Annotated in this window: 48 protein-coding genes; 30 read left to right on the plus strand and 18 right to left on the minus strand. The window is 33.8% G+C overall.

All coding sequences use genetic code 11. The annotated features are described in order from the left end of the window. Positions 1-279: 279 nt before the first annotated feature. Both HMPREF9018_RS01275 and HMPREF9018_RS01280 read right to left on the minus strand, forming a co-directional pair. Positions 280-1,281 carry a GNAT family N-acetyltransferase gene (locus tag HMPREF9018_RS01275; protein ID WP_008447097.1) on the minus strand — a complete coding sequence of 334 codons (1,002 nt, stop codon included), beginning with the start codon at positions 1,279-1,281 and terminating at the stop codon, positions 280-282. Between the two features lie 55 nt (positions 1,282-1,336). Beyond that, positions 1,337-2,164 carry a glycerol acyltransferase gene (locus HMPREF9018_RS01280; protein WP_039863970.1) on the minus strand — a complete coding sequence of 276 codons (828 nt, stop codon included), beginning with the start codon at positions 2,162-2,164 and terminating at the stop codon, positions 1,337-1,339. A 263-nt stretch (positions 2,165-2,427) separates the two neighbouring features. Here HMPREF9018_RS01280 and HMPREF9018_RS01285 point away from each other — a divergent pair, with 263 nt between their 5' ends. The 14 genes from HMPREF9018_RS01285 (at position 2,428) to HMPREF9018_RS01350 (ending at position 20,184) form a co-directional block, all read left to right on the plus strand. Next, complete coding sequence (locus tag HMPREF9018_RS01285; protein WP_008447059.1) at positions 2,428-2,871, plus strand: division/cell wall cluster transcriptional repressor MraZ; 444 nt, start codon at positions 2,428-2,430, stop codon at positions 2,869-2,871. A 64-nt stretch (positions 2,872-2,935) separates the two neighbouring features. Next, entirely contained in the window at positions 2,936-3,892 is a 957-nt protein-coding gene (rsmH, locus tag HMPREF9018_RS01290; RefSeq protein ID WP_008447139.1) for a 16S rRNA (cytosine(1402)-N(4))-methyltransferase RsmH, read from the plus strand. After that, positions 3,876-4,412, plus strand: coding sequence for an FtsL-like putative cell division protein (locus HMPREF9018_RS01295; RefSeq protein ID WP_008447116.1), 537 nt, complete (start codon positions 3,876-3,878; stop codon positions 4,410-4,412). Before rsmH ends, HMPREF9018_RS01295 begins: the two co-directional genes overlap by 17 nt. Positions 4,413-4,421: 9 nt before the next feature. After that, positions 4,422-6,575, plus strand: a complete 2,154-nt coding sequence (locus HMPREF9018_RS01300) for a penicillin-binding protein (RefSeq protein ID WP_008447056.1) — start codon at positions 4,422-4,424, stop codon at positions 6,573-6,575. A gap of 50 nt (positions 6,576-6,625) precedes the next feature. Then, positions 6,626-8,083: a UDP-N-acetylmuramoyl-L-alanyl-D-glutamate--2,6-diaminopimelate ligase gene (locus HMPREF9018_RS01305; protein ID WP_008447054.1), complete on the plus strand. Its 1,458-nt coding sequence runs from the start codon at positions 6,626-6,628 to the stop codon at positions 8,081-8,083. A gap of 35 nt (positions 8,084-8,118) precedes the next feature. Beyond that, on the plus strand, positions 8,119-9,390 hold the full coding sequence (locus HMPREF9018_RS01310; RefSeq protein ID WP_008446995.1) for a phospho-N-acetylmuramoyl-pentapeptide-transferase: 1,272 nt from the start codon (positions 8,119-8,121) through the stop codon (positions 9,388-9,390). A gap of 17 nt (positions 9,391-9,407) precedes the next feature. Continuing rightward, complete coding sequence (murD, locus tag HMPREF9018_RS01315; RefSeq protein WP_008447094.1) at positions 9,408-10,739, plus strand: UDP-N-acetylmuramoyl-L-alanine--D-glutamate ligase; 1,332 nt, start codon at positions 9,408-9,410, stop codon at positions 10,737-10,739. Between the two features lie 159 nt (positions 10,740-10,898). Next, positions 10,899-12,197 (plus strand): FtsW/RodA/SpoVE family cell cycle protein, encoded by a 1,299-nt coding sequence (locus HMPREF9018_RS01320; RefSeq protein WP_008447155.1) that lies wholly within the window; start codon positions 10,899-10,901, stop codon positions 12,195-12,197. 67 nt (positions 12,198-12,264) lie between these two features. Beyond that, entirely contained in the window at positions 12,265-13,368 is a 1,104-nt protein-coding gene (gene murG / locus HMPREF9018_RS01325) for an undecaprenyldiphospho-muramoylpentapeptide beta-N-acetylglucosaminyltransferase (RefSeq protein ID WP_008447063.1), read from the plus strand. Positions 13,369-13,400: 32 nt separating this feature from the next. After that, entirely contained in the window at positions 13,401-14,780 is a 1,380-nt protein-coding gene (gene murC / locus HMPREF9018_RS01330) for a UDP-N-acetylmuramate--L-alanine ligase (RefSeq protein WP_008447152.1), read from the plus strand. 5 nt (positions 14,781-14,785) lie between these two features. After that, positions 14,786-15,724 carry a cell division protein FtsQ/DivIB gene (locus HMPREF9018_RS01335; RefSeq protein WP_008447023.1) on the plus strand — a complete coding sequence of 313 codons (939 nt, stop codon included), beginning with the start codon at positions 14,786-14,788 and terminating at the stop codon, positions 15,722-15,724. A 41-nt stretch (positions 15,725-15,765) separates the two neighbouring features. Continuing rightward, positions 15,766-17,223 carry a cell division protein FtsA gene (gene ftsA / locus HMPREF9018_RS01340; protein WP_008447114.1) on the plus strand — a complete coding sequence of 486 codons (1,458 nt, stop codon included), beginning with the start codon at positions 15,766-15,768 and terminating at the stop codon, positions 17,221-17,223. A gap of 60 nt (positions 17,224-17,283) precedes the next feature. Beyond that, a complete protein-coding gene (ftsZ, locus tag HMPREF9018_RS01345) occupies positions 17,284-18,609 on the plus strand; it encodes a cell division protein FtsZ (RefSeq protein ID WP_008447085.1) in 1,326 nt (441 codons plus the stop codon). A 588-nt stretch (positions 18,610-19,197) separates the two neighbouring features. After that, the gene (locus tag HMPREF9018_RS01350; RefSeq protein WP_008447115.1) at positions 19,198-20,184 is read left to right on the plus strand and encodes a malate dehydrogenase; all 987 of its coding nucleotides are present in this window, start codon (positions 19,198-19,200) and stop codon (positions 20,182-20,184) included. Between the two features lie 76 nt (positions 20,185-20,260). Here HMPREF9018_RS01350 and HMPREF9018_RS01355 read toward each other — a convergent pair whose 3' ends face one another. Both HMPREF9018_RS01355 and HMPREF9018_RS01360 read right to left on the minus strand, forming a co-directional pair. After that, entirely contained in the window at positions 20,261-20,941 is a 681-nt protein-coding gene (locus HMPREF9018_RS01355) for a phosphatase PAP2 family protein (RefSeq protein ID WP_008447099.1), read from the minus strand. Between the two features lie 71 nt (positions 20,942-21,012). Beyond that, entirely contained in the window at positions 21,013-23,082 is a 2,070-nt protein-coding gene (locus HMPREF9018_RS01360; protein ID WP_039863938.1) for an LTA synthase family protein, read from the minus strand. Positions 23,083-23,319: 237 nt separating this feature from the next. Between HMPREF9018_RS01360 and HMPREF9018_RS01365 the strand changes: the two genes are divergently transcribed. Together HMPREF9018_RS01365 and HMPREF9018_RS01370 are read left to right on the plus strand one after the other, a co-directional pair. Beyond that, positions 23,320-24,162, plus strand: coding sequence for a DUF3737 family protein (locus tag HMPREF9018_RS01365; protein WP_008447135.1), 843 nt, complete (start codon positions 23,320-23,322; stop codon positions 24,160-24,162). Between the two features lie 27 nt (positions 24,163-24,189). Further along, positions 24,190-25,356, plus strand: coding sequence for a MalY/PatB family protein (locus tag HMPREF9018_RS01370; RefSeq protein WP_008447102.1), 1,167 nt, complete (start codon positions 24,190-24,192; stop codon positions 25,354-25,356). A 5-nt stretch (positions 25,357-25,361) separates the two neighbouring features. On the opposite strand, the gene HMPREF9018_RS01375 is transcribed toward HMPREF9018_RS01370, so the two are convergent. Next, a complete protein-coding gene (locus HMPREF9018_RS01375) occupies positions 25,362-26,003 on the minus strand; it encodes a DUF4294 domain-containing protein (protein ID WP_008447079.1) in 642 nt (213 codons plus the stop codon). A 399-nt stretch (positions 26,004-26,402) separates the two neighbouring features. Here HMPREF9018_RS01375 and HMPREF9018_RS01380 point away from each other — a divergent pair, with 399 nt between their 5' ends. After that, positions 26,403-27,833, plus strand: a complete 1,431-nt coding sequence (locus tag HMPREF9018_RS01380; RefSeq protein ID WP_036853730.1) for an aspartate ammonia-lyase — start codon at positions 26,403-26,405, stop codon at positions 27,831-27,833. Positions 27,834-27,914: 81 nt separating this feature from the next. Here HMPREF9018_RS01380 and HMPREF9018_RS01385 read toward each other — a convergent pair whose 3' ends face one another. From HMPREF9018_RS01385 to HMPREF9018_RS01440, 12 genes are all read right to left on the minus strand, one after another. Then, a complete protein-coding gene (locus HMPREF9018_RS01385; RefSeq protein WP_008447014.1) occupies positions 27,915-28,907 on the minus strand; it encodes a glycosyltransferase in 993 nt (330 codons plus the stop codon). A 13-nt stretch (positions 28,908-28,920) separates the two neighbouring features. Further along, complete coding sequence (locus HMPREF9018_RS01390; protein WP_008447008.1) at positions 28,921-30,354, minus strand: DUF6080 domain-containing protein; 1,434 nt, start codon at positions 30,352-30,354, stop codon at positions 28,921-28,923. Next, the gene (locus HMPREF9018_RS01395; RefSeq protein ID WP_008447033.1) at positions 30,332-31,696 is read right to left on the minus strand and encodes a DUF6080 domain-containing protein; all 1,365 of its coding nucleotides are present in this window, start codon (positions 31,694-31,696) and stop codon (positions 30,332-30,334) included. Before HMPREF9018_RS01395 ends, HMPREF9018_RS01390 begins: the two co-directional genes overlap by 23 nt. A 49-nt stretch (positions 31,697-31,745) precedes the next feature. Beyond that, positions 31,746-32,156: a GtrA family protein gene (locus HMPREF9018_RS01400; protein ID WP_039863945.1), complete on the minus strand. Its 411-nt coding sequence runs from the start codon at positions 32,154-32,156 to the stop codon at positions 31,746-31,748. Further along, positions 32,116-32,712 (minus strand): HAD-IB family phosphatase, encoded by a 597-nt coding sequence (locus HMPREF9018_RS01405; RefSeq protein ID WP_008447051.1) that lies wholly within the window; start codon positions 32,710-32,712, stop codon positions 32,116-32,118. Before HMPREF9018_RS01405 ends, HMPREF9018_RS01400 begins: the two co-directional genes overlap by 41 nt. Further along, complete coding sequence (locus HMPREF9018_RS01410; protein ID WP_008447087.1) at positions 32,713-33,591, minus strand: decaprenyl-phosphate phosphoribosyltransferase; 879 nt, start codon at positions 33,589-33,591, stop codon at positions 32,713-32,715. Next, entirely contained in the window at positions 33,588-34,616 is a 1,029-nt protein-coding gene (locus tag HMPREF9018_RS01415) for an acyltransferase family protein (RefSeq protein ID WP_008447111.1), read from the minus strand. The genes HMPREF9018_RS01410 and HMPREF9018_RS01415 overlap by 4 nt, the downstream gene beginning before the upstream one ends. Positions 34,617-34,621: 5 nt before the next feature. Beyond that, positions 34,622-35,683, minus strand: coding sequence for an acyltransferase family protein (locus tag HMPREF9018_RS01420; RefSeq protein ID WP_008447090.1), 1,062 nt, complete (start codon positions 35,681-35,683; stop codon positions 34,622-34,624). After that, positions 35,680-37,599, minus strand: coding sequence for a phosphoethanolamine transferase (locus HMPREF9018_RS01425; protein WP_008447130.1), 1,920 nt, complete (start codon positions 37,597-37,599; stop codon positions 35,680-35,682). Before HMPREF9018_RS01425 ends, HMPREF9018_RS01420 begins: the two co-directional genes overlap by 4 nt. A gap of 371 nt (positions 37,600-37,970) precedes the next feature. Then, positions 37,971-38,540 carry a nicotinate (nicotinamide) nucleotide adenylyltransferase gene (gene nadD, locus HMPREF9018_RS01430; RefSeq protein WP_008447109.1) on the minus strand — a complete coding sequence of 190 codons (570 nt, stop codon included), beginning with the start codon at positions 38,538-38,540 and terminating at the stop codon, positions 37,971-37,973. 17 nt (positions 38,541-38,557) lie between these two features. Further along, the gene (gene gmk / locus HMPREF9018_RS01435) at positions 38,558-39,130 is read right to left on the minus strand and encodes a guanylate kinase (protein WP_008447045.1); all 573 of its coding nucleotides are present in this window, start codon (positions 39,128-39,130) and stop codon (positions 38,558-38,560) included. 66 nt (positions 39,131-39,196) lie between these two features. Further along, on the minus strand, positions 39,197-40,075 hold the full coding sequence (locus HMPREF9018_RS01440; protein WP_039863949.1) for a YicC/YloC family endoribonuclease: 879 nt from the start codon (positions 40,073-40,075) through the stop codon (positions 39,197-39,199). A gap of 92 nt (positions 40,076-40,167) precedes the next feature. Here HMPREF9018_RS01440 and tsaB point away from each other — a divergent pair, with 92 nt between their 5' ends. The 6 genes from tsaB to rseP all read left to right on the plus strand — a co-directional run bounded on the left by tsaB (position 40,168) and on the right by rseP (position 46,023). Continuing rightward, positions 40,168-40,860, plus strand: coding sequence for a tRNA (adenosine(37)-N6)-threonylcarbamoyltransferase complex dimerization subunit type 1 TsaB (gene tsaB / locus HMPREF9018_RS01445; protein WP_008447003.1), 693 nt, complete (start codon positions 40,168-40,170; stop codon positions 40,858-40,860). A gap of 48 nt (positions 40,861-40,908) precedes the next feature. Further along, positions 40,909-41,508 (plus strand): DUF4290 domain-containing protein, encoded by a 600-nt coding sequence (locus HMPREF9018_RS01450; protein WP_008447005.1) that lies wholly within the window; start codon positions 40,909-40,911, stop codon positions 41,506-41,508. 3 nt (positions 41,509-41,511) lie between these two features. Beyond that, complete coding sequence (gene murA / locus HMPREF9018_RS01455; protein WP_008447017.1) at positions 41,512-42,825, plus strand: UDP-N-acetylglucosamine 1-carboxyvinyltransferase; 1,314 nt, start codon at positions 41,512-41,514, stop codon at positions 42,823-42,825. Between the two features lie 17 nt (positions 42,826-42,842). Further along, entirely contained in the window at positions 42,843-43,364 is a 522-nt protein-coding gene (gene rimM / locus HMPREF9018_RS01460; protein ID WP_008446999.1) for a ribosome maturation factor RimM, read from the plus strand. A 62-nt stretch (positions 43,365-43,426) separates the two neighbouring features. Continuing rightward, positions 43,427-44,581 carry a 1-deoxy-D-xylulose-5-phosphate reductoisomerase gene (locus tag HMPREF9018_RS01465; protein ID WP_008447025.1) on the plus strand — a complete coding sequence of 385 codons (1,155 nt, stop codon included), beginning with the start codon at positions 43,427-43,429 and terminating at the stop codon, positions 44,579-44,581. A 41-nt stretch (positions 44,582-44,622) separates the two neighbouring features. After that, positions 44,623-46,023, plus strand: coding sequence for an RIP metalloprotease RseP (rseP, locus tag HMPREF9018_RS01470; protein ID WP_008447001.1), 1,401 nt, complete (start codon positions 44,623-44,625; stop codon positions 46,021-46,023). Positions 46,024-46,119: 96 nt separating this feature from the next. Here the strand turns inward: rseP and trmD are convergent, their stop codons facing one another. Then, on the minus strand, positions 46,120-46,797 hold the full coding sequence (trmD, locus tag HMPREF9018_RS01475; protein ID WP_008447031.1) for a tRNA (guanosine(37)-N1)-methyltransferase TrmD: 678 nt from the start codon (positions 46,795-46,797) through the stop codon (positions 46,120-46,122). Between the two features lie 292 nt (positions 46,798-47,089). Here trmD and HMPREF9018_RS01480 point away from each other — a divergent pair, with 292 nt between their 5' ends. The 7 genes from HMPREF9018_RS01480 (at position 47,090) to HMPREF9018_RS01510 (ending at position 57,520) form a co-directional block, all read left to right on the plus strand. Beyond that, entirely contained in the window at positions 47,090-48,676 is a 1,587-nt protein-coding gene (locus HMPREF9018_RS01480; protein ID WP_008447124.1) for an NAD(P)/FAD-dependent oxidoreductase, read from the plus strand. Between the two features lie 62 nt (positions 48,677-48,738). Next, positions 48,739-49,887 (plus strand): ABC transporter substrate-binding protein, encoded by a 1,149-nt coding sequence (locus tag HMPREF9018_RS01485; RefSeq protein WP_008447103.1) that lies wholly within the window; start codon positions 48,739-48,741, stop codon positions 49,885-49,887. Next, positions 49,887-50,903 carry an iron ABC transporter permease gene (locus HMPREF9018_RS01490; protein WP_008447118.1) on the plus strand — a complete coding sequence of 339 codons (1,017 nt, stop codon included), beginning with the start codon at positions 49,887-49,889 and terminating at the stop codon, positions 50,901-50,903. Before HMPREF9018_RS01485 ends, HMPREF9018_RS01490 begins: the two co-directional genes overlap by 1 nt. A gap of 461 nt (positions 50,904-51,364) precedes the next feature. Beyond that, positions 51,365-53,416 carry a TonB-dependent receptor gene (locus HMPREF9018_RS01495; protein WP_008447072.1) on the plus strand — a complete coding sequence of 684 codons (2,052 nt, stop codon included), beginning with the start codon at positions 51,365-51,367 and terminating at the stop codon, positions 53,414-53,416. 34 nt (positions 53,417-53,450) lie between these two features. Beyond that, a complete protein-coding gene (locus HMPREF9018_RS01500; RefSeq protein ID WP_008447021.1) occupies positions 53,451-54,662 on the plus strand; it encodes an MFS transporter in 1,212 nt (403 codons plus the stop codon). After that, the gene (hemG, locus tag HMPREF9018_RS01505; protein WP_008447132.1) at positions 54,662-56,038 is read left to right on the plus strand and encodes a protoporphyrinogen oxidase; all 1,377 of its coding nucleotides are present in this window, start codon (positions 54,662-54,664) and stop codon (positions 56,036-56,038) included. Before HMPREF9018_RS01500 ends, hemG begins: the two co-directional genes overlap by 1 nt. A gap of 120 nt (positions 56,039-56,158) precedes the next feature. Further along, positions 56,159-57,520 (plus strand): dipeptidase, encoded by a 1,362-nt coding sequence (locus HMPREF9018_RS01510; protein WP_008447143.1) that lies wholly within the window; start codon positions 56,159-56,161, stop codon positions 57,518-57,520. Positions 57,521-57,671: the final 151 nt, after the last annotated feature.

Genomic DNA, 57,671 nt, shown 5'->3' on the forward strand with positions numbered 1-57,671 from the left:
TAATATAGCCAGCTTTTTGTGGTAAAGAGGTGGCTTTTATAAGCGTAAGATATAATCTTTTTCTAAAAAAGAAAGTACCTTTTTGTAGGAAAAATAACTTATTTTTAATATAAAAATAGATTAAAAATGCTACAAAAATAAGTTATTTTTCTTTTCCGTACTTGTTTTTTGTTGTTTATAGCATTGGTATTTTAACCTTATATAGAGGTGTTTTTATTTATTAAGATATATCTTTATATTTATATTATTTATAAAGTGATTAGCAACTTTCTTATGTTATTATATTTGTTTTTTATCTATTTTGTATATTAACTTATTAGCCCCACTTGTAAAAGCTATTGACTCTGGGTGCTCATTAGCGTAGCTTTCTATGTGACGAATGCGTTTTTCTTCAAATATTTCGTCAATAGCTATAAGTATTCCTGTTTCTTCCACTTCTCCAAAACCATAGTTAATGGCAGTGCCAAATGTTTTCATAGTAGGTGATAGGTTCATATACGCATTTACTAATGGAGGAATATTATAACCTAAGTTGCGTATTTCGGTATTTAAGAGCTTGTAATCTTCTTTAAAGTTGTCGCCGGAGAAGAATTTTTTAAGTTCGTCTTCAGGGGTATCAATTTTTAGAGGTTTGATAGGAATAATAAGGTTTTCTTTATCATCGAAATATTTTTTTAGGAAATAAAGAATGAGATCTCTCCCTCGTCTTATGTAAGAAGGGTACATAGTAACCTTACCAAAAAAGTATTTACAGTTAGGCTTTAATACGGTAAGAGCTCCTAAGCCGTCCCAAAGGTTATCAAGAGCGAAAATACTTTTAGAGTTGCGTCTTATGTTTTGATATCCTAAAGATACGAAAGATCTGCCAAGCTCTACGGTGTAAGGAGCATACTCTTTCATAAATTTTTCAGAGAAGTGGAACATGTGGCTTGTAGCAAGTAAAGGCTGTCCGTTAGCATCTTTTTTCCAATCTTCTCCAAAGATATACCTATATCCTCCTATTATTTCTTCTGCTTCAGGATTCCATACTATAAGCTGTTTACAACAATTCTCCATCGAATCGAAATCATCTATATCAACAGCTTTACCAGTTCCTCCACCTGCAGTTCTGAAAGCTTCCTCGCGTAAGCGTCCTATCTCTAACATAGTGTTAGGAGAGTTTTGTGCAGTTACAACATATACTTCGTTGTGGCTTTTATTTGTCTTGCGCAGTAATTTATCTAATGTAAGCTCGCTCTTTATTAGAGCCTTATCCACAGGCTTAATTATTTCTTCTTCCATAAATATGGTTACTTAAAAGTGTCTTGTGTTTGTTTGTGTTAAGATAATGGTTTTATTATAATTCATAAACCTTATCTTCTACATATTTTGCCCACTCTTTAGGAGTTTTACTCTTATCAAAGGTTTGCCAAGGTATAGGCTTGCCTATGTTTATGTAAAAAGTTTTTCCTATATTTTTATACATTTCATCAACAAGAAATAGCATTGCTAAGTTTATCTTTTTTAAGTATTTATCGCTAAAATGAGCAATGCGATAGAAGCGTTCAGAGTTTTGTCCACCAAAGAAAATAGGTACTATATCGCGTTTATATTCCACGCTTTTGGTGATAAAGGTTTTTTTCCAAGGAAGGTCATGTATATGCCCATTTATCTTTCTGCTATTAAGCCCGGCTGGGAACATTATGATGTGATTATTGCTTTGAAAGCCAGCTTCAATCATTTTAGGGAAGTCTCTGTGTTGTTTTCCTGTTTTGTTTATACCTATGCTTATAGGCTTTAGACTGGGCAGATTTAATAATAGGTCGTTAACTAAATATTTAAACTTACCGTCATAATGCCGCCCTATTATAGCACCAAGCGCAACACCATCTTGACCACCTAAAGGATGATTTGAAACAAAGGTATAAAACTTACCGTCATCTTTCTTAGGCAAATTTTCTAAACCATTTATTTTGAGCGTCATACCGAGATATTTCATACATTCCTCAAGCCATTCTGTACCTGAAAAGGACCTTGAATCCCATAGAAATTTGTTTACTTGTTCTTCGTGGATTATGCCCTTTAACCAGTTAATAGCAAAGCGAGGTACAAACCTTGCTTTGTTTCCCATTTTACTCTTGAGAATGTTCTCAATATCAATAGTTTTCTGAATACTTTCTCCCATATTCTTCATTTCCCAAAACAATATGCAAAAATAAATAAATATTTTTGGAAATTACCATGTTATTAGTATAAATATTGAAATATATGCGTAATTTGTTATATTAATTAAATTTTATTTCTCACTTTTTTTGATATCACCCGTATAGTAAAAAAAGGAAAAACTCTTAGTTGGATAAAATATTGTGGGGGAATGTGGAGGAATGTGGTGAAATTTATGTAACTTTGGGGTCTACTTAGGTATTGTATAAAAATAAAATTATTAGTATGAGGTTTCTTGGCAATGTAGATGCAAGGGTAGATGTAAAGGGTAGGGCTTTTTTCCCATCTACGTTTCGTAAGATACTAAGTGTGTCTGGCGAAGAATCTCTTATTATGCGAAAAGATCTTTTTGAGCCGTGCCTTGTGCTTTATCCACAGTCGGTGTGGAATGATAGGTTAGATACTTTAAGAGCCAAGCTAAGTAGGTGGAATAAGCGTGACCAGATGGTTTATCGCCAGTATGTTTCTGATGTAGAGGTGATTACTTTAGATACTAACGGTAGGATACTTATACCTAAGCGTTATCTCTGTCTTGCAAATATAGAGCAAGAAATAAGTTTTATAGGTATGGATGATAGCATAGAAATATGGTCAAAGGGTAACACTTTAGAGGAGTTTATGCCCTATGAAGAGTTAGGAAAGGCTTTAGAAGATTTAATGGAAAAGTAGTGAAGGCATTTTAAATGCCATAACAAGATATTTTTAAGAAACAACAATAATAATAGCAACTATAATGATAAAAACTGCTGAAAGCTACCATGTCCCCGTTCTTCTCAAAGAGAGTGTTGATGGATTAAACATTCGTAAGGGTGGCATCTATGTAGATGTTACTTTTGGTGGTGGTGGCCATAGTAGAGAGATCTTATCCCATTTATCAGGCGATGCTCATCTTTATAGTTTTGATCAAGATTTAGATGCTGAGCAGAACATAAAGTATCTTACTGAAAGTGATAAAGAACTTAGTAAGAAATTTACTTTTGTGCGTTCTAACTTTAGGTATTTAAAGAATTGGATGCGTTATTATGGTGTAGATAAAATAGATGGATTGATAGCCGATTTGGGTGTTAGTAGTCATCATTTTGATGATGAAAATCGTGGTTTTTCTTTTCGTTTTGACGATGCTCCTTTAGATATGCGTATGAATAAGGAGTCTGGTAAGCAGGCTTTTGATGTTTTAAATGATTATAAGGAGGAAGATTTGGCGAGACTATTTTATGTCTATGGCGAGCTAAAACAGTCTAAGCGCATTGCTGCAGCGATAGTAAAGGGTAGGGCAAATAAGGCTATAAGGACTACAACAGACTTTTTAAAAATAGTCAATCCTTTTTTTATGCGTGTTAGGGAAAAGAAAGATATGGCAAAGCTGTTTCAAGCCCTGCGTATAGAAGTGAATCAGGAAATGCAGGCTTTAACCAAGATGCTTACATCGGCGATAGAGCTTTTAGCCCCTGGTGGGCGTTTGTCTGTGATAACTTACCATTCGTTAGAAGATCGTTTGGTTAAGAATTTTATGAAATCTGGTAATGCGGAAGGAAAGATTTCTCAAGATTTCTTTGGTAGGATAAAAACTCCTTTTAAGTTGGTAAACAACAAAGTGATTATTGCCACAGATGAAGAAATAGAGAGAAATCCTCGAAGTCGTAGTGCAAAACTAAGAATTGCAGAGAGGAAACATGAAGAAAGAGGATAAAAAAGAGGAAATAGCAGATAATACTGTTTTACCTATAAAAGAAGAACAGTTAGCAGAGGTGCATACATTATCTGTTGAGGGAAAAGAAGAAGTAAAAGAAGATGAAGAAAAGGAAGTAGAGTCAGAGGTAGAAGAGAGGATAGATAGGATAGAAAGAGCTTTGCAGGATCAAGCTCAAGAGGGCGAGAAGCCGCAGTCGTCTAGTTTTACTTTTACCAAGATTATAGGTGGAGATATTCTTTCAGCTCAAGTGCTTCGCAATAATATAGGTTTGATACTTTTAATAGTGTTATTTATTATTATTTATATTACTAATAGATATAATGCTCAGAAGTATTTGATAGAGATAGATAAGCTGAATACAGAGCTGGAAGATGCTAAGTATAGAGCTCTCTCAAGTAGTAGTCAGCTAACAGAGAAGACGCGTGAAAGCCATATACTCGAGTTGCTTAAAAACAATAAAGACAGTGTGCTTAAAATATCAGATAGGCCTCCCTATATAATAAATGTTCCAGAATAAAAGAATAGCATGAATAGGTTTAATAATAAAGAAAGCATAAAGTGGTATTTTTTTACTACGGTAGGTATAGTTATATTTGCATTTCTGATAATGATGAAGGCAGCTAATACAATGACCGTAAAGAAGGATTATTGGATGCAAGTGGCTGCTTTGCAAAAAAAAGATAGTGTTAAGATAAAACCTATAAGAGGTAATATATTGAGTGGAGATGGAGAGCTGATGGCGAGCTCTTTGCCAGAATTTAAGGTATATATGGATTTTAAGGCTTTATCCGAAGCAGGTAATGATACAGCTTTTGTGGATAGTGTCGATTATATTAGTAAAGGTCTTAATGAGATATTTCCAGAGAAATCTGCTCAATCTTTTAAGCAACATTTATTAGAGGGATATCATAAGAAAAGTCGTCATTGGGCAATATGGGACGGGCGCATAGCTTATAATACGTTTAAAGATGTGCAAAGTCTGCCAATATTTCATCTTTCAAAGTTTAAAAGTGGTTTTCATTGGGAAGAGTTTAATGCACGTCGGCGTCCGTTTGGCTCATTAGCACAGCGTACTATAGGCGATATGTTTGGTGCAAAAGATACTGCTCGGTGCGGTTTAGAATTGTCCTTTGATTCTATTTTACGTGGTACTAATGGTATTATTCATCGTAGAAAGGTAAGGAATAAATTTCTGAACATTACTGATACAGCTCCTGTAGATGGTGCAGATATTATCACAACAATAGATGTTAGTATGCAAGATTTAGCAGAGCGTGCTTTGATAAATGAGCTAAAGGAGATAAATGGTAATGTAGGTGTAGCTATTGTTATGGAGGTAGCAACAGGAGATGTGAAAGCTATTGTCAATATGGATAAATGTGAAGATGGTGAATATCGTGAGATAAAAAACCATGCAGTGAGCGATTTGTTAGAGCCCGGGTCGGTATTTAAGACAGCTTCTATAATGACCATACTCGATGATGGATTAGTTGATACCACTTACACCATAGCTACAGGTACAGGTGTTTGGAATATGTACGGTAGAGAGATGAAAGACCACAATTGGCGAAAGGGAGGATATGGTAATCTTATGCTTCCGTGGACACTGAAATATAGCTCAAATATAGGTGTAAGTCGTATTATTGACATTTATTATCATAAGAATCCTGAGAAATTTGTACAAGGTATATATGATCTTGGATTAGCAACCGATTTACATTTACCCATTGTAGGCTATTCACCTGCAAAAATACGTATGCCACGAAAAAACAAACGTGGACAATATTACAACTGGAGTGCTACCGCATTACCATGGATGAGCATAGGTTATGAAAGCCAGATACCTCCAATATCTACACTAACTTTTTATAATGCTATAGCAAATAATGGGAAGATGATGCGTCCGCGTTTTGTAAAACAGATAGTAAAGAATGGGCAAGTAATAGCAGAATATCCTCCAGAAGTGATAAAAAATCAAATAGCAAAAGAAAGTACTATCACGAAGATACGCAGAATATTAACAGAAGTAGTCTCTGAAGGTCTTGGAAAGAAAGCTGGTTCAGATAAGTTTGCCGTAGCAGGTAAGACAGGAACAGCCCAAATTTCAAAGGGTGCTCTTGGGTATAAAGCAGGTGGGACTAACTATTTATTAAGTTTTGCTGGTTTTTTCCCAGCTGATAAACCTAAATATAGCTGTATAGTGTGTATACAAAAGACGGGCTTACCAGCTTCTGGTGGAGGTATGAGCGGAGTAGTTTTCCATCATATAGCAGAAGGTATTATGGCACGCGACTTAAAACTTAGTGTAACAGATGCTCGAGAGCCTTCATCTATTCTTATCCCACCAGTTAAAACAGGAAATATTCTTGCTGCTGATTATGTTTTAAGTGCATTAGGTTATTCTCCCAAAAATGGCTGGGGAGGTACTTATCCTTTTGGCAATCCTATATGGGGAATTGTAAATAGTACACATTATTCAATAGCCTTTCAAAGACAAAATTATAATAATAAGAAGGTAGTACCCAATGTGTATAACATGGGTGCTCGTGATGCTGTTTATCTTTTAGAGCAACGAGGCTTAAAGGTAAGAATAATGGGCTGTGGTAAGGTAAGTAAGCAAAGCTTAGTACCTGGCGAAAAGATAAAACGAGGAGAAACCTGTTTTATAACATTGAATTAGAGTGTAACGTGGTAAAAATAATGAATAAAAATATTAAAAGTTAATAGATTATGAAGTTAACTGACTTATTAAGTGAAGTGAAAACTTTAAGTATCACAGGTGATACTGATATTGATATAACTGGTGTTAATATTGATAGCAGAAAGATAGATGTAGGACATATCTTTGTAGCTATAAAGGGTACACAAGTAGATGGTCATTGTTTTATAAATAAAGCAATAGAATCTGGTGCGAAAGCAATACTATTAGAAGATGTACCAAGCGAATTAAAAGACGGAATTACATACATTCAGGTAGAATCTACAGAGAAAGAAGTGGGGAAAATAGCCACAATGTTTTATGGAAATCCTTCAAAAAAATTAAAGTTAGTAGGTGTTACTGGTACTAATGGAAAAACTACTATAGCCACATTATTATATAATATGTTTAGAGCCTTTGGTTATAAAGTAGGGCTTTTATCAACCGTTTGTAACTATATTGATGCAGAGGCACATCATACAGAGCATACTACCCCTGATCCTATAGAGCTAAATCAGCTACTTAGTAAGATGGTTGAAGCAGGATGTGAATATGCTTTCATGGAATGTTCCAGCCATGCTATTCACCAGCATCGTATCGGTGGACTTTATTTTACTGGAGGTATTTTTACTAATCTTACACGTGATCATCTTGATTATCATAAGACTTTCGAAAATTATCGTAATGCAAAGAAAATGTTTTTTGATAGTCTTCCAAAGAAAGCCTTTGCTATTACTAATGCCGATGATAAGAATGGTATGATAATGGTACAAAATTGTAAGGCAAATATTAAGACATATTCTATACAGCGCATGGCAGATTTTCGAGCAAGGATAATAGAATGCCATTTTGAAGGTATGTATCTTGATATAGATGGAAAGGAAGTAGGAGTGCAATTTATCGGAAAATTTAATGTAAGTAATTTGTTGGCTGTTTATGGTGCAGCAGTAATGTTAGGAAAATCGAAAGATGACATTCTGTTAGTGCTTAGCACTTTGAAGAGTGTTAATGGGCGTCTTGAGCCTATTCGTTCTCCAGAAGGTTTTACAGCCATAGTCGATTATGCACACACACCAGACGCGTTATCTAATGTTTTAAGTGCTATTCATGACGTTATGGAAGGTAAAACGGGACAGATTATCACAGTATGTGGAGCTGGGGGAAATAGAGATAAAGGTAAACGTCCGCTTATGGCACAGGAAGCTGTAAAACATAGTGATGTAGTTATATTAACTAGTGATAATCCGAGGTTTGAAGATCCGCAAGATATTATAAATGATATGGTGGCAGGACTTGATGAAACTCAACTTAATAAGGTATTAACTATTGTCGATCGGCGTGAAGCTATGCGCACTGCAGCAAAGTTAGCTAAAAAAGGAGATGTAATTCTTGTTGCAGGAAAAGGACATGAAGATTATCAGGAAATAAAAGGAGTTAAGCATCATTTCGATGATCATGAAGTACTTCGAGATATTTTTAATATTAAATAAGCAATAATCATAACCAAACATATCAATATAACAAGATGTTGTACTATATTTTTAGATGGTTAGGTGAATATGGCATTAGTGGCACTCACCTTTGGAGTTATATTAGTTTTCGTGCTATTCTTGCGATGATTCTTGCTTTAATCATCTCAGCTTGGTTCGGAGAACGGTTTATTAAGTATTTAAAGCGTAGACAGATAACTGAGACGCAGCGTGATGCAAGTATAGATCCGTTTGGAATTAATAAGATTGGAGTTCCATCTATGGGCGGTATTATAATCATAGTAGCATTGTTAGTTCCTGTTATCCTGTTCGGTAGACTTCGTAATATATATCTTTTATTGATGATAATTACTACTATATGGCTTGGATTTTTAGGAGGAATGGACGATTTTATTAAAATCTTTCGCCATAGTAAGGAGGGCTTAAAAGGTAAATATAAGATAGTAGGGCAGATAAGTATCGGACTTATAGTAGGTTTAACTCTTTGGACTTCTCCTGATGTAAAGGCAAATCTAAATGAGGAAATCCCTAATAAAAATAACACGGAAACTATTATTCATCATCATCAGACAGCTATAAAGACATTAAAGACCACAATACCATTTGTTAAGAACCATAATCTCGATTATTCTGAAATAATGGGTTTTATGGGAGAATATAAGACTGCTGCAGGTTGGATCTTATTTGTTATTATGACTATTATCGTGGTAACTGCGGTTTCTAATGGTGCTAATCTTAATGATGGTATGGACGGTATGTGTGCAGGTAATTCTGCTGTAATAGGTGTAGTCTTAGGAATATTGGCTTATGTAAGTAGCCATTATCAATATGCTGCTTATCTGAACATAATGTTTATACCAGGCTCAGAAGAGTTAGTGATTTTCTTTTCTGCTTTTATAGGTGCATTAATAGGCTTTTTATGGTATAATGCTTATCCTGCTCAGGTGTTTATGGGAGATACAGGTAGTTTGACAATAGGTGGAATTATAGCTGTAGGTGCTATAATTATTCATAAAGAGTTGCTCTTACCTATTCTTTGTGGAATATTTTTTGTAGAGAGTTTAAGCGTAATTATACAGGTATGGTATTATAGGACAGGTAAGCATAAGGGTATAAAACAACGCATATTTAAGCGTACACCTATTCATGATGCTTTTCGAACTCTTGATTCACAGCTTGATCCTGATTGTAAGTATGTTTTTACAAAGCCTCATAGCGCAGTGCATGAGAGTAAGATAGTGATACGTTTTGTAATAATTTCTATTATTTTAGCAGCATTTACAATTATTACGCTGAAGTTAAGATAAGAAAGGGCATATATAATATGAAAAAGATGGTAATATTAGGGGCAGGTGAAAGTGGTACTGGAGCTGCCATACTTGCTAAAAAGCAAGGCTTTGAAGTATTTGTTTCGGATATGTCGGTTATTAAGGATAAGTATAAAAAAATGCTTAATGACCATAATATAGATTGGGAGGAAGGTGTACATACTGAAGCTAAGATTATTGATTCTGATGAAGTTATAAAAAGTCCGGGTATTCCAAAGGAAGCACCTATGGTGCAGAAACTTATAAAACGTGGTATACCTATTATCAGCGAGATAGAGTTTGCTGGAAGATATACAACGTCTAAGATGATATGTATTACTGGTAGTAATGGCAAAACAACCACTACAAGTTTGATCTTTCATATTTTTAAAGATGCTGGTTATGATGTAGGGCTTGCAGGTAATATAGGTAAAAGTCTTGCTCTTCAAGTAGCTGAATCGCCACATGCATATTATGTTATCGAGTTAAGTAGTTTTCAATTAGATAATATGTATAAATTTCGTGCAAATATAGCTATTCTTCTTAATATTACTCCTGATCATCTTGATCGTTATGAGTATAAATTTGAGAATTATGCTAATGCTAAGATGCGTATTATTCAGAACCAAACAAAAGAAGATAGTTTTATTTATTGGAAAGATGATCCCGTTATAAAGAAAGAGTTAGAAAAGTTTGATGTAAAGGCTGTGCAATATCCTTTTTCTGAATTAAAAGAAACTGGCAGCATAGGATATATTGAAGAAGGAATGTACACTATAGAGAAGCCTATTCCATTTAATATGGAGCAAGAAGATTTATCGCTTACAGGTAAGCATAATATATACAATTCTCTTGCTGCAGGTATAGCTGCTAATATAGGTGGTATAAAAAAAGAAAATATTCGTAAAAGTTTAAGTGATTTCAAAGGTGTAGAACATCGTTTGGAAAAGGTATGCAAAGTTTCAGGAGTACAGTATATTAATGATTCTAAAGCTACCAATGTAGATGCCTGTTGGTATGCTCTTGAAAGTATGGTTACACCTACGGTGCTTATTCTTGGTGGTAGAGACAAAGGAAACAATTACGATGCTATAAAGGATCTTGTTAAACAGAAGTGTAGGGCTATAGTTTATTTAGGTGCTGATAATAAAAAATTACACGATAATTTTGATAATCTTGGTATAATTACGCGTGATACTCATTCTATGAAAGATTGTGTAGCAGCCTGTAGAGAGTTAGCAAAGTCTGGAGATACGGTCTTATTGAGTCCTTGTTGCGCTAGCTTTGATTTGTTTAAGAATATGGAAGATCGTGGCAATCAGTTTAAGACTTTGGTTCGTTCGTTATAAAAAAGTAATTAGTATGCGGTTAAAAATAAAGCTATTAGTGGACGTTTTCTTTTAGTATAGAGCTATAAAAGTGTTTTTTTGATAACCTTTTACGTTTATGCAGATAAAAAAATGAAATCAGCTTATTTTTAAATAGAACTTAAAAAGACCAATAAAAAAATGAACGTTAAGTCGTTGAAGAATATATTTAAGGGAGATAAAGTAGTATGGATGATATTTTTCTTTCTTTGTATAATTAGTATTATAGAGGTGTATTCAGCCTCTAGTTCTTTATCATATAAGGGAGGAAACTTCTGGGGACCTATAATATATCATACTATGATGTTAGTTTTAGGTTGGGTATCCATGATATTTGTGTTGAATATAGAGTGTAGATATTTTAAGTTAGCTACACCAATATTTTTAATAGGTTCTATATTCTTACTATATATTGTTATGTTAATAGGCGGTGTTACTAATGGTGCAAGTCGTTGGATAAGCATAGGAGGAATACAGTTTCAGCCATCAGAATTGGGAAAAGGAGCACTTATAATGACGATAGCGCAGCTTCTTAGTGCTATGCAAACGGATCATGGTGCAGATCGTAAAGCAATAAGATATATATTGATAGTATCAACTGTTGTTATCTTTCCTATTTTTTTAGAGAATCTCTCTACTGCAGCATTGCTTTTCTTAACCGTTATCTTTATGATGTTTATAGGCAGAGTACCTTTTAAGCAGATAGGTAAACTGATAGGGGTAATCTTTTTTATAGTGTTTTTGGGTTTAGCTTTTGTTATGTTTGCAGGTAATAGTAAGAATGTGGAAGTTGAAAATAAGAAGCAGAATTTTACAGAGCAAACAGCGACAGCGCAGGAACAAAAAAAAGAAACAGGCTTTATTCAGAAAATGTTTCATCGTGCTGATACATGGAAAGCTCGTATAGATAAGTTTTTTAGTAATAAATATATTGCTCCAAAAGATTTTGATCTTGATAAAGATGCACAGGTTGCACATGCTAATATAGCTATAGCTTCGTCTAATATAGTCGGGAAAGGGCCTGGCAATTCTAATGAGCGTGACTTTTTATCGCAAGCTTTTTCTGATTTTATATATGCTATCATAATAGAAGAGACAGGTATATTAGGAGCGTTTGTGGTATTAGCTCTTTATGTTATTCTTTTTATTCGTGTTGGTATTATTGCTCGAAAATGTGAAAATTCTTTTCCAACTTTCTTGGCTATGGGTTTAGCTTTCTTGTTGGTTTCACAAGCAATGTTTAATATGGCTGTAGCTGTGGGGTTAGCACCTGTAACAGGGCAGCCTTTACCTCTTATCAGTAAAGGAGGTACTTCGTCTATTATTAATTGTGTATATATTGGTGCTATTCTTAGTATAAGTCGTTCTGCAAAGCGTAGATCAAATGTAAAAAAAGAGGAGGAGAATGCTTCTTCTTTATTAAATGTTGCAGATGTATAAAATTGATAGTAACTAATAAGAATAGAAAAATATTTCTTATCTTTGTAATTGTAAAATAGACGTATAAATGAAAGACGATTTACGATTTATAATTAGCGGTGGTGGTACTGGTGGTCATATATTTCCTGCAGTGTCAATAGCCAATGCTTTAAAAGCAAAAAATCCTAAAGCAAAGATTCTTTTTGTAGGTGCAGAGGGGCGTATGGAGATGCAACGTGTTCCTGCTGCAGGATATTCAATAAAAGGATTACCTATATTAGGGTTTGATAGAGTTAATAAATTAAATAATATTAAGGTTCTTTTAAAGCTATGGAAGAGTCTTCGTATAGCAAAGAAGATAATTAAAGATTTTCGTCCTGATGTAGTTATTGGTGTGGGTGGCTATGCAAGTGGAGCTACGCTTTATAAGGCTGCTAATATGGGTATACCATGTTTGATACAAGAACAAAATTCATATGCAGGTGTTACTAATAAGCTATTAGCTAAAAAAGTGAGTAAGATATGTGTAGCGTATGAGGGTATGGAACGTTTTTTTCCTGCTGATAAGATTATAATGACAGGTAATCCTGTGCGTCAAAACATCTTGGAAACAACTATAACCAAAGAGGAAGCTCGTATGAGTTTTGGTCTTAATCCATCAAAGAAAACTATTCTTATAGTTGGAGGTAGCTTGGGTGCCCAGACTATAAATAGCTCTATTATAGAGCATCTTGATCTTATTCATAATAGCGATGTGCAGATTGTTTGGCAGACTGGTAAACGCTATTTTGATAATATTAATAGTGTTTTAGATAAAAAGGGGCTGGATAATCTTCATGTGATGGATTTTATTAGTGATATGGGAGCAGCATATAAAGCTGCTGATTTAGTAATTAGCCGCGCAGGAGCAAGTTCTATTAGCGAGTTTCAGCTTATAGGGAAGCCTGTAATCTTAGTGCCAAGTCCTAATGTAGCAGAGGATCATCAGACAAAGAACGCTATGGCTTTAGTAAATAAAGGAGCAGCTATGTTTGTAAGTGATGCTGATGCTCCTGCAACTCTTTTGCAGTTAGCACTTAACACTATAAATAATAGCGACCAGTTAGCAACTCTTAGCAAAAATATTAAAAAGATGGGATTACATAATGCTTCTGATATAATAGCAGAAGAGGTGTTAAAGCTATGTAAATGATAATCTTTTTTTTTGATTAATAGATAGAGAATATGGAATTGAAAGATATAAAAGCTGTTTATTTTATTGGAGCTGGTGGTATAGGTATGAGTGCTATAGCTCGTTATTTTCTTCATATAGGGTGTGTAGTAGCTGGCTACGATAAGACATCTTCAGATCTTACAAAGCAACTTCAGAAAGAAGGTATGAATATTCACTATGAAGAGAATATAGGCTTAATACCTAATGCTTGTCGCAATAAAGCAAACACTTTAATTATTTACACACCTGCAATACCTGTTTCACATAAAGAGCTTGTTTTTTTTAAAGAGAATGGTTTTGAAATTCAAAAGCGTGCTCAGGTTCTTGGTACGTTAACAAGAACACATAGAGGGTTATGTTTTGCTGGAACACATGGTAAGACTACTACATCTAGTATGTGTGCTCATATAATGCATCAGAGTTCTGTGGGTTGTACAGCTTTTTTAGGAGGTATTTCAAAGAACTATGGTACTAACTATATTTTGTCTAATAAGAGCGATTATGTTGTAATAGAGGCTGATGAGTTTGATCGTTCCTTTCATTGGTTACGCCCTTGGATGACAGTAATAACTTCTACCGATCCTGATCATCTTGATATATATGGAACAAAAGAGGCTTATTTAGAGAGTTTTCGTCATTATACAGAATTAATAAAAGCAGGTGGTGCCCTTATAATTCATAAAGATCTTGAGATGAAGCCTAATGTGCAAGAGGGGGTAAGGGTTTATGAGTATAGTCGTGAAGAAGGCGATTTTCATGCTGATAATGTCCGTATAAAAGATGGTACTATAATATTCGATTTTATATCTCCTATAGAGCCTATTAAAGATGTAGAGCTTGGGCAACCTATACCAATAAATATTGAAAACAGTATAGCAGCAATGGCTATGGCACAGCTAAATGGTGTTATACCTAATGAAATACGTGAAGGAATAAAAACTTATAGTGGTGTAGATAGGCGTTTTGATTTTAAGGTTAAGAATGCTAAACATGTTGTTTTATCTGACTATGCACATCACCCAAAGGAGATTTTACAGAGTGCTAAAAGCTTAAAGGAGCTTTATTCTAATCGTAAGATAACCGTAATCTTTCAGCCACATCTTTATACCCGAACACGCGATTTTTATAAGGAATTTGCCTATTCGCTTAGTTTTTTCGATGAGGTTATTCTTACTGAAATATATCCTGCTCGTGAAGAGCCTATAGAAGGCGTTACTTCAAAGCTTATTTATGACAATTTAAAGGAAGGTGTCCAAAAACAAATGATATTAAAGGATAGTGTACTTAGTTTTGTTAAGTCGCGCGATTTTGATGTGCTTGTTATTCTTGGAGCTGGTAATTTAAATGATTATGTATCTCAAATATCTCAAATAATATTAGATAAGGAATAATACCGATGTACATAAGGTGGAAGAGTATTACTATTGCTTTGATAGATGTTCTGCTGGCAGTTTATCTTATTTTGGCTGTTACTTCATGGAACAAGCCAGAAGAGAATGTGGCTGTATGTAATGAGGTAAAAATAAATATATCTGATGTTAATAATGCAGGTTTTCTTAGTGCAGAAGAAGTTAAGGATATATTAAACAAGGTTAAGCTCTATCCACTTAACAAGTCAATGAATGCAATTAGTCCTCGCCGTATAGAAGAGACTCTTAGAACGGGTCCTTTTGTAAATACAGCTCAGTGTTATAAGACTACAAGTGGCATTGTTTTTATAAATATAACCCAACGTATGCCTATAATTCGTATTAAGAGCGATAATGGCGATGATTATTATTTAGATGATAATGGAGGTATTCTTCCTAATTCTAAATATATAAGCGACCTTATAATAGCGACAGGGTCTATTAACAGAATTTTCGCACAATATTATCTATCTTCATTAGCAAAGGAGATAAATGCGTCTCCATTTTGGCTAAACCAGATAGAACAAATTCATGTTTTGCCAGATAGAGGTATAGAGTTAGTGCCTCGTGTGGGTAATCAGATTATCTTTTTAGGCTATCTGCCGTATGGTAAATATAAGTCGGCACGTGAACGAGGTATTCGCGAGTTTGTAAGTAAGAAGCTTGATCGGCTTAGTAAGTTTTATAAATATGGTATGTCAAAAGTAGGGTGGAACTTATATTCTTATATCAATTTAGAGTTTGATAACCAGATAGTTTGTAAAAAGCAGCTTCATGAAGAAGCAGGTGTAGAAAAGTCAATAACACGTTCAGAAGCTGTTGATGTTAAAAAAAACGATCCAGAAGTGCTTGAGAAGAAATCTTCAGAGGTTAAGAAAGAAAAGAAAACAGATGGTCCAATGGCAGAAGAAGGTCCTACGGAATGATAAATATAAACGATAAGATAAAAATATAATACATTTTATATATGGCAGAATTCATAGTAGCTATAGAGCTGGGCTCTTCCAAAATTAGAGGTATAGCAGGTAAAAAGAAGCTCGATGGCAGTATTGATGTCGCAGCGGTAGTAAAAGAGAATGCATCAGAATGTATTCGTAAAGGAATAGTATATAATATTGATAAGACTGCACAATGTCTTACGAGTATTATTACTAAGCTAAGAAAGCAGCTTAAGTATGAAATAACCCAGGTCTTTGTAGGTGTGGGCGGACAATCTATTCGTAGTGTGCGTAATGTTATCATCAAAGATCTTCCTAATGATACTATTATCACAAGTGATATGATAAATGAGCTTATGGACGCTAATCGTAACATGAGCTATCCTGATCAGGAAATCCTTGATGCTGTAACGCAAGAATATAATGTTGATAATCAAAAGGCTATTGATCCTGTAGGTATAAAGGCAAATCGTTTAGAGGGTAACTTTTTAAACATTTTATGGCGTCAGTCTTTTTATGATAATCTTAATAATTGTTTCCAAAAGGCAGATGTTAAGATAGCCGAAATGTATCTTGCTCCTTTAGCTCTTGCAGATAGTGTGTTGAGTGAGAGTGAACGTCGTGGAGGTTGTGTACTTGTTGATCTTGGTGCCGATACTACTACAGTATTGGTATATTATAAAAATCTTCTTCGCCACTTAGCAGTAATTCCTTTAGGTAGTAATAATATTACACGAGACCTTGCTTCTCTTCAGATAGATGAAAAGGACGCAGAGCGTATGAAACTAAAGTATGCGAGTGCTTTTACAGAAACTTCTGCTATAGATACTAATGCTAAATATACTGTAAACAAAGAGCAATCAATAGATTGTAGCGAGTTTATAAAGGTGGTGGAAGCACGTGTTACAGAAATAATAGAAAATGTTTGGGCTCAAGTTCCAACAGACTATTCACATACCCTTCTTGGTGGAATTATTCTCACCGGAGGAGGAATGAACTTGCCAAATATAGAACATGCTTTCAGAGATTCTACAGGTATAGGGAAAATACGTAAAGCTAATTTTGTAACTTACACTATTAATGCAAGTGCATCTGATATTACCTCACGGCGTGGTGATATGAATACTGTTCTTGGCATTTTAGCCAAAGGCGATATGAATTGTGCAGGAGCTACTTATAATCCTAATGCAAATAATTTATTTACGAGTACAGAAGAGATAGTAACAGGTACTCCTATATCACAAAATTCTCACACATCATCTCCAAAGCCATTACAAGGGCAGGGGCTGGTACCTACACTTGAAGATAAAAAGAAGCAGGAGGAAGAGCGTCGTCGTAGAGAAGAGGAAGAGCGTCGCTTACGTGAAGAGGAGGAAGAGAGAATACGTAAAGAGAAAGAAGAAGAGCGTAAAAACAGTTTCTGGGGTAAGTTTAGCAATAAGATAAAAGATATTAGTGGCAAAATATTTGAGGCTGACGAGGAATAGGGCTGATATAGTCTTATATAAATAATGTAAAAAAGATAGCAATAAAAGGAACATATAGTTATGGCAGATGTAAACAGAATATTAGACTTTGATGATAAAGATGTTACTGATAGCATTATAAAAGTAATAGGTGTTGGTGGTGGAGGTGGTAATGCCGTAAACCACATGTACAAAGAAGGTATTCACGATGTTACCTTTGTGGTATGTAATACAGATGCTCAGGCATTAAACGATTCTCCTGTACCTGTACATCTTCAGTTGGGAACAGAAGGCTTAGGAGCAGGTAATCGTCCAGAGAAGGCGCGTAAGGCTGCCGAAGATACAGCTGATAGCATAAAGAAGATGCTTTCAGACGGCACAAAGATGGCTTTCATAACAGCAGGTATGGGAGGCGGTACGGGTACGGGCGCAGGTCCTGTTATAGCTCGTATCAGCAAGGATCTTGATATATTAACAGTGGGTATTGTTACCATTCCATTTAAGTTTGAGGGTACTCGCAAGATTGATCAGGCTTTAGATGGTGTGGAAGAGATGGCTAAATATGTCGATGCTTTATTAGTAATTAACAACGAGCGTTTGTTAAAGATTTATCCAGACCTGAGCCTTATGGCAGCTTTTAAGAAAGCAGATGACACTTTAAGTATAGCTGCTAAGAGTATAGCCGAAATTATTACGACACATGGTGTGATAAATCTCGATTTTAATGATGTTCGTACCATTTTGAAAGATGGAGGAGTTGCTATAATGAGTACTGGGTATGGTGAAGGTGAAGGTCGTGTAACTAATGCTATTAACGATGCTCTTAACTCTCCATTGCTTAATAATAATGATATATATAAGTCGAAGCGCATTCTTATTCAGATTAATTTTCATGCCGATGAAGGTGGTAATGCAGGCGTTACTATGGACGAGATGCGTGAGATTAATGCCTTCATGGAAAAGTTTAGCGAGCGTTTTGAATTGAAATGGGGTGTTGCTACCGATCCAGAATTAGACAAGAAAGTAAAAGTAACTATCCTTGCAACAGGTTTTGGAATACGTGATGTTGATTCTGAAGATATGAAGGATCGTATACAGCGGCATGATGAAAAAGAGGTAGCATTGCTTGCAGCTGAAAAGGAAGCTGAGGCAGAAAAAGCTCGTCGTCGTGGAGAATATTATGAGACGGGGGATAGTAAACAGGAAAAAACACGGCCTCGTGTTTACCTTTTTTCTACAGAGGATTTAGATAATGACGATGTAATTCTTGCTGTAGAGAACATTCCTACATATAAACGTACAAAGCGTAATATAGAGGATATAAAAATGATTAATGCGCCAAAGGTGATTGCAAAAGAGGAAGAAGACTCAAAAGAGTCTATAAACGGAGTAATAAGTTTTGTATAAGTAATGGTTTATATGTTTCTATAAAATATCATAATGCTATATGTTAAGCCCTGTTAGGATCTTCTTATCAGGGCTTTTATTGTTTTTAATAAAACTGGTTGTTATCTTATACGAGGGCTTATTATCTTATGGTTGTACTATAAAAACTTTTATTAATCTTTAAGTTTAGGGCTGGCGTTTATCTTTAGGTGTTAGCCTTTAAAAATCTATCTCCTTTAATATGTAATATCTTAGAGAGAGTAATAGGTAACCTTTCTTTTAGCAATTAATAGTCTTTTTAGCAAGAAAAGATTATCTTTAAAAATAAAAAATAAATTATTTTTATAGGAAAAATAACAAGAAAATGCAATAAAAATAATTTATTTTTGTAATTAATATATGTCTTTCCGTTGTATGAAATATGTCGTATAACGATATAAAACCTCTTTGCCTAACATCAATTTTGCTAACCCCACTTACCAACTTCATTTTTTTGCATAAAATAACGTTAAGTAAAGGGGTATATGTATGGTGCTTCCTCCTTTTTTTATTACTTTTGTGATAAAGTTATTCACAACTATAAATATAAACTTATAATATAAATAACGTATGAATTATTTAACTAACGACAAACTTGTCATCGTAGGTGCTGGTGGTATGATCGGCTCAAACATGGTACAGAGTGTGCTCACTCTTGGTTTAACACCTAATGTATGCCTTTACGACATTTATGAGCCTGGAGTACATGGTGTTTATGAAGAAATGTGTCAATGTGCTTTTGCTGGTGCAAATCTTAGCTACACTACTGACCCTGAGAAGGCCTTTACAGGTGCTAAGTATATAATTTCTTCAGGTGGAGCTCCACGTAAAGAAGGTATGACTCGTGAAGATCTTTTAAAAGGCAATTGTCAGATAGCTGCCGATTTTGGGGATAACATTAAGAAATATTGCCCTAACGTAGAGCATGTTGTTGTTATTTTTAATCCTGCAGACGTTACAGCTCTTACTACTTTAATCCATTCTGGTCTAAAACCAAATCAGCTAACATCTCTTGCAGCTCTTGATTCTACACGACTTCAACAAGCTCTTGCTGAAGAGTTCGGTGTTCAGCAAGATAAGGTTCAGGGTGCCCACACCTATGGTGGTCATGGTGAGCAAATGGCTGTGTTTGCATCTAAGGTTACTATTGATGGCACACCATTATCAGAAAAAGGACTTTCTCAGGAGAAGTGGGCTGAAATAAAACAGCGTACTACTCAGGGTGGTTCTAATATTATTAAGCTTCGTGGTCGTAGTTCGTTCCAAAGCCCAGCTTACTGTTCTGTTAAGATGATAGAAGCAGCTATGGGTGGAGATAAATTTACATTGCCAGCAGGTTGTTATGTAAATAACGAAAAGTTTAAGAACGTAATGATGGCTATGCCTACTACGATAGATAAGACAGGAGTTCATTTTACAGAACCTACAGGTACTTCTGAAGAAGTTGCTGCTTTGGAAGCATCTTATAAGCATCTTTGCAAAATGCGTGAGGAAATTATCACTTTAGGTATCATTCCATCTATTGATAAGTGGAAGGAAATGAACCCAAATTTGTAAAAATATAGATATATATAGTAAGAAGTTAAGAGGGCGTATTTTTTACGTCCTCTTATCTTTTTATATGTAAAAAGTTTTAATATGAATTACCTATTCCAATGATAATGGGAGCGAATAATGTTATCCAAATAGTATAATAAAGTTCTTTTTCAACACGTCTTACAAGTAAATAATAAGGTAAGATATTACTCACACGATACACATAAATAAGTCCTAAGTAAGATGTTCCCCCCATAGATATTCCTACAATTGCTCCACATAGAATATCACCGGGGTAATGCACTCCCAGATAAATGCGAGAATAGCAGATGCAAATGGTTAAAAAGAGCAAGGGAAAAGTGATACGTTTTTTATGTAGTAACAAACTAATAAAAGTGAAGATACTAAAGGTGGTAGCAGCATGACTTGAGACAAAGCCAAATTCTCCCCCACGATAACCATCTACATAATGTAGCTTATTACAAATAGTTATGCAATGAGAAGGACGAAGTCTTGCACAAAAAGGCTTGATAAGCCCTGAGGATATAAAGTCTGACAGTCCTACTGCTAAAGCAAAAAAGACTATAACTAACAGAATGGTGGTAAAAGGAACATGATGACGTATTAAACCAAAAAGGAACATAATGGCTAAAGGAAGCCATATAATGGGTAATGAAAATAATTTCCAAATGTTATCAATCATTACACCACCATCAAAGTTGAGATAAAGCATAAGGACTTTATCATAATGGTCTAACATATAAATAATATTTCCCATGCAAAACGCAATTTTTTATTATATATAAAGTTTATTATAAAATAAAAGAGCTAAAGAGGTTTTCATAAATACTACTTTCGTTTTAAATAAAGATTTATATACTGATAATAGCTCTGTGCTTTCTTTAAGAGTGGCAAATCTTGTTGTGATAAGAGATACTCTTTAGCCTCTTCGCCTTTTTTATATTTTACAGCATATTGCCGTATTTTCTTTACAGGAGACAATACCGTTAGCTTATCATTCTCTAAATAGCCTAAATCTTGATAAGTAGCCATGAAAGCACGTGGCTTATATAAAGGAGAAAATATATCTTGTCCTGTAAAGCGCACTTTAACATGTAATCGTAACATAGCCATGACAGTAGGCATAACATCAATTTGTGAACAAAGGGTAGAAATTACCTTTGGACGAATAAAATTAGGAGAATAAATTAAACAAGGAATATGGTATTTATCAATAGGTAAAGAGGTACTACCTGCACTTGAGGCACAGTGGTCTGCTATAATGATAAAGATAGTATTCTTAAACCATGATTTATGAGTAGCATCAGATATAAATTTGCCGATAGCATAATCTGTGTATTTTACTGCAGCCTCACGGCAATGAATGTTACCGTCATATTTTATTTTGCCTTTTGGGTATGTATAAGGGCGATGATTGCTTGTAGTCATTATCTGGGCAAAGAAAGGTCTGCCTTTAGCAGCATCTTTATCAAAGACCTCAAGGCTTTTGTTAAACATATCTTCATCGCATACTCCCCATATATTTGCAAAAGTAATCTTTGCAGGATCAATATTTTTACGATCTATTATTTCATATCCATTATTAGAAAAGAAATTGCCCATATTATCAAAATAGCTATCTCCTCCGTACAGAAATTGTACAGTATAACCGAGCTTTTTAAGCTGTGCTCCAACAGAAAGATCGCCCATTCTGTTGTTTTTTTGTTTTATAATACTTTCCCCAGACACAGGCGGTATACATAAAGACAAAGCCTCTAAGCCACGCACAGTGCGGTTACCATTGGCAAACAAACTGTCTAAAACAAGACTTTTTGTCATCAATACATCAAGATTAGGCGTAATACTCTGCTTATTACCATATCGGGTAAGAAAATCGGCACTAAGACTTTCTACAGTAATTAATACAATGTTTTTTAATTGTGATTTACCTTTTGCGCTTAATTCTTTTTCTCCATTTGCATTTAAATCTGCTAACTTATAATAATTGCTCTTAACCTCTTTCTCAGGAAGCATAGCATAAAACTTATTATACTCAAGAGTATTATTAAAGAAAGCACGTACAAAACAGTCTATACCGTTACGTCCTATCTGATCAACATAATTATTTTTAGCCGTTATAGGGTCTATAGCTGTTAATATACCCCAACCCACTAATATAGCAATGATAAAATATGTTATATGGAAGCAAAGAGTCTTAACGTTATAAATACGTTCTAACTTAAATTGAGCCTTTCTGGATTGCAACCATATAATACCTAAAGAACATATTAGAACGGTAATTATTATAGGAAAAATAGAGTATGATTCCATAATGTTACCTATAACCTCATTAGTATATATAAGATAATCAACAGCTATAAAATTATACCTAACGCCAAACTCTTCCCAGAAAAGATATTCACCTATTGATATAAAAAATAATAATCCCACATATAATATCCAAGAAAAATATAAAGAACAGCTACGCCATAATAAGCGTATCTTAGGAATAAAAAAGCGTATAGAAAAACTAAAAACTTTCCAACCTAACAATATCTGTGCTATATTAGGAACAACACCACCATATTCGTAAAAAATATTTTTATGCCAAAAACTATAAGCGAAACATATAATAAGTAATGTCTCTATACATACTCCTGCTATCTTATTATATTTTGCTTCATTCAGCATAGGATAAAGCACAAATAAAGGAATTAATAGCAGCAAACCTGTCCCAATGTCAGAAAGTAATCCTAACCCTATACTACGCAATATTTCGAAAAAACAAAATGAAGCATCGCTTGGAGCTGTTATCATTAATGTTATACGAATCAATAAACCTAAAAAGATATAAAGTTTTAGGAATTTACTTACAATAAAAAAAATAGGGTTTTGTTTGAATGTACTTATGTTAGCCATTTTTTTATATATAATTTCCACCTACAAAAGTAAGTATAATTTTTAAAAGTATGTCATATTTATAGCTATGACTTTTAACAAAAACAGCATAGAAAAACTATCTTTATGCGTTTTTTAAATAAAAAACTATAACTTTGCCATTAAAAATAAATTATCACATAAATATTAAAAAAGTATATGTGTTTCATGTTTATTAATTAGTAACAACATCTTCCTATATAAACACACTATAAAATAATGGATTTAGTAAAGAACAAAACGTTTAAAGGCGAGCGTCCTCTATTTGGTATTGAGAACACACGACTTGAAAATATAGAAATTATTGATGGAGAATCTGGAATTAAATTTTGTAAGAATATAGAATGTAATGCATCTAAATTTTATGGTAGATACCCTTGGTGGCATGTAGATAAAAGCGTAATTACTAATTGCTATTTTGCAGAAGAATCGCGTTCAGCCATTTGGTATTCTAATAATATGGTAATGAAAGATAGCATTATTGATGGTCCTAAGTTTTTTCGTGAGATGAAAAATCTTAAATTAGATAATGTGAAAATAAATGATGCTGATGAAACTTTTTGGAAGGTTGACGGATTAAAACTACATAATGTGCTTTTACACGAGGGAACTTATCCCTTTATGTTTTCTAAAAATATCTATGTAGATGGTTTGGTATCTGATGCTAAATATGTGTTTCAATACTGTAAAAATGTAGAAATACATAATGCTAAGATAGAAACTAAAGATGCTTTTTGGGAGTGCGAAAACGTTGTAATATATAATTCTGAACTAAATGGAGAATACATAGGCTGGCATAGTAAAAACATAAAAATGGTGCAATGCCATATAAGTGGTGAGCAGCCTCTTTGTTATATGAACGGAATAACTCTTGAAGATTGTACCTTCGATGTTGCTTGCGATAGATGCTTCGAAGATTCTAAAAATATCAATGCAAGTATTATAGGGTCTATTACAGAAATAAAAAACCCTATATCGGGATATATTTCTGCTGATAAAATAGGTAAGGTTACTTATGATAAATATGCTAAAGAAAAATTAACCACAATAGTTATTCGTTAATAACATAACACAATTATATAAAAAGATATGTATAACTTTGATAAGGAAATTATACGTCGTGGTACTAATTCTGTAAAATGGGACGAAATAAGTGATAAGGATATAATTCCGATGTGGGTAGCTGATATGGACTTTCTTGCAGCTCCTGCAATACAAAAAGCATTAGAAGAACGTGTAAAGCATGGAGTTTTTGGATATACATCTGTGCCTGAAAGCTACTATGAATCAATTATTAACTGGTTTAATAGAGAGCATGATTGGGTTATAGATAAAAGTTGGATAATTTATACAACAGGTGTTGTTCCTGCTATTAGTGCTACTATCTATGCTCTAACAATGCCAGGAGAAAAGATCTTAATACAAAGCCCTGCATATAATTGCTTCTTTTCTAGCATAAAAAATCAAGGATGTGAAGTGTTAGAAACACCTTTAAGACGAAAAGATGATAGTTATGTAATGGATTGGGAAGACTTTGAGAGTAAATGTGCTGATAAAAAGACTACTATTTTTTTGTTATGTAATCCACATAATCCATCAGGACGTGTATGGACAAAAGAAGAGCTTGAAAAGATAAATACTATATGTCTTAAGCATGACGTGATGGTTATAAGCGATGAAATTCATTGTGAACTTATAATGCCAGGATATACCTTTACTCCTTTTGCTGCTATTAATGAAGATTGTCAAAACAATTGTATTACTCTTAATTCTCCCACTAAAAGTTTTAATATAGCAGGACTTCAAATAGCAAATATTATTTGCAAAAACCAAACTTTACGATATAAAATAGATAGAGCTATAAATATCTTTGAAATATGCGATGTTAATCCTTTTGCACCCATTGCTTTAGAAGCTGCTTATAACAAAAGCAAGGATTGGCTTAAAGAGTTAAATGTATATATAAACAACAACTATGTTACTCTTAAAAACTTTTTAAAAAAGGAATTACCACAGATAGAAGTTTTACGATTGGAAGGAACGTATCTTGTATGGATTAACATAGAAGCATTAAATATTAAAGCAGAAGCTCTTTCTAAACAATTAATAAAAGAAGCACACGTTTTTATTAATCCAGGGACATTGTACAGCAAGAAGTATGGAGAGGGATACCTTCGTATAAATATAGCCACCCAACGCGCAACAATGATAGAAGGTTTGCAACGTATTACTAAAGTAATAAAAAAGTTATTATAAACGAACTATAACTGACCAGCCTCTACTTGTAACACAATACGTTCCACAAGGCGATCGGCTCCTTTAGGGTCATAACGTTTCTTCAGACTACTTCCAAACGTCCAAGCAAAGGCTTGATAAAACCCTGCACGAACAGGACCAAGAAAAGCCTTTACTATATCATAAGAAGTAGAATTACATTCTCTATCTACAAGCTTTATGAGTAACTTGCCTTGTGTGAAAGTAAGCTTTTTCATGCGAGGTTTATAAGTTTCCCAAATCTCTTTCTCTACCTTTTTTAAGTGTTCTGAACGTTCTTTTTTATTTGGAATAGTTTCGATATAAGCACCTGTCTCTAAAATAAGCTGATTACATTCTTTTGCAATAGGGAGAGTTTTCTTTATATTATACACTAAGCGGTTATATGCCATTTGCTCTTTTTTATTCCTAAATTCCATTGATGGGAATATATAAATATTATTAGTTTTGACATATTGAATGCTATCTTTTCCCATCTTTATCTTGCCAATATGCACCATTGGGACAAATGTAGGAGAGTTCATGTCCACTACTCTGTCCTCTGGATTAATATGATCTTGTGCTAAAGCCGATGAAGAAAATATACCTATCAGCCATATTAATATATAAAATACTTTCTTACAAAACATACAACAAAATTACTTATTATTTCTGAACTTTATTATATCTTTTACCAAAAAAAAGCATGTTGTAGGTATATTATTGTAATAAAGGTAAATTATATCAGTATAAAAAGAAACTGTATCAATAATTTTGATATGGTAAAATAATGTTAATACGCATAAAAAGATATGCTATAATATAATGCTATGATTATTATTTAGGTACTTTTGTGAAAGTAATTTTTAATAATGTTCTTTTTGTTTATGACTATGATACTATTTTTACTACAACCGAAGTTACTCTTTTTATAATAATTTTGATATTAATTATTATACCAAAGATTATTGATAATAATAAATAATAAAAAGTATAGTTAAACTAATTATCTCTTATAATTTTACGAGATATATAAATAAAAAAAAGATATGACAAATAAAATGAATAACTGCGAGCAGAAATTTCGTACAGAGAGCGATCTTTTAGGTGAGTTACAAGTGCCAGAAAATGTTCTTTATGGTGTACAAACACAACGTGCTGTTAATAACTATCACATATCGCGTAAGCGTATGTGTGATTATCCTGAGTATGTTATTTCTATAGCATACGTAAAATTAGCTGCAGCACAAACTAATATTCAGCTTGGACAAATAGACCCCAAGGTAGGAAAGGCTATAATAGAGGCTTGTAAAGAAATTATAGCAGGTAAGCATCATAATAACTTTATTACCGATATGGTGCAAGGAGGTGCAGGAACATCTGTTAATATGAATGCTAATGAGGTTATTGCTAATCGTGCTTTAGAAATTATGGGATACGATAAGGCAGATTATAAACATTGTTCTCCTAATGATGATGTTAATTGTGGACAATCCACCAATGATGTATATCCTACAGCTATAAGGTACGCCTTTATTAGAATGAATAAGAATTTAGTAAAATCTTTAACTCTGTTAATAGAGGCTTTCCGTAAAAAAGGGGAAGAATTTAAGAATGTTATAAAGATGGGGCGTACTCAGTTACAGGATGCTGTTCCAATGACTGCAGGACAAGAGTTTAATGCTTTTGCTGATAATTTAGAAGAAGAAATTGCTAATTTAAAGCGTAATGTAGATCTTTTACTTGAAATAAATATGGGAGGGACAGCCATAGGAACAGGTTTAAATGCTGCTCCAGGTTTCCCTAAAATATGTGCAGACTATCTTAGTAAGGCTACAGGAGAGAACTTTATTGCTGGGCATAATCTCATAGAAGCTACTCCAGACACAGGTGCTTATGTAAGCTATAGCTCAGCTTTAAAACGTCTTGCGGTAAAACTTTCAAAGATTTGTAATGACCTTCGTTTGTTGGCTTCAGGCCCAAGATGTGGGTTTAATGAAATAAATCTTCCTCCAATGGCTCCAGGATCTTCTATTATGCCAGGTAAGGTAAATCCTGTTATACCTGAAGTTACAAACCAGACCTGCTTTAAGATTATAGGTAATGATACTACTGTAATGATTGCAGCAGAAGCTGGTCAGTTGCAATTAAATGTGATGGAGCCCATCATTACCGAATGTCTTATGGAAGATTTAACTTGGTTGCCTAATGCAATGGATACTCTTCGTGAACTATGTATTGATGGCATTACTGTAAATCAGGAACGTACTCTTGAAATGGTAAAGCATTCTATAGGTATTGTTACAGCACTTAATCCATATATTGGATATAAAAATTCCACAAAGATAGCAAAGGAGGCTCTATTAACAGGTGGCTCTGTTTATGATCTTGTATTAAAACATAAGCTCCTTACAAAGGAGAAACTTGATGCAATATTAGATCCTACACATATGTTAGACTCTACTGATATAGTGAAATAAAAATAAGATTAATATTTATAAAGTAAAGATTTGGAATATTCGTAGATTATTAAGTAAAGCTAATAATCTGCGAATTTTATTTCATAAGGATTTATCTTTGTTATAGAATATGTTTCTGTACATATATAGCTGCATAAAAGGATAAAGTATAGCTCTTAGTATTTTTATCATACTGCTACCTTTTGTATGAAAAAGATCTCTATGATGTTTTATAAAAAGTATTTGTAAACGAACAAGAGAAAGAATATCATCTGTGCATTCTAAATACATTATTTTTTTAGCATCTCGTAATTGTACAGTTTGTATATCCTTCTCGAGATATTCTATTAGGGATAGTTTACCTTTGAAAATGGGTAATACTATTTTGCGCATCTTATGGTAATGTTTTAAGCTCCAAATTAATTCTGTAATAGCATTTCTCCATGATGGCAAACTCTTATGATAATCAGTGTAAGTAGCAGCTTTTGCATGACGTCTGAAATTTACTATTACTTTATCTACATATATTATACTTTCATGAGCAGCAGCAGTAATAGATAGAGCTGCGTCATATAACGAAACATTATAAAAAGAATTATTAATAGGTGGAAGCATTGATAATAACTTGCGCTTAAAGAGCAATGTATGTCCAGGTAAACAAAGAAAGAGCATACGAAAGATGCTTACATTTCGATGGCGATTATCAAAATAAGTAAACGAATTATCATTAGAAAACGGTCTACTATGTCCACTGCATAATAAGCTGTCACCAATAGCTTTTATTTGTATTTCTATCTTGTTATGTTCCCAAATATCATCTTGATCGGCAATAGCAATGTAGTCTCCAGTAGCTTGTTGCATAGCTGATAGGAAATTAGCATTAATACCTTGTTTTTCTTTATTTCGATAAATGCGCATCTGAGGGAACTTGTTTGCATATTTTTCGATTATATTCCAAGTGTCATCAGTAGAACCATCGTCTTGCACTATAACCTCATGTAGCGGATAAGTTTGTGCAAATATAGAATCTAATTGTTGGGAAAGATATTTAGATCCGTTATAGGTACAAATTACAATAGATACTGATTTAGACATATTCCTTTTGAGTTTATAGAAAGTTAATAAGAAAAACGGTAGTGTTATACACTATAAAATATAATGTTAGTATAGAAATAAATAATGTTACAAGTAATCTGCTTTTATCTTTTAAGCTATTAATGAGATATCCCACGCTTATAGGTATTATGTAAATCCAGCCTGAAGCCATAATATATACTTCATTAATACCGAATCCTAAGCCTAAATATAAAATAACGTCAAGTGCAAAGCATGTTAGTGTTATCCATAATAATCTTTGTTTAATTCCTGCATAAATACCACAAAGAAAGAGTAAAACGATAGCCCCTTCTATAATATAATTTAAGGTCCAATCATATTTAACAAATATAGGTCGGTCTCGTAATACATCTCCAAGTGCATATTTTTGATGTAATTGTATGCTTTGACCAAAGAAATTTTCTATAAGAGTAGGAATACGAGGTGTAGAAATATCTGTCCAAGACCGCATAGGGAAGTGTTCCATTTTTTTTCCTGTGTGTGCAAAAATGGGTTTTTTATCACGATTTTTTTTCTTCTGCTTAAGATATTTTTCCCATGTAAAATTAAAACAACTATCTATTCTTTTTCCTCCTTTAATCGTTGTAGTGTCTTTAAAAGCAGCATATAGTTTTATTTTTTCACGTTTTGTTTGTGCAGCCTCTAACTTTCGTTTGGCTATTCTTGCTGGATCTTTGTATTTGTGATCTTGCCATCTTCCTATATAAAGGAAAATTATACCAGGCAAAATTATTGCAAAGAGAAGGTTAGATGGACGAAAGAAGGTCTTTTTATTAGTAATCAGATTAGCTATAAAAGTTTTTAGACCATTGTTAAGAGAAACCCCCGCAGTAAAAAAGAATAATAAAAAAGTAATACTTTTTTTTAACAGACGATTTTCCTTTATGCAGCATCCGCTAATATACAGTGTGAGTAATATCATAAATAGCGATACTATAAAATGATCTGGGCTAATAGCTGCTAACATGACATAAGCAAAAGAAAAGAGAAGATACCCTAACATTATAGCTTCTTTAATATGTAAATGTATCAAATCTTTACCTATACGTACCATAAAAATGAAGGCATAAACTGAACAAAACAATAAGATTATGCTTATAAGGATAGGTGCGATGTTTATACCAGTAGATAGGTATATGCAGTGGTTAATAAGGTAAAGTGGATAATAGAAAGGGGCAAGAAGGGGGTGACGAGTAACATCAAAGTCTAATTTCCAATCTGAGACAACGAGATAAGTTAGAGGGTCGAAGCCAGAAATATGAAAATTGTTAAGCACAACTTTACGATATGTTTTAGCATTAAATACTGAAAAGAGTTGCCAATACTTAGCTATAACAATAATGTGTAGTGTTATTTGCCATAAAAGGAAAAAAGAGGTAGCAACACGCTCTTCTTTTTTTATTTTAAATATTGTTGAAAACTGCATTATAACAGAATATTTGAGAACAATTATAAAAAGCGAGATATAGTGTAAGTATGAGAATAGTTACTTGTAAAAAGTTCCGATATTTACCATTAAGTCTTTTTAGAAAGAATCCTATAGAAATAGGTATGATGAAGGCCCAGCCTGCTGTCATGATGTATACTTCATTAATGCCAAAGCCAAGAATAATATGAAGAGTAATATCGCAGGCAAACCATGTTAATAACATTTGTAAAAATTTCTCACCGCGAGCAATAACGCATCCTATAATAAACATTAAAATTATAACACATTCTATAGCATATTTATAGGCATGAGTATAAGTAACAAAGATGGGACGATCCCATGATACATCTTTAAGCAGATATTTTTGATGTAGGATAAGTGATTCTCCAAAGAAGTTTTCTATTAATGTTTTTATGCGTGGCGTTGATATATCTATCAGTTTAGTAATAGGACCATTGCCGGCAGCCTTACCTGTATGTTCTTTAAGCCATTTGTTGCGTTTGTTGAAATGGTCAGTAGTCTTGGCTGCATCTTTTTCCATATTATGCTTTACTATATTGTTTATAACTTCTTTTTGTGGAATTTCTAAAGTATAATATTGATATTGTCTTATTCCGAAGAGTATTAAAAGAGGCAGGATTATTCCTATAAAAAGAAATTTTTTATGAAATGTTTTTTTCCAGCCATTAGTAAATATTCCTGCTAATATGGTCTTAGCAGCATTTGAAGAAGCCATTCCTGCGGTAAAAAATAATAGTATAAATGATTGCCAAGGTTTTAGATTTTTGTTTTTTTTCATTTTTATACCAACTATATAAAGAGTCATTGTAAGGAACATCATTGATATAATGAAGTGGTCAGGTACCATTGTAGGCACTAAAACGTGTGCAAATGAAAAAAGGAAAATAGTGAGTAAGCAAGATTCTTTTTGTGTTAGTTCCATTACTTCTCGAAACACTCTATATATAAAAATAGTGGAATAAATAGCTGAAAAAATTATTATAACAGCCATAAAATATACTGCAAAATTATATCCAAATAAGTCTATAAGACTATTATTAAGTAAGTAAAGAGGATATAGAAATGTAAGATAAAGAGGGTGCCTAATAGTATCAAAGTGGATACGCATACCAGAGATAGTTATCCATGACCAGCAGTCGTAACCTGACATACGAAAATTCTTTGTAAATAATGACCAAAATCCGCCGTGTGCCCCCATAGTATAAATACTATAATGGCTATATATAAGCAAGGCATTAAAGAATATAAAAACCAACAGCATGGCGCAAAACAGAATGCGCTCTTCTTTTTTTATTTTAAAAATACTTATCGCAGACATTATATAATGTATAATATATATTGCAAAGTTACGAAATAACTTGCGAATGCTATTTTCTTTTTAAAAAGAAACGAACTAAAAGAAAATTTATTGGAAAGCAAATTAGAATAGTAGGAATCAGAGCTATTTGCTTTACAATACCGATATAAATGAAAAAATGAATAAATATAACCTGAAGTGATATGTTTACACAATGTGAAAGAAGGAAACCTGCCCCTTTCTTAGAAGATGACTTTACCTTAAATGTAAATCTTGTAGAGGCAATATAATTAAAACATAAGCTAATACCATAACTTACGATAACACATACCGTTTCAGAGTTAACGCATATAATCATTAACCTGTAAACTATAAATTGTATTAAAGCTGCAATGCACCCTACTATACCAAAACGTATTACTTCGAGAAGTTTATTGCATTTACTTTTTCCTAAATGGCTTAAAATATCCTTTATCTGCATATTCTAATAATTCTTTATCGCCTCGTGAATCACCATAAGATATAAGCTCATAGCTATTTCTATTAGGCATAATCTCTTTTAAGCGATTTACTTTTTCTGCACCATAGCAATTGCGTGTAACAAAGTGTCCAGTAACTTTTCCTTCTTTTTCTTCTATTTTTGTACCTACTATATGTATATTTTTATCAAGTTCAGAAAAAAAAGGACGTACCCACATATCTATACTTGCTGTAATTATTATAACCTTTTCTCCTTCTTTTAAAGCTTTTTGTATCTCTATTAAAGCCAGAGGACGAATAAGTGCTTTGTTGTGCCTTGCAAATTCATTACATTTTAATTTGAACTCCTTTATATTCATTCCTTTAAAGAAATAAGTAAACAGCTGTTGTTTTGCTTTCCAATTTGGATAAAGTTTAAGCTTCATCATTATTAATATTGGCGCATAAAGTAACAGGCCTAAGAAAGTTCTTAGATCACCTTTTACAAAACGTATGAATGCTATAAAGGTGTCCTTTGTTGTGATGGTACCATCAAAATCGAATGCGTAAAGTTTCATTTATAGGAAATATATTATAAATAAGAAAGATAGCCCAAAGAGCAATACTATTATTTGCATAAACCGATCCTTTAACATTATCTTGGTAGGATCTCCACTTATTTTATCAACAACAGCTAACTGAATATAACGTAAGATGCCCACTAACACAAAAATACTTGTAAGATATAAATATTGTGTATGAAAATGTTTTATAGTTTCTTCACTTACAGTGTACATAATATAACACACTAAGGTTATACTTGACGTTATTGTTATAGCTTGATTAATAAAGTCTATATTATATCTTATTGTGTTTTGTCTAGGAGGTTCGCCTGTTTTTATCATGCGTATAACATCATCTCTACGCTTTGCAAACGCAAGAAACAACATTAGAAGGAAAGTCATTAATACTATCCACTTGCTTAATGTAATATTAGTAGCCCAGCCTCCTGCTAATATTCTCAAAACAAAACCGAAAGCAACTATACATACGTCTATAATAGCGAATTGCTTTAATTTAACGCAGTAACTAATATTGAGTAGCCAATAAACAATTATCACACCATATACTTTTTCATGTTCTCCAGGCAGAAAGGAAAGCGTTAGCATGGAAAGTGCAAACATAATAAATATTAAAATATAACCTAACGTAATGCTAACAGCTCCTGAAGCTAATGGTCGTTTACATTTTACAGGGTGTCGTCTATCGTCTTTTACATCTATAATATCATTTAAGCAGTAGATAGACGATGCTGCAAACGAGAATGAAAAAAAAGTTATTAAGCCTGCAAAGAGCGCATTAAGATTAAACAACTGCCCCGAAAAGAATATAGGTAACAGTACGATTAGATTTTTAATCCATTGATATGGGCGTATTAGTTTGATAATATCTTTCATCGAATAAATCTTTCTATAGGAGTTATTACTAATTTACTAACAAGAGTGTGGAGTATCCATGCTATAGGTATTGTTAAAGAAAAGGTAGCAATAAAGGTAATCCAGTAAGTCCATTGAAACTCTTCTAAATATCTAAGAACAAAATGATCATGTATTAAATAAGCCTCTAAACTAACCATACCTATAAACTTAAAGCAGTTGTTAAACCATTTTGGAGTATGCCTAAAAGCACGGTTAAGTATCAAGATAGATGTTACTGTTAAAGGGATATATAACATACGTTCTAAGAAGATAGGGAACATTCCATGTTTTACCTGTTCTAAGAATATACTGGAAGCTAAAGCCATAAAAAAAACAAGTAGTATCATCCAAACGGCAGCTCCGTCCATTTTCTCCTTACGTTTGACAGCGGCTCCCATATTGATGCCTATAAAATATATAGGTACACGACTCCAAAATATTTCTAAATGACCAAAGATGTCATGAATAGGAGTAACGTATTCTACTAAGATACACCACATAAGCATTACAATAGGTAGCCATCTGTATATAGGATGCTTTATAATAATCTTTAGATAAAGAGGAGTTACAAGGTATAGCATCATAGTGGCAGGAATGTACCAGAAGGTGAGTTCATCGTTAAGCCAGAAATCCCAATTAATAGTAATATCTCCTATTAAATCTATAATGCTTGTGCTATGTCCTCCATGGCGTACAATGTTAGGGCATAAAAAGTCAGGTATATAATACAGACTTGCCATGATAATCCACATAGGATATACACGAAGTATACGTCGCAAATAGAAATCCTTTATATAAGGGTGGCTTGTCCATGAGAACCATAAGCCCATACCACTTAGAAAAAGGAATATATCTACACCAATATTTCCGATTCTTCTTAAGCCAAAAAACATATCATCGCGTGGTAAACCTACATGAAAGAGTATAACAAAAAGCATTGCAGATCCCATTAATTCGCCACGAAACCTACTAATATTTCCTATTTCTATATCCTTAAATTTCATGTTAGCTACATTTTAGGTTTAGGTATTTTATTCATTAATTCCTTAAATAACCATGCTAAGCAAATGGAACTAATGATATAAAGTATTAATCCCGTCCAATAATCTCCAGCTTTTGAAATGGGGATAAATATCTTTCTTGTAATGGGATGACATATAAATAGAGCAGATGAAATGTTTCCAACCCATACTATAAGATTCATAAAAAGTCCACAACGATGAACTAATTTTATAAAACTTATTGCTGCCATGCAAACAAATATTGGGATAAGATACCATGTAAAGTAAGTTATGTTAAGAGCATAAATAGCTAAAAGCGATATGATAAAGATAATTATATGTGTTTTTTTAGAAACTTGTGGCATAAACTTGGCATATAATAATCCGAAAGCAAAGGGCAAAATTCCTCCTATAAAGTTGTACCTTAAGCGATTAAGTTCATCGCTTTCAGGGCTGCATATAATCTGAAGAGCTGCACAAATAATTATTAAGCCAACGGTATATCCCCAATGACGACGATATAGTATCAAACGATACACAATATATATTTGCATCATTAATCCAAAATACCAATAAGGTCCTGGCCAAATAATTTCATCAGGATTAGGCAGTAAGTTGTTAAACAGCCCTAATTGAGCAATTATATCTAAAGGCATGTAGCGGTGCTGACCTTGTGTGATAGCATCTATAATAGTAAAAGCTACAAACCCTATTATCATCATTCTAAATAGTTTTATCCAGTGATATTTAATAAAAGATATAGCAGAAGGCTCTTTCTTATTATTAAAATTGGGTTCTTCATATTTTACATATAAGCCGTATGCCGATAAGAATAAGAAGACAGGGACACCATAATGACCAAAGAACGATATTATATGAAAGAGAGTAAGAGAATGGAAATTTTTACTCATTTCATGGTTAAACCATGTAAAGTTATGCCAAAAGTATTGGTACTCGTTTTCTTGTACTATATGTTTTAACCAATGGCAATAATTATGTAGAAAGATGCCAATGATGGCTAATCCGCGTAAAGCATTACATTCTGTACGTGAAAGTAATTCTTTTTTCATTTTTTATTATTTTCTTTTTTTTGCAAAGGTGTTTGACGTATAGCTTTTGTCCTATCTAACTTATCGTAATCAGTAGTTCCTTTTAATATTCTTGGACGATTTTCTTGATAGTTTTTGCTTAATATGTTATATTTATCTCTATAATATATAGTATGTATTCCTCCTAAATAAAGTAACAGATGAGGTAAAGCATCGGTCATGAATTTTTTGTTTTTTGCTGCTATAATTTGTTTGTAAATATCATGGTGTTTGGCTTTATACGTTGGAGATGTATATATCCAAAAAGGTATTTCAAACTCAAAGCGTGCAAGGTTATAATCTATCTCAGCAGAGTGGTTACGGCAAATGAAACCACGGTTTCCTTCATAACATTCTTCTCCATGGTCAGGCATATAAATGATAATAGCGTCTTTGTCTTGAAAACGTTTTATTATTTGGTACACAATAGAGTCGTTGTATAACACTGCATTATCGTAATCGGATAGTATCTTTCTGCGTTTTTTGTTTAAATCATATCGGATATTCTTATAATCATCTGCTTTAAAGTGTTTTGCCTTTTCTGGTGTGCGTTGTTCATAATTAACATGTTGCCCCATAAGATGAAACAATATAAGATTATGATCAGTGTTATATTGCTTCTGAAAGCAATCGTAGTCGTGTAATAACCCTGCATCATATTTATATAATCTGCTATTCCTGTTATCGAACATGGCATCAGATAGCTCTGGGTGATTAAGAAAAAATCCTCCACTAAAATCGTAAACAGCTTGCTTAGCACGAGGTAAAAACTGATTAGTAATGAATGTTACATGATAACCTGCCTTACGGAAAACCTCAGGAAAGAGAGGGTAATCGCACCAATCTTTTTTGTCCCCAACAACTTGAAGTGAAAAGATATTTTTAAAAACAAAACTTGTTAGATTGTAAGGTGCTACTACATCACTAAAAGGTGTTAGTAAGCCTTGTTTTTGCAAAGCCTCTTGGTGAGGAGTTGTAGGCATGAAATAGCCATACTGGTGTGAGTGATGCTTACTATAGCTCTCGCCAATAATAAGTATGATGTTAGGTGATGTGTAAGAACAACTATCAACCCATACTTTTCCTTTAGTTGCTATAAGCTGGCTTATCTGATGAGAGGCTAATTTGTTTGAGAATATAGCGAAGGCTAAGCGGTAAGGTGGTATGTAAAATTGTGTCTCTTTCCCTGGCTGTCTTTGATATAAACTCATTTCGTGTTCCACTGCCCCTATAGTGTGAAGTGAGAATATGCGATACATCATCTCTTTATTATGAGCTGAAGAAATAGCAGAAAAAATAAGGAAAAAGGTGCATATCAGTCCACTAAAAGTTTTCACAAAAAGCAAACTTTTTTTATTCTTTATAATCTTAAAGCAGTGTATAGAATCCCTTTTTTTTATTTTTCTAAAGATACTAAGATGTTGTTTTATAAAAGGGAAAAGCCCTGTTATAATGTTAATAAGTATTAGTATTAATATCAAACCTATTCCAGAGAAAAGAATATCTATAGAAATATAACTTGATAAAAATTCATTAGCTTCTTTACTATTAGTTTCACCTATAAGCAAAAGTATTGAAGGGTTTATAGTGGTTTGAAACTTTTCCCAGCAAAATAGATCTATTAAGCTAATACTATATGCCATAAAATATAAGACCAATCGTACCCACTGTCGTATTTGTCGCTTAAAGACCATAAGTAACAAGCTAACCAAATATAAATCAAGAAACAATTCAGGTATTAAGTTGTCGTATACTTTTGCGTTTGGATTGTTAACAGGCAATTCCTCATAAGCTACTAAAATGCCAAGCAGATACATAAAAATAAAAAAAGATCTATTAGCCCTAATAGGGGTTAATATGCTATAGAAAATATGTGCAATCTTAGTAAATATTTTCATTGTATAATGCTTAATGCTATTTAATAAGGTGCAAAGATACTTTTATTTTATTATATGTAGCGATGTAAAAAGGGAATTAACATTTAAAATAATACAATTTATTCATACTCTGCAAAACTGCTTTTAGCTAAAAAACATGCTCATAATAAAAATTTCTGAGTAGGTAAAAAAGATATACACTACTGTGCGTTACTTGCTATCTTGTTGTGTTTGTAATTGTTTAATAATAAGAGTGTTAAGAGGATATGACCTTTTACTCTATAAAACATCAACTTTTTATGAGTAAAACCTCATCTTTTGTCCCACAAAAGGTGAGGTTTTCTGCTGCAAAAGCATACCTTTAATAAAATGATATGATAAATGTTTACAAATTACCTGTAAAATTCTTCTATATCTTGGATAATGTTTTGTGGAACAAGGTGGTGTATAGACATTCCTTGCTTCACATTATTACGTATTAAGGTGCTGCTAATATCTAATGGTGAACCTTGCAGTAAATGCACATTTTTAGGTAGTATTTCTTTTCTTGCGAAATGGTCGTCTTTACGTGGATATATGTATATTTGATACTGGGAAATAATATCTTCTGCATGGTTCCAACGGTTAAAAGCACGCCAGTTATCGCCTCCTATGAGCAAAGAAAAAGTGTTTTCGGGGTAAGAAATAGCAAGATGTTGTAATGTGTTCCAAGTATAAGATGGTTTAGGTAAAGAGAGTTCATAATCAGAAACTATGATTTTAGGGTGGTTAATAAGTGCTTTCTGAGCTATTTTAAGCCGTTTTTCATCATCTAATAGTTCTTGATGTATTTTAAAAGGATTTTGTGGAGAAACCATTAGCCATACCTCTTGTAAGGACGCTTCCTTTAAGAATGTTTCTGCAAGAGTAATATGCCCATTATGAATGGGGTTGAAAGATCCGCCAAAAAGACCTATGTTCATATTATAGTTTTTGAAAACTAATGGTTTAGAAAATTCTTAATAATATTGTATGTTTCAGCTTTTGCTTTGTCAAGATTATTGTTAACTATAATAGTATCAAACTTGCTGGCAAAAGTTAGTTCCTCAGCTGCCTTTTTAAGGCGTGTTTCTATAGCTTCCAACGTATCAGTATTCCTGTTTATTAAACGACGACGTAATTCTTCTACAGAAGGTGGTTGAACAAAAACACTTAGTGCTTTGTCTTTATAATAATCTTTAATATTACACCCACCTTTTACATCTACGTCAAAGATAACATTTTGACCAGCTTTCAGTTGGCTTTCTATTTGCTTTTTTAAAGTCCCATAAAAGCGATCTTTATATACTTCCTCATATTCTAAAAACTCATTGTTATCAATCTTGTTTTTGAAATCATCTAATGAAAGGAATATATATTCCACTCCATTACGTTCTTTGCCACGTGGCTGCCGTGTGGTGCAACTAATGGAAAAAGCTAAATGTAGCTCAGGGTGTTCTTGCATTAACCATTGTACAATAGTACTTTTACCCGAACCTGATGGGGCTGAAAAGATTATCAATTTACCTTGCATATCGTAAAATAAAAAACTCTTATTAGCTTTATTCTGTAAACATAGAGCTAACTAAAGAGATGGTTATTATAGTGTGTTGAGCACCTGCTCTTTAATTTGTTCTAATTCATCTTTCATTTTCACTACTATGTTTTGCATCTCTGCCTGATTACTTTTAGAGCCAGTAGTGTTAATTTCTCGTCCCATTTCTTGAGCAATGAATCCTAACTTCTTACCTAATCCATGCCCATTTTCCTCCATAGTCTCACGGAAATAACGCAGATGATTAGCTAAACGTTGTTTTTCTTCGCTTATATCAAGTTTCTCTATATAGTATATAAGTTCTTGTTCTAAACGGTTTTTGTCATATTCCACTTCTGGAATCTGCTTTAATCCTTCTATAATACGTTCACGAATCTTTGGTACTCGGCCTTTTTCATACGGCTCTATAGCTTTCATGTAATTTTCTATATTATTGAGTTTTTCGTTAAACTTATGCTGAAGAGCCTTACCTTCTTGCTTACGAAAAACTAACAAGTGCTCTATAGCTTGTAGAATGCCATTTAATACTATGTTCCATTCTTCTTCACTAAGTATTTCTACCTCATTCCTCATAGTTACATCAGGCAAACGTAGTAATGTTTCAAACCAATCGGAAGGTTCTGGTATACCTGTGTTTTTAGAAATTTCTTTTATTTGTTTATAGTAATTTTCTACTAAAACAGTATTAACATGAGTAGCGTCTGCACTAATATCTTTCTCTACCCATAGTGAGAAATCTACTTTTCCACGTTCTAACTTTTGAGCAATTAAGCGTCGTATATCCATTTCTTTTTCTCTATACAAGGGAGCAATGCGTGCAGAGAGATCAAGAGCTTTGCTGTTAAGCGACTTAATTTCAATATTAATTTTCTTTTCTTTATAAGTTACGACGGCTTTGCCATAACCTGTCATAGATAGTATCATGAGTTTTTTCACGTTAAATTTCTGCAAAAGTACTAATTTCGAGTGGAAAAAGAGTAAATTTGCACATTAATTTAAAATAAAGCTATTGTTTTATGTCTTGCATTTTAAATATAGAAACGAGTACAAATGTGTGCTCAGTAGCAGTAAGCGAAGATGGTGTTTGCATCTTCGAGTTACAAGATTGTAGTGGTCCTAATCATGCAGAGCGTCTCGGCTCTTTTGTCGATGAAGCTATATCTTTTACAGATAATCATGCTATTCCTTTAGACGCCGTTGCTGTTAGTAGTGGTCCTGGTTCTTATACGGGATTGCGTATAGGTGTGTCTATGGCAAAAGGGATTTGTTATGGACGTGATATTAAGTTGATAGCAGTACCTACACTCGAGCTATTATCAGTGCCGGTGTTGTTACATAATAATAATATACCTGAAGATGCGTTGTTAGCACCTATGTTAGACGCACGACGAATGGAGGTTTATTCTCAGGTTTTTGATCGTGGTTTAAAAGCAAAGAGTCGTTTGGAAGCAAAAGTAATAGATGAGAAGAGCTTTAAAGAATATTTAGATAAAGGCCCTGTTTACTTTTTCGGAAATGGTGCTTCTAAGTGTAAAGATATGATAAAGCATAATAATGCTCATTTTATTGATAATATAGAGCCTTTGGCAAAATATATGTTTCCACTTGCAGAGAAACGCTTTTTGAATAATATGTTTGAAGATGTTGCTTATTTTGTTCCCACTTATTTAAAAGATTTCGTAGCTAAATCGGCAAAACCTTTATTATAAATAGATTTACTTAACGGATGTTTTTCTTAAAATAAATATTTCCACCTAATGAATATAGAAGGATTAGACTATAACACTCAAAGAGAAAAATTAATATTACCTCAGTATGGTAGAGAGGTTCAAAGCATGATAGATTATGCAATAACACTACCTACTAAGGCTGAACGTCAGGCTTGTGCAGAAAGTATTATAGCTATTATGGACAGAATGAATACCCAAAATCGTAGTAATGAAGGGTATATGCAAAAGCTTTGGGATCATTTAGCACTTATGTCAGGCTTCAAGTTGGATATAGACTATCCTTATGATGTATCTCAAGCATTATCTATTGCGAAAAAGCCAGAGCCTTTATCTTATCCACATCAGGTTAATCCTATTAAGCATTATGGAAGTATTGTCTATGAATTATGTGAAAAGCTAAGGAAGATGTCTCCAGGTCAAGAACGTGATATGTTAGTGCGTTCAGTAGCTAATCAGATGAAACGAGATCTTATACAATGGGCACATGGCTCTAGTGATAATGCTCGTGTGGCGTCAGATTTAGCTCGTTTAACAGATGGTGTTATACAGATAGATCTTAATACTTTTCGTTTCGATAAGATTAACGAGAAGGATTTTGTACAAAATAAAAGAAAGAAAAAGTCGTAATTTATGGAGTCTTTTCTTATAGAAGGAGGTCATCGGTTAAGTGGAACCATTACACCTCAAGGCGCAAAAAATGAGGCTTTAGAAGTAATTAGTGCAATCCTCCTCACTAAAGAAGAGGTTATTATAGATAATGTTCCAGATATATTAGATGTAAATAACCTTATAAAGCTTTTACAAGAAATAGGAGTTAAGACTAAAAAGCTATCTTCTGGAAGGTTCTCTTTTCAAGCTGATGATATCAAGTTAGATTATTTAGAAAGCATAGAATTTGTACAAAAATGTGCTTCTCTTCGTGGTAGTGTGCTTATGTATGGCCCTTTGTTGGGACGTTTTGGGCTTGCTACAATAGCAAAACCTGGCGGAGATAAGATAGGTAGAAGGCGCTTAGATACTCATTTTATTGGGTTTAAAAATCTTGGAGCACATTTTGTTCATTTAGAAGGGAGAGATGTTTATGAAATAAAAGCAGAGCGGCTTCATGGTACTTATATGCTTCTTGATGAGGCTTCAATAACAGGTACTGCTAATATTATTATGGCAGCTGTTCTTGCAGAAGGCACTACTACTATTTATAATGCCGCATGCGAACCTTATATTCAGCAGCTTTGTAAAATGCTTAACAGTATGGGAGCTAAGATTTCAGGTATTGCAAGTAATCTGCTTACTATAGAAGGCGTGAAAGAACTACATGGAACAAGCCACAAAATACTACCTGATATGATAGAAGTAGGTTCGTTTATTAGTATGGCTGTCATGGTGGGAGAAGGTATTAGGATAAAAGATACTTCGGTAGCAAATCTTGGTATTATGCTCGATATATTCAGAAGATTGGGTGTGCAAGTAATGGTAGATGGTGATGATCTTTTTATTCCTCGCCACGATCACTATGTTATAGACTCTTTCATAGACGGCTCTATTATGACTATTAGTGACGCTCCATGGCCTGGATTAAGTCCTGATCTTATTTCTGTTTTATTAGTTGTAGCTACGCAGGCTCAAGGAAGTGTGCTTTTTCATCAAAAAATGTTTGAAAGCAGACTGTTTTTTATTGATAAACTCATAGATATGGGGGCACAAATAATATTATGCGATCCTCATCGTGCTGTAGTAATAGGGCATGATCATCAACGTACGTTGCGAGCAGGACGAATGTCTAGCCCTGATATTAGAGCAGGTATAGCTCTTTTAATTGCAGCCCTTTCAGCTCCAGGGATAAGTCGTATTGATAATATAGCACAAATAGATCGTGGCTATGAAGATATAGAAGAGCGTCTTAACGCATTAGGAGCTAAAATAACACGTGTGGCAAATAAGTAAGATTAAGCATAATATATATGATAAGACACGAGGACGTCTATAAAATAGGTTATTTAGGTAAGCCACATGGAGTGCATGGAGAAATGCAATTCATATTCAGTGATGATGTGTTTGATACTACTGATGCTGATTATTTGTTAATAGAATTAGATGGTATATTGGTGCCTTTCTTTATAGAAGAATACCGTTTCCGCTCAGAGCAGATGGCTCTTATAAAATTTGAGGATATTAACACAGAAGAAGAAGCACGTCGTCTTACGGGCAGCGTTGTACTGTTCCCAAGGAAAATTGCCGAAGAGAAATCTGAAAGTCTATCATTATCACAGATTGTAAATTACACTTTAATAGATAATAAGACGGGAAAGACGATAGGGAAAATAACAGGTATAGATGACAGTACAGTAAATACTCTCTTTGAGGTAACAACTTTAGGAGGTCAAGAGCTGCTTGTTCCTGTTAATACTAATCTCTTTGAAAGTATTGATACTTCAAAAAAGATAATTAAAATGGTTATTCCTGAAGGATTATTAGATCTTTAGGATAAATATTATTATCAAGTTTTAGATAAAATAAAATTGTTATTTAGGATATAAAAATATATATGAAACAGCAAATCTGCATATTAGGTTCTACTGGAAGTATAGGTACTCAAGCTTTAGATGTAATAAGACAACATTCTGATCGTTATGAGGTATATGCTCTAACAGCTAATAATAGATGGGAAGATCTTGCTAAGCAAGCTCGAGAATTTCAGCCTGCAGCCGTAGTAATAGCAAATGAAAAGCATTACGAAGCATTAGTTGACTCTTTACGGGATATGCCTAATATAAAGGTGTATGCTGGCAAAAAGGCTTTAAAAGAGATAGTAGAATCGGGCGAAATTAATATAGTTCTCACTGCTATGGTAGGGTATTCCGGTTTAGAACCTACTATTCATGCCATAAAAGCAAGAAAGAAAATATGTTTAGCTAATAAAGAAACACTTGTAGTAGCAGGAGAATTGATAGTAAAGTTAGCACAACAGTATCATGTGCCTATAATACCTGTAGACAGTGAACACAGTGCTATTTTTCAAAGTTTAGTAGGTGAAGGGGATAATGAAATAGAGAAAATTCTACTTACTTGTTCAGGTGGTCCTTTCCGATTATTTAGCAATGAACAACTAAAATATGTAACTGCAGATGACGCTCTTAAGCATCCTACATGGGAGATGGGTTCTAAAATTACTATTGATTCAGCTTCTTTAATGAATAAAGGTTTTGAGGTGATAGAAGCAAAATGGCTTTTTGGAATACCTGCAGATAAGATACAAGTATTAGTACATCCGCAAAGTATAGTACATAGTGCTGTCCAATTTATTGACGGTAGCGTTAAAGCGCAGCTTGGAATGCCTGATATGCGTCTTCCTATACAGTATGCTTTTTCTTTTCCAGAGCGCATACGGCTTAATAGTGAGCGATTAAATCTGTTTGAAAAGCCACTTGAATTTTTCCCACCAGATGTTGAAAAGTTTAAATGTTTAGCAATGGCTTATTATGCTATCAATAAAGGAGGGAATATGCCATGTATACTAAATGCTGCAAATGAAATAGTAAATGAAGGGTTTAGGAAAGGAGTTTGCTCGTTCTTAGATATGGCTGATATCATTGAGAGAACAATGTTAAGAGTGTCTTTTGATGCTAACCCTGATTATAATGTTTATGTAAAAACAGATGAAGAAGCACGTAAAGTGGCACAAGACTTAATGCAACATTAATTAATAAATATAGTAATAATAAATAAACAAGCAAATATTTAATGGAAGTATTTTTGATAAAAGCACTCCAACTACTAATGGCTCTCTCGCTTTTAGTGTTACTTCATGAAGGAGGACATATGTTCTTTTCTAAACTTTTTGGAGTTAGAGTAGAGAAGTTTTATATGTTTTTCGATGTTTCTATTGGTAAATGGAGTGGTAAACTGTTTAAATTTAAACCTAAAAACAGTGATACAGAATATGGTATAGGCTGGTTACCATTTGGTGGATATTGTAAAATATCAGGAATGGTAGATGAAAGCATGGATACTGCACAGTTAGCAAAGAAGCCAGAGCACTGGGAGTTTCGCACTAAACCAGCTTGGCAACGGCTGCTAATCATGTTGGGTGGAGTGCTTGTTAATTTCTTTTTGGCACTTTTCATTTATACAATGATAATGTTTACATGGGGTGATACTTATTATAAGGTTTCTGATCTTTCTATGGGTATGCGCTTTAATGAGCAGGCAAAGGCGTTGGGCTTTAAAGATAAAGATGTGCTGATAGGTACTGATGAAGGAGCTTTTCGCGAATATGCTAATATGAATGGTGATTTCTTTCGTCAAATAGCACAAGCTAAGCGTGTGGATATTATCCGTAAAGGTAAAAAACTAAGCATATATCTACCAGGGAATCTTGATATGTTATCAATGGTAAAGGAGCGTCCGCTCTTTGCTGAGCCTTATATTCCTGCTCGTATAGACAGTGTAATGGCAGGTACTCCTGCAGCAAAGATAGGTATAAAAGCAGGCGATCATATCAAATCTTTTAATGGAAAACCTGTATACACTTGGTCGGATATAAACTATCAAACTTCTGTTTTGAATGATATAATGACAGTAAAGAATACACATAAAGATTCTTTAATTGCTCGTAGAGTAGAATTGATAGTACAACACAAAGGTGTTGCAAAGTTAGATACTATAAAAATGTTACTAACGCCCGATTTGAAAATGGGTGTTTATCAGTCAAGCATTGCTTCATACTATAAGCCAACACATCAGGAATATGATTTTTGGGAAAGTATTCCTGCTGGTGTTAAGCATGGATTGAGTGTGTTAAAGGGGTATGTGTGTAACTTTAAGTATTTAGCTTCTGCTGATGGCGCAAAGAGCTTGGGAGGATTTGGCTCGATAGGTAGCCTTTTCCCTTCAGTCTTTGATTGGTATTTATTTTGGAATCTAACAGCATTCTTTAGTATCGTTCTTGCATTTATGAATATATTACCTATTCCAGCTTTAGATGGTGGACATGTAATGTTTCTTTTATATGAGATGATAACGCATCGTAAACCGTCAGAAAAATTTCTTATTTATGCTGAATATGTAGGCTTTGGTATCCTTATTCTACTTATGGTATGGGCTAATCTTAATGATATTCTACGATGGATAGGTGTTATGTAAGGAAGAAGGAATAAAAATATATAAGCGGCATTTACATTTTATAAGAAGTAAATGTCGCTTTTTCTTTATCTATTATAATTATAAATTTATGAAAAGTTATTCATCTAAAAGATCGGGTCTTAGTCTTTTAGTTCGCTCCATAGCTTGTTCAAACTCCCATTGTTTTATTTTAGCTTCATTACCACTGAGAAGTATATCAGGTACATCCCAGCCATTATAACTACGAGGTCGTGTATATATAGGTGCTGATAACATGTTATCTTGAAAGCAATCGGAAAGTGCACTTTGTTCATCGCTAATAGCACCGGGAAGGAGTCGTACAATAGCATCGGTAATAATGGCAGCAGGCAATTCTCCACCAGTAAGGACATAATCGCCAACAGATATTTCGCGTGTAATGAGATGATCCCTCACGCGTTGATCTACTCCCTTATAATGTCCAGCTAAAATTATGATATTTTCTTTTAAAGAGAGGTCGTTAGCCATTTTCTGATTAAATTGTTCCCCGTCTGGAGATGTGAAAATAATGTCGTCATACTTATGTTTTTCTTTTAAACTTGTTATGCAACGATATATAGGGTCTATTTGCATAACCATTCCTGCTTGTCCTCCAAAAGGGTAATCGTCTATACGCTTCCATTTGTCATTGCTATAATCGCGTAGGTTGTGTAATGTAATTTTAGCTAAACCCTTTTTTTCAGCTCTTGAAAGAATGCTTTCATGTACAAAGCCCTCTATCATTTCTGGCAGTACTGTTATGATATCTATCCTCATTGTTTAGTAAATTGTTTTTATCTTTGTTATTATTTTAATATTATGAAATAACCATAAAGCTATAAAATTGGTGATATATTTTCTATAAACATTTATCACAGCAGTTTTGCCATTTGTCTTGCTTAGATTATTTACAGACATTTTTTATGTATTAAAGTATATTCTCTTTTGGAGCGTGTAGAGGTTTTCCTAAAAGTAAGGGCAAAAATAATAAGAAAAAGTGCAATATACAATAGAGAAAAGAGATATTTATGTAATTTTGTAGTATTACATAGCTAAAGAGAAGTATATAATGATTAAAGAATACCAGATAAGGGTTTTACCAGAGATAGGTTATAATGAAGCTAATTTAAAATCTTATCTTGCTAAAGAAGAGGGGTTTGTTTTAGAGGATATTAGTGCAGTACGTATATTAAAGAGGTCTATAGATGCTCGTCACAGAAATATATATGTTAATCTTAATATTCGTGTATATGTACATGAAAAGCCAGACGATGAGGCTTATTTGCATATAGATTATAAAGATGTTAGTAAAGCTCCTAAGGTTATTGTGGTAGGAGAAGGCCCTGCCGGTCTTTTTGCTTCTCTGCGTTTAATAGAGTTAGGTTTATGTCCTATAGTGTTAGAACGTGGGAAGAATGTGCGTGAGCGCAAGATAGATTTAGCGCAGATATCAAGGAGTCAGGAGGTAAATGGCGAGTCAAATTATTGTTATGGTGAGGGTGGAGCTGGAGCTTATTCAGATGGAAAGCTTTATACTCGTAGTAAGAAGCGTGGTTCAGTAGAAAAAATATTAAATGTCTTTTGTCAGCATGGAGCAAACACTTCTATTCTTTCAGATGCTCATCCTCATATAGGTACAGATAAATTACCTCATGTAATAGAAAACATGCGTAATACTATTCTTAGATGTGGTGGTGAAGTACGTTTCCAAACAAAAATGATAAGCTTTATTACAGAGGGAGATGTTATAAAGGGTGTAAAGGCTGTTGAGCAGAAAAGAGAGAGTGATACTTGTGGGGAGTTAGAATTTTTCGGACCTGTAATATTAGCAACAGGCCATTCTGCACGTGATGTTTATCGTTATATGGCACAGGTTAAAGGAGATATAGAAGCTAAGGGCTTAGCAATAGGTGTTCGTTTGGAGCATCCTTCTCATTTAATAGATGAGATACAATATCATAACAAGGAAGGGCGTGGAAAGTATTTACCTGCAGCTGAATATTCTTTTGTAACTCAAGTAAAAGGCAGAGGGGTATATTCTTTTTGTATGTGTCCTGGCGGCTTTGTAATACCTTCGGCTACTGGTGCAGAACAAGTAGTAACTAATGGTATGAGTCCTGCTAATCGTGGTACACGATGGTCTAATGCAGGAATGGTAGTACAGATTAATCCTGAGGATATAGATGGTGATGATGTTTTAAGGTTGCTTTCTTATCAGGAAGAGTTGGAGCGCAACACATGGCAGCAAGGCGGACGATCTCAGGTAGCTCCAGCACAGCGTATGGCAGACTTTGTAAATAATCGTTTATCGTATGACTTGCCAAAGTCGAGTTATGCGCCAGGTTTACTTTCAAGTCCACTTCATTTTTGGATACCAAAGTTTATATCAGAACGCTTGCAGACGGCATTTCGTCTTTTTGGAAAAAATGCATCTGGCTTTCTTACCAATGAAGCGGTGCTAATAGCTTCAGAAACAAGAACGAGTGCTCCGGTGCGTATTTTGCGTAATCGTGAGTCGCTTATGCATATACGTTTAAGAGGACTTTTTCCCTGTGGAGAAGGTGCAGGTTATGCAGGTGGTATTGTTAGCGCAGGTATAGATGGTGAAAGATGTGCAGAAAGTGTTGCGGATTATTTAGGCAGCCTCGGTTTATGATAGCTTATAAAACTTATTATAAAGGGTTTTTATAAAAATTCTTAGCGTTTTTTTTTAGATATATGTATAAATATAGTCTTTTCTTTTTTTCTGTTTTATTAGTTTTTACAAGTTGTAATATTAGGAAAAGTGTAGATAAAGCAGATGTTAATAGTGGTGATACTTTAAGGTTAGAGTATGCTAAAAACATAGTAATAGTAAAGTATTCTGACTATACAAAGGTAGAAATTCTTAATCCTTGGAAAGAAAAGTCTATATTACATACTTACTTTTTATCTGATCATTATATTAAGAAAGATTTAAGTGGCAAGGCAGACTTCCTTTTGGTTCCTTTAAAGCGTAGTGTGGTATTTACAACAGTGCATGCTAATTTGTTAGAAATGCTTAAATGCCAAAACGCTATAGTAGGGGTAACAGATCTTAAATATATGTTGATACCCGATGTTCAAAAGCGTGCAAACATGAAAGAGGGTGCTATAGGTAAGATTGTTAATTGTGGGGAATCTATGAAGCCTAATATTGAAAAAATTATAATGCTTAAGCCACAAGCAATTTTTGTATCACCTTTTGAAAATAGCGGTAGCTATGGAATGTTGGGAAAGACAGGTTTGCCTTTGATAGAATGTGCTGAATATATGGAGAGTTCAGCGTTAGGTAGAGCAGAGTGGATGAAGTTTTATGGTATGCTCTTTGATAAGGAAAAAGAGGCTGACTCTTTATTTAATATTGTAAAGAATAATTATTGGCGATTACATAGTTTGGCAAAAAAGAGTAAAGTGTCTCGTAGCATATTACCAGACCGTAAGGTGGGAGCTGTGTGGTATATCCCTGGCGGAGAGAGTAGTATAGGAAGGCTTTATAAAGATGCTATAGGTAAGTATGCTTATAGTAATGATAAGCATAGCGGTAGTTTGGCTTTACCCATAGAAACTGTCTTTTCTAAATTTAGCAAGTCTGATTTTTGGGTTTTATCTTATGTTGGCAATCTTTCTCTTAACACGTTATTAGAGGAGTGTCCTTATTATAAATATTTTTATCCTTATAAGGCTGCGGAGGTGTATGGCTGTAAAGTAGATAAAACTCCTTATTTTGAGGAGGTTAGCTGGCGACCTGACTGGCTTTTGCAAGACTTCATTCAGCTCTTTCACCCAGATCTTAAGATAGCTCCTTTGCGATACTATAGACGTGTTTCTGTTAACAAAAGTATGTAATGAGTAAGCGTTATATAGTAGTTATTACATTTTTATTAATAGGTATAATGATAATGTTTTGCCTTAATCTTTGCGTGGGAGCTGTTGATATACCTTTTTCTGCGGTTGTAGATATATTAAGGGAGGGTAAGGCGGAAGATGATAGCTGGCGTTTTATAGTGTTAGAAAGCAGGTTACCACAGGCAGTAACAGCCTTGTTATGTGGAGGTGTTTTAGCTATTAATGGATTGATATTGCAAACAGTTTTTAGTAATCCTTTGGCTGGTCCTGATGTTTTTGGTATTAATGGTGGTGCAGCTTTGGGTGTTGCTTTAGTGATGTTGTTTTTAGGAGGTACTTTTTCTTTTTATAGCTTTTCCTTTACAGGATTTTTAGCTATTTTGTTAGCAGCGTTTTTAGGAGCTATGTTTGTTACTATCCTTATATCTGCGTTGTCCCATCTTGTACATAGTAATACGATGTTGTTAATAGTAGGTATTATGGTAGGGTATATGTCTTCTTCTATAGTTTCTCTGTTCAACTTTTTTTCTTCATCAAACGAAGTAAAAAACTATATGATATGGGGGTTAGGCGATTTTGGTGGAGTCTCTTTTGAGATGTTATTACCTTTTTCGGTACTTTGCTTATTAGGTGTTTTTATATCTTTGCTTTTTATAAAACCATTGAATATATTATCGTTAGGAACTTTATATGCTGAGAGTTTAGGCGTAAATACTACTAAAATGCGAACTCTTCTGCTTATATTGACAGGTCTGCTAACATCTATCACAACATCTTTTTGTGGTCCTATTTTATTCTTAGGTTTGGCTGTTCCACATATCGCAAAATTGATATTAAAGTCGGAACATCAATCAAAGCTATTTCCTGTAACACTGTTGAGTGGTTCTTTTATTGCCTTATTATGTAATTTGCTATGTTCTCTTCCAAGAGAGGGAGGTATGTTACCCTTAAATGTTGTAACGCCTATAGTTGGTGCTCCTGTCATTATATATATATTGATAAGGAAAAGAAAATAACTTATTGCAAAGATATGATGTTTAAAAAGATAAGAGCATATATGTTATTGTGGGAAAAGGGCACATTTGTTAGAACAAAGGGATAGTTTTGTGAATAAAAATAGGTTATTTTTCTTTCATTTTTAGGTTATTTTTACTATAAAAATAATCTATTTTTCTTTCTTAAAAATCATTTATTATTATGTAAAGTATAATGTTTTACCTTTTTATATCATATCTATTATAGTTGTTATCATAAGAATATGTGTTGTTATGCTGCTTATAAGGTAAAGCATTCAGCTTTTTTAGTAGTTAGGTCTTTATTATTCAAATTTCAATGATAGTGTTAAGTTTGGCATAGTGTTGTTATGTTATAAAATGAATTTATATTATAATTTAGGTAAATATCCTTATAAATAACGATTGTATAAACTTTCAGTTAGGAGTAACTTTGCAGCGCAAAAAACAAAAATAAAAGCATTATGTTTAATTCTCTGTTACTATTATCTTTGATGCTTGGTAATTACCAAGGAGTGGAAAAAGACACAATTACTAATACTTACAAAATGAAGGAAGTCTTAGTGGCAGATTTCAAGCGAAACAAGCGTAACCTTACTCCTATATCAGTATCAAGCATTAATTCTGATCAGATTAATGGGCAAGGTATTACAAGCTTAAAAGAGCTTTCAGGAGTTGTTCCTAATTTTTTTATGCCAGATTATGGCTCTCGTGCTAATACTCCTATATACGTTAGAGGTATAGGTGTGAAGGCTAAAGGCTCAGCAGTAGGTTTTTATGTAGACGGTATTCCTCACTTTGAAGCATCTGCATTTGATATTGATATGAGTGATGTTGCCGGTGTAGAGGTATATCGTGGCCCTCAAGGCACTCTTTATGGGCGTAATGCTATAGGGGGTATTATTAATGTTTATACACATAATCCTATAGATTACCAGCACACACGTTTTTCTTTAGGGTATGGTAAGTATAATGATGTTGTGGCTCAGGGGTCTACTTATCAGCGTTTTTCTAACAGCTTTGGAGTATCTTCAGCTATATCTTATCATCATAATGACGGTATGTTTAAAAATGAGTGTTTAGGTAAAAATGCAGATGATATTAACGAGGTGGAAGGTAAGATAGGGCTTTATTGGCGTCCTGCTAACAGATGGTTGCTTCATCTTAATTCCACTCTTAGCTATAGCGATCAAGGTGGGTATCCATATTCTTTGTATGATGTTAAAGCAAATAAGGTAGAACCGGTTAGTTATAATCGTTATAGCAGCTTTAGACGTTTGATATCATCTACAGGTTTTAATGCACGGTATAGCGATAATAAAATAAGTTTTAATAGTCAGACATCATATCAGTTTATTAAGACGCATTTAGGTATTGATCAAGATTTCACACCGAAAGATCTCCTCTTTGTTGTAAATAACTTTCGCCAAAATATGGTATCACAGGAGTTTACGCTGAAATCGAACGATCAGCGTCGTTACCAGTGGATAGTGGGTATGTTTGGAATGTTAGATTATACTGATCAGTTTGTACAAGTAAATGTCTTTAATAAGAAAGTAGCTACTCCTACTTCTTATAAGACCCCTATTACAACCTTTGCTATATATCACCAAAGCTCGTATAATATTTGGCGTGGACTGTCGGCTACTGTTGGTTTGCGTTTTGACTATGAACATTCAAAGATTGATTATAACAAAGACTTGCTCTATTTAGCTACGGATAAAAGTATGAATGTATTAAATTATACTGATAAGGCAAGTTTTACACAGTTTACTCCAAAGGTTGCTATTCAATATACTACTAAAGGGCATAATTTATATTATGGAAGTATTACCCGTGGTTATAAGCCCGGTGGGTATAATGTGAGTTTAAAGACAGAAGCTGACCGCTCGTATGGTCCAGAGTATAGCTGGGACTACGAGACAGGTGCCAGATTAAACTTTCTACAAGGTAAGTTAACAGCAGAAGCATCGCTTTTCTATATCGATTGGAGAGATATGCAAACTACTTATCAAATACCAGGTATTGGCAATAAAGTGCTTAATGCAGGGCATACTAATAGCAAGGGATTTGAAATAGGGTTAGGTTATCATCCTGTTAAGGATTTAGACTTTACAATAAACTATGGTTTTACGCATGCAACGTATTTAGATTATAAGATGAATGATGAGGCAGATTATTCTCATAACTATCTACCAATGGTTCCTAACCATACCTTATCTATAAATAGCAGCTATACTATAAAAAATGCAGGCTGGTTTGATATGATAAGATTAAATGCAGGTGTAATAGGTTTAGGACGTATATATTGGACAGATGATAACGCTGTTTATCAGAATTTCTATGCTACGCTTAATACTAAGATTAGTTTTACTAAAGGTATTTTTACATGGACTCTTTGGGGTAAGAATCTTACTAATACAGATTATATAGCTTATGGCTTTAAGTATGGTGTAAACTATGTACAGCAAGGCAAACCCCTTACTTTTGGAACTTCATTAAGTGTTGATTTTTGATTTTATATAAAGAACAATGATTGAGTAAACCAGTATGAATAAGACTAATAAATCTTTTTCATTAATTACTTTTTTTTGCTTGTATATAGCGCAAATGGTGCCTTCGTCTTTTCTGATGACTGCATTACAAGTAATAATGCGTGAAGGTCATTATAGTCTTACTACTATTGGATTACTTAATCTCGTTCGATTGCCATGGCTTTTAAAGCTATTTTGGTCGCCACTTATAGACAGGAATTGCATAACAATAGCACATTATAAGCGTACCATCATAATAACGGAGAGCGTTTATGCTTTAGCACTTGTTATAACAAGTTTGGTTAATGTGCAAAGTAACCTATTACTGATTCTTATACTTGTTTTTATATCATTATTAGCTTCTGCTACTCAAGACATAGCTACCGATGCTTTAGCTATTATAACATCTGTAAAAAGAGAGCGTAGTATGTTAAATAGTATGCAGTCTATGGGTAGTTTCGGAGGAGCTTTGTTAGGATCGGGAGTATTACTTATAGTCTTAAAAAATTATGGTTGGCTAACTGTTGTATTATGTTTAGCCTTCTTTGTTATTATAATGCTTATACCTTTATTATTAAATAAAGGAATGAAAGCTAAAACCCCTAAGCCTTCTCAGAAAGCTACGTTTGGAGACATTCTTTACTTCTTTTCTTCTATGAATAATTGGCGGCAAGTAGGTTTTTTGTTGCTTTATTATATGGGGCTTATAGGTATTATATCCATGTTAAGACCATATATGGTAGATTGTGGTTATGATATTAAGCAAATAGGATTTTATATAGGTGTCTTGGGTACGTTTTGTTCGTTTGTTATGGCTTTTGTTGCAGGTTTTATAATTAGGTATATAGGCGTTTTATATACTCGTTTTATAGTATCACTTGCTATTTGCTTAGCACCTGTTTATTTTTTTATTATCAACTTGCTTCCCTTTAATCATATAGCTCTTATAATAGGTATCATGTATGTTCAGATATGTTATGGTCTGGCAACGGTAGTTGTATATACATCTGCAATGCAATGTGTGCGACAGGGGCGTGAAGGTACAGACTTTACTATTCAGATTGTTATTACACATCTCTCTGGTATTATCATAGCAGCAGTGGCAGGTTTTGTGGCACATCACTTAAATTATAGTGGTCTGTTTGCTGTCGAAATATTTATTTCTGTTCTAAGTGTACTATATATACTTAGATTTTTTAAAAACAAAACAAAATACCATATAATATAATGGAGAATAATAAAAGAGAGCGTGAAGCTGTTGTTATAGGAGCAGGACTTACAGGGCTAACTTGTGCTATGCATCTAAAGGGTTTAGGTGTTGATGTAGAAGTGTTAGAAAAAGAAAATTATATAGGTGGCTTAATGCAAACGGAGGTGGTTGATGGTTTTACTTTTGAAAAAGGTCCAAGTTCGGGTACAGTAAAGTATCCTGAAGTGGCAGAGCTGTTTGATGATTTAGGAGATAATGGTTCTTTCGAATCTTCTTTTGCGACCTCTAAGTGTAGATTGATATGGAAGGATAATAATTTTCATGCGCTCCCATCAGGATTGTTAAGTGCTGTCAAGACGCCACTTTTTAGTATGAGAGATAAGTTTAGGATTTTAGGAGAGCCGTGGCGAAGTAAAGGGACTGACCCTAATGAGAGTATAGGAAGTATGGCAGAACGAAGACTTGGGAAGTCGTTTGTAGACTATGCTGTAGATCCTTTTATTTCAGGCGTATATGCAGGAAACCCTTATTCTCTTCCTACCAGATTAGCATTACCAAAGCTTTATAATCTTGAGCAACAATATGGAAGTTTTATTAAAGGTAGTATACATCTTGCAAGAAAAGGTAAAACAGCGCGTGAGAAGCGGGCTACCAATGAGATTTTTTCTACTAAAGGAGGTTTTCATACATTAATAAGTTCTCTTGGCAAGAGTATAGGCTCAGATAATATCACACTAGGTTGTGATAATATTACAATAAACTTTAATAATGGAAAATATATAATATCATGCAATGAAGAGCAAATAATAACAAATAATCTTATAACGGCTTGTCCGTCATATGCTTTGCCGTCATTATTAAAGTTTGTGCCAAAAGCCCAATTAGACACACTTGATAATCTTTATTATGCTCCTATTATAGAAATAGGGGTAGGAATAAAGAATACTGGCAATGTTAAGTGGAACGCCTTTGGAGGTTTAGTCCCTTCTTGTGAGAAAAAAGATGTATTGGGTATTCTTATGCCTTCAGCATGTTTTAGTAATCGTTCGCCAAAAGGTGGAGCTACATACGCTTTTTTTATAGGTGGTGCTATACATCCGGAATATCTTGATAAGACTGATGCTCAGCTGGAAGAGTTGGTAAACAAATCGCTTCACGTAATGTTAGGTTATCCTAAGGGTACTTCTGCTGATGTAATTCGTATTTATCGTCATAAGCATGCCATTCCTCAGTATACGCTATCTACGGATGCTCGCTTGTCTACCATTGATGCTCTTCAGTATAAATACAAAGGTTTACATATAGCAGGAAACCTAAAAGACGGAATAGGCATGGGGGATAGAATAAAGCAAGCAGTAGATGTGGCAGAAAATGTTGCGAAGTATTGTAAGTAAGATGTAAAAGTTATAGCAACTTTATATTGATATTAAGGTGAAAAGTAGTATATTTGCAAATAGATATATTATAAGTTAGTGTTTTATCCTTAAAAAGAAGCAATCTAAAGTAATAGCTATATGGTAAAAAGATATATAGAAGAGAATGAGGCAAGAATGCTTGAAGAGCTATTCAGTCTTATTCGTATTCCAAGTGTAAGTGCGCAGCCTGCTCATAAAGAGGATATGGTAAAATGTGCTAACCGTTGGAAAGAGCTGCTTTTAGAAGCAGGTGTAGATAAGGCGGAGGTTATGCCTTCAAAAGGTAATCCGATGGTTTACGCAGAGAGGATAGTAGATCCTGAAGCTAAAACGATATTAGTTTATGGTCATTATGATGTAATGCCAGCAGAGCCTTTTGAGCTTTGGAGAACAGAGCCTTTTGAGCCAGTTATTAAAGATGGTCATATTTGGGCGCGTGGTGCAGATGATGATAAAGGGCAGTCTTTTATCCAGGCTAAGGCTTTTGAATATCTCAACAAGCATGATTTGTTGAAACATAACATGAAATTTATCTTTGAAGGGGAAGAGGAAATAGGTTCTGCCAGTCTTGGACCTTTTATAGAAGAGCATAAAGAGTTGTTGAAATGTGACATTATTCTTGTTTCAGATACAACCTTAATAGGTGCTGACGTTCCTTCTATAACGACTGGTTTGCGTGGTTTGTCTTATTGGCAAATAGAAGTAACAGGTCCTGACCATGACCTTCATTCAGGAACCTTTGGAGGGGCTGTGGCTAATCCTGCAAATGTTCTTTGTAAGCTAATAGGCGATGTTACTGATCCTGATGGGAAAATACGTTTCCCTGGATTTTATGACGACGTAGAAGAGGCTTCAGAAGAAGAGCGTAGTCTTGTAGCATCTATACCTTTTGATGAGGATGAATATAAGAGGTCTATTGGCGTTAAGGATATTTTTGGTGAAAAAGGATATAGCACTATAGAGCGTACAGGCTATCGTCCTTCATTTGATGTATGTGGTCTTTGGAGCGGTTATCAAGGCGAAGGTGCAAAAACTGTAATTCCTTCAAAAGCATATGCGAAAATTTCTTCACGTCTTGTGCCAAAGCAAGATTATAAAAAGATAGGGCAATTAGTAGTAGATTATTTTAATAAAGTGGCTCCTAAGACTGTTCATGTAAAAGTAGAAATGTTACATGGGGGGTATGGATATGTTTGTCCTATTGATATTCCTGCATATAAAGCAGCAGAAAGAGGTTTTGAAAAAGTTTTTGGAAAACGTCCTTTGCCTGTTCGTATTGGTGGAAGTATTCCTATTATCTCTACTTTTGAAAAAACTCTTGGTACTAAAAGCATTTTAATGGGCTTTGGATTAGAGTCTAATGCTATCCATTCTCCAAACGAAAATATGCCAATAGCTCTTTGGAAAAAAGGTATAGAGACTGTTATTAATTTCCATTTAGAATACGATAAAGAAGTATAATTTCAAATATTTTACGAACTAAAGCATATCTTGCTAATATAAAAGAAAGCGCAAGGTATGCTCTTTTTAAAATTTAGAACAAATGAAAGAAAAGTTGTTACATTCTTTTTTAAAAGTAGGAAACTTTATTCTTGAAGAGCTTCCCTTTATA

The organism is Prevotella amnii CRIS 21A-A (assembly GCF_000177355.1).
In the GTDB taxonomy this organism is placed as follows: domain Bacteria; phylum Bacteroidota; class Bacteroidia; order Bacteroidales; family Bacteroidaceae; genus Prevotella; species Prevotella amnii.

Bases quoted from the DNA above. Each gene is read 5' to 3' on its own strand.
- murA (WP_008447017.1), top strand. From the start codon at position 41,512: ATGGAGTCTTTTCTTATAGAAGGAGGTCATCGGTTAAGTGGAACCATT.
- HMPREF9018_RS01395 (WP_008447033.1), bottom strand. From the start codon at position 31,696: ATGTCTGCGATAAGTATTTTTAAAATAAAAAAAGAAGAGCGCATTCTG.
- hemG (WP_008447132.1), top strand. From the start codon at position 54,662: ATGGAGAATAATAAAAGAGAGCGTGAAGCTGTTGTTATAGGAGCAGGA.
- HMPREF9018_RS01510 (WP_008447143.1), top strand. From the start codon at position 56,159: ATGGTAAAAAGATATATAGAAGAGAATGAGGCAAGAATGCTTGAAGAG.
- HMPREF9018_RS01370 (WP_008447102.1), top strand. From the start codon at position 24,190: ATGTATAACTTTGATAAGGAAATTATACGTCGTGGTACTAATTCTGTA.
- HMPREF9018_RS01320 (WP_008447155.1), top strand. From the start codon at position 10,899: ATGAACGTTAAGTCGTTGAAGAATATATTTAAGGGAGATAAAGTAGTA.
- ftsA (WP_008447114.1), top strand. From the start codon at position 15,766: ATGGCAGAATTCATAGTAGCTATAGAGCTGGGCTCTTCCAAAATTAGA.
- HMPREF9018_RS01500 (WP_008447021.1), top strand. From the start codon at position 53,451: ATGAATAAGACTAATAAATCTTTTTCATTAATTACTTTTTTTTGCTTG.
- rsmH (WP_008447139.1), top strand. From the start codon at position 2,936: ATGATAAAAACTGCTGAAAGCTACCATGTCCCCGTTCTTCTCAAAGAG.
- HMPREF9018_RS01450 (WP_008447005.1), top strand. From the start codon at position 40,909: ATGAATATAGAAGGATTAGACTATAACACTCAAAGAGAAAAATTAATA.
- HMPREF9018_RS01305 (WP_008447054.1), top strand. From the start codon at position 6,626: ATGAAGTTAACTGACTTATTAAGTGAAGTGAAAACTTTAAGTATCACA.
- HMPREF9018_RS01285 (WP_008447059.1), top strand. From the start codon at position 2,428: ATGAGGTTTCTTGGCAATGTAGATGCAAGGGTAGATGTAAAGGGTAGG.
- HMPREF9018_RS01465 (WP_008447025.1), top strand. From the start codon at position 43,427: ATGAAACAGCAAATCTGCATATTAGGTTCTACTGGAAGTATAGGTACT.
- murG (WP_008447063.1), top strand. From the start codon at position 12,265: ATGAAAGACGATTTACGATTTATAATTAGCGGTGGTGGTACTGGTGGT.
- HMPREF9018_RS01350 (WP_008447115.1), top strand. From the start codon at position 19,198: ATGAATTATTTAACTAACGACAAACTTGTCATCGTAGGTGCTGGTGGT.
- HMPREF9018_RS01440 (WP_039863949.1), bottom strand. From the start codon at position 40,075: ATGATACTATCTATGACAGGTTATGGCAAAGCCGTCGTAACTTATAAA.
- murC (WP_008447152.1), top strand. From the start codon at position 13,401: ATGGAATTGAAAGATATAAAAGCTGTTTATTTTATTGGAGCTGGTGGT.
- HMPREF9018_RS01365 (WP_008447135.1), top strand. From the start codon at position 23,320: ATGGATTTAGTAAAGAACAAAACGTTTAAAGGCGAGCGTCCTCTATTT.
- HMPREF9018_RS01495 (WP_008447072.1), top strand. From the start codon at position 51,365: ATGTTTAATTCTCTGTTACTATTATCTTTGATGCTTGGTAATTACCAA.
- HMPREF9018_RS01275 (WP_008447097.1), bottom strand. From the start codon at position 1,281: ATGGAAGAAGAAATAATTAAGCCTGTGGATAAGGCTCTAATAAAGAGC.
- HMPREF9018_RS01420 (WP_008447090.1), bottom strand. From the start codon at position 35,683: ATGAAAAAAGAATTACTTTCACGTACAGAATGTAATGCTTTACGCGGA.
- trmD (WP_008447031.1), bottom strand. From the start codon at position 46,797: ATGAGGATAGATATCATAACAGTACTGCCAGAAATGATAGAGGGCTTT.
- HMPREF9018_RS01375 (WP_008447079.1), bottom strand. From the start codon at position 26,003: ATGTTTTGTAAGAAAGTATTTTATATATTAATATGGCTGATAGGTATA.
- HMPREF9018_RS01355 (WP_008447099.1), bottom strand. From the start codon at position 20,941: ATGGGAAATATTATTTATATGTTAGACCATTATGATAAAGTCCTTATG.
- HMPREF9018_RS01490 (WP_008447118.1), top strand. From the start codon at position 49,887: ATGAGTAAGCGTTATATAGTAGTTATTACATTTTTATTAATAGGTATA.
- HMPREF9018_RS01295 (WP_008447116.1), top strand. From the start codon at position 3,876: ATGAAGAAAGAGGATAAAAAAGAGGAAATAGCAGATAATACTGTTTTA.
- HMPREF9018_RS01400 (WP_039863945.1), bottom strand. From the start codon at position 32,156: ATGCAGATAAAGGATATTTTAAGCCATTTAGGAAAAAGTAAATGCAAT.
- HMPREF9018_RS01415 (WP_008447111.1), bottom strand. From the start codon at position 34,616: ATGAAATTTAAGGATATAGAAATAGGAAATATTAGTAGGTTTCGTGGC.
- HMPREF9018_RS01360 (WP_039863938.1), bottom strand. From the start codon at position 23,082: ATGGCTAACATAAGTACATTCAAACAAAACCCTATTTTTTTTATTGTA.
- rimM (WP_008446999.1), top strand. From the start codon at position 42,843: ATGATAAGACACGAGGACGTCTATAAAATAGGTTATTTAGGTAAGCCA.
- HMPREF9018_RS01405 (WP_008447051.1), bottom strand. From the start codon at position 32,712: ATGAAACTTTACGCATTCGATTTTGATGGTACCATCACAACAAAGGAC.
- HMPREF9018_RS01300 (WP_008447056.1), top strand. From the start codon at position 4,422: ATGAATAGGTTTAATAATAAAGAAAGCATAAAGTGGTATTTTTTTACT.
- HMPREF9018_RS01480 (WP_008447124.1), top strand. From the start codon at position 47,090: ATGATTAAAGAATACCAGATAAGGGTTTTACCAGAGATAGGTTATAAT.
- nadD (WP_008447109.1), bottom strand. From the start codon at position 38,540: ATGAACATAGGTCTTTTTGGCGGATCTTTCAACCCCATTCATAATGGG.
- HMPREF9018_RS01390 (WP_008447008.1), bottom strand. From the start codon at position 30,354: ATGCAGTTTTCAACAATATTTAAAATAAAAAAAGAAGAGCGTGTTGCT.
- HMPREF9018_RS01310 (WP_008446995.1), top strand. From the start codon at position 8,119: ATGTTGTACTATATTTTTAGATGGTTAGGTGAATATGGCATTAGTGGC.
- HMPREF9018_RS01335 (WP_008447023.1), top strand. From the start codon at position 14,786: ATGTACATAAGGTGGAAGAGTATTACTATTGCTTTGATAGATGTTCTG.
- rseP (WP_008447001.1), top strand. From the start codon at position 44,623: ATGGAAGTATTTTTGATAAAAGCACTCCAACTACTAATGGCTCTCTCG.
- HMPREF9018_RS01485 (WP_008447103.1), top strand. From the start codon at position 48,739: ATGTATAAATATAGTCTTTTCTTTTTTTCTGTTTTATTAGTTTTTACA.
- HMPREF9018_RS01410 (WP_008447087.1), bottom strand. From the start codon at position 33,591: ATGAAAGATATTATCAAACTAATACGCCCATATCAATGGATTAAAAAT.
- HMPREF9018_RS01380 (WP_036853730.1), top strand. From the start codon at position 26,403: ATGACAAATAAAATGAATAACTGCGAGCAGAAATTTCGTACAGAGAGC.
- murD (WP_008447094.1), top strand. From the start codon at position 9,408: ATGAAAAAGATGGTAATATTAGGGGCAGGTGAAAGTGGTACTGGAGCT.
- tsaB (WP_008447003.1), top strand. From the start codon at position 40,168: ATGTCTTGCATTTTAAATATAGAAACGAGTACAAATGTGTGCTCAGTA.
- HMPREF9018_RS01385 (WP_008447014.1), bottom strand. From the start codon at position 28,907: ATGTCTAAATCAGTATCTATTGTAATTTGTACCTATAACGGATCTAAA.
- HMPREF9018_RS01425 (WP_008447130.1), bottom strand. From the start codon at position 37,599: ATGAAAATATTTACTAAGATTGCACATATTTTCTATAGCATATTAACC.
- HMPREF9018_RS01280 (WP_039863970.1), bottom strand. From the start codon at position 2,164: ATGGGAGAAAGTATTCAGAAAACTATTGATATTGAGAACATTCTCAAG.
- ftsZ (WP_008447085.1), top strand. From the start codon at position 17,284: ATGGCAGATGTAAACAGAATATTAGACTTTGATGATAAAGATGTTACT.
- gmk (WP_008447045.1), bottom strand. From the start codon at position 39,130: ATGCAAGGTAAATTGATAATCTTTTCAGCCCCATCAGGTTCGGGTAAA.